The 55,541-nt window shown below is 66.1% G+C and carries 51 protein-coding genes and 1 pseudogene (2 of these 52 cut by a window edge); 28 read left to right on the top strand and 24 right to left on the bottom strand.

The genetic code is table 11. From position 1 onward, the window contains the following. The 6 genes from ACS5PJ_RS11345 to ACS5PJ_RS11320 form a co-directional block, all read left to right on the top strand. A protein-coding gene (locus tag ACS5PJ_RS11345) for an ABC transporter ATP-binding protein (protein ID WP_439434989.1) crosses the window boundary here: on the top strand, positions 1-1,405 show its 3' portion. The gene continues 329 nt to the left of window position 1, outside the view; the window shows 1,405 of its 1,734 coding nt (coding positions 330-1,734); its start codon lies beyond the left edge, outside the window; it ends in the stop codon at positions 1,403-1,405. 170 nt (positions 1,406-1,575) lie between these two features. Continuing rightward, entirely contained in the window at positions 1,576-3,507 is a 1,932-nt protein-coding gene (locus ACS5PJ_RS11340; RefSeq protein ID WP_439435122.1) for an ABC transporter ATP-binding protein, read from the top strand. Between the two features lie 155 nt (positions 3,508-3,662). After that, on the top strand, positions 3,663-4,079 hold the full coding sequence (locus ACS5PJ_RS11335) for an acyl-CoA thioesterase (RefSeq protein WP_439435121.1): 417 nt from the start codon (positions 3,663-3,665) through the stop codon (positions 4,077-4,079). Positions 4,080-4,282: 203 nt separating this feature from the next. Then, positions 4,283-4,549 carry a PLDc N-terminal domain-containing protein gene (locus ACS5PJ_RS11330; protein WP_439434988.1) on the top strand — a complete coding sequence of 89 codons (267 nt, stop codon included), beginning with the start codon at positions 4,283-4,285 and terminating at the stop codon, positions 4,547-4,549. Positions 4,550-4,622: 73 nt separating this feature from the next. Then, positions 4,623-6,854 (top strand): McrB family protein, encoded by a 2,232-nt coding sequence (locus tag ACS5PJ_RS11325; RefSeq protein WP_439434987.1) that lies wholly within the window; start codon positions 4,623-4,625, stop codon positions 6,852-6,854. A 196-nt stretch (positions 6,855-7,050) separates the two neighbouring features. Then, positions 7,051-8,247, top strand: a complete 1,197-nt coding sequence (locus ACS5PJ_RS11320) for an McrC family protein (RefSeq protein ID WP_439435120.1) — start codon at positions 7,051-7,053, stop codon at positions 8,245-8,247. Between the two features lie 11 nt (positions 8,248-8,258). Here ACS5PJ_RS11320 and ACS5PJ_RS11315 read toward each other — a convergent pair whose 3' ends face one another. After that, complete coding sequence (locus ACS5PJ_RS11315) at positions 8,259-9,917, bottom strand: sensor histidine kinase (RefSeq protein ID WP_439434986.1); 1,659 nt, start codon at positions 9,915-9,917, stop codon at positions 8,259-8,261. A 100-nt stretch (positions 9,918-10,017) separates the two neighbouring features. On the opposite strand from ACS5PJ_RS11315, the gene ACS5PJ_RS11310 reads away from it, so the two are divergent. Continuing rightward, the gene (locus ACS5PJ_RS11310) at positions 10,018-10,785 is read left to right on the top strand and encodes a response regulator transcription factor (RefSeq protein WP_439434985.1); all 768 of its coding nucleotides are present in this window, start codon (positions 10,018-10,020) and stop codon (positions 10,783-10,785) included. Here ACS5PJ_RS11310 and ACS5PJ_RS11305 read toward each other — a convergent pair. From ACS5PJ_RS11305 to ACS5PJ_RS11295, 3 genes are all read right to left on the bottom strand, one after another. After that, positions 10,758-11,168: an Hpt domain-containing protein gene (locus ACS5PJ_RS11305; protein WP_439434984.1), complete on the bottom strand. Its 411-nt coding sequence runs from the start codon at positions 11,166-11,168 to the stop codon at positions 10,758-10,760. The two genes, ACS5PJ_RS11310 and ACS5PJ_RS11305, sit on opposite strands and share 28 nt — an antisense overlap. A 210-nt stretch (positions 11,169-11,378) precedes the next feature. After that, positions 11,379-11,846: a very short patch repair endonuclease gene (locus ACS5PJ_RS11300; RefSeq protein WP_439434983.1), complete on the bottom strand. Its 468-nt coding sequence runs from the start codon at positions 11,844-11,846 to the stop codon at positions 11,379-11,381. Positions 11,847-11,881: 35 nt separating this feature from the next. Beyond that, positions 11,882-12,316 carry a pyridoxamine 5'-phosphate oxidase family protein gene (locus ACS5PJ_RS11295; protein WP_439434982.1) on the bottom strand — a complete coding sequence of 145 codons (435 nt, stop codon included), beginning with the start codon at positions 12,314-12,316 and terminating at the stop codon, positions 11,882-11,884. Between the two features lie 179 nt (positions 12,317-12,495). Here ACS5PJ_RS11295 and ACS5PJ_RS11290 point away from each other — a divergent pair, with 179 nt between their 5' ends. Then, entirely contained in the window at positions 12,496-13,566 is a 1,071-nt protein-coding gene (locus ACS5PJ_RS11290; RefSeq protein ID WP_439434981.1) for an alkene reductase, read from the top strand. A gap of 255 nt (positions 13,567-13,821) precedes the next feature. Here the strand turns inward: ACS5PJ_RS11290 and ACS5PJ_RS11285 are convergent, their stop codons facing one another. Next, entirely contained in the window at positions 13,822-14,118 is a 297-nt protein-coding gene (locus tag ACS5PJ_RS11285) for a hypothetical protein (protein ID WP_439434980.1), read from the bottom strand. Between the two features lie 219 nt (positions 14,119-14,337). Here ACS5PJ_RS11285 and ACS5PJ_RS11280 point away from each other — a divergent pair, with 219 nt between their 5' ends. After that, positions 14,338-16,839, top strand: a complete 2,502-nt coding sequence (locus ACS5PJ_RS11280) for a Tex family protein (protein WP_439434979.1) — start codon at positions 14,338-14,340, stop codon at positions 16,837-16,839. 45 nt (positions 16,840-16,884) lie between these two features. Here ACS5PJ_RS11280 and ACS5PJ_RS11275 read toward each other — a convergent pair whose 3' ends face one another. The 5 genes from ACS5PJ_RS11275 to ACS5PJ_RS11255 all read right to left on the bottom strand — a co-directional run bounded on the left by ACS5PJ_RS11275 (position 16,885) and on the right by ACS5PJ_RS11255 (position 21,810). Beyond that, complete coding sequence (locus tag ACS5PJ_RS11275; RefSeq protein WP_439434978.1) at positions 16,885-17,625, bottom strand: YqjF family protein; 741 nt, start codon at positions 17,623-17,625, stop codon at positions 16,885-16,887. Between the two features lie 290 nt (positions 17,626-17,915). Beyond that, a complete protein-coding gene (locus ACS5PJ_RS11270; RefSeq protein WP_439434977.1) occupies positions 17,916-19,508 on the bottom strand; it encodes an HNH endonuclease signature motif containing protein in 1,593 nt (530 codons plus the stop codon). 79 nt (positions 19,509-19,587) lie between these two features. Further along, entirely contained in the window at positions 19,588-19,986 is a 399-nt protein-coding gene (locus ACS5PJ_RS11265) for a DUF1622 domain-containing protein (RefSeq protein ID WP_439434976.1), read from the bottom strand. Positions 19,987-20,030: 44 nt separating this feature from the next. Beyond that, positions 20,031-20,891 carry an SDR family oxidoreductase gene (locus tag ACS5PJ_RS11260; RefSeq protein WP_439434975.1) on the bottom strand — a complete coding sequence of 287 codons (861 nt, stop codon included), beginning with the start codon at positions 20,889-20,891 and terminating at the stop codon, positions 20,031-20,033. A 4-nt stretch (positions 20,892-20,895) separates the two neighbouring features. Next, positions 20,896-21,810, bottom strand: a complete 915-nt coding sequence (locus tag ACS5PJ_RS11255) for an MSMEG_6728 family protein (protein WP_439434974.1) — start codon at positions 21,808-21,810, stop codon at positions 20,896-20,898. Positions 21,811-21,976: 166 nt separating this feature from the next. Between ACS5PJ_RS11255 and ACS5PJ_RS11250 the strand changes: the two genes are divergently transcribed. Continuing rightward, positions 21,977-22,567: a hypothetical protein gene (locus ACS5PJ_RS11250; RefSeq protein WP_439434973.1), complete on the top strand. Its 591-nt coding sequence runs from the start codon at positions 21,977-21,979 to the stop codon at positions 22,565-22,567. 138 nt (positions 22,568-22,705) lie between these two features. On the opposite strand, the gene ACS5PJ_RS11245 is transcribed toward ACS5PJ_RS11250, so the two are convergent. Together ACS5PJ_RS11245 and ACS5PJ_RS11240 are read right to left on the bottom strand one after the other, a co-directional pair. Continuing rightward, entirely contained in the window at positions 22,706-23,350 is a 645-nt protein-coding gene (locus ACS5PJ_RS11245) for a transglycosylase family protein (protein WP_439434972.1), read from the bottom strand. Between the two features lie 191 nt (positions 23,351-23,541). After that, positions 23,542-26,202, bottom strand: coding sequence for an excinuclease ABC subunit UvrA (locus tag ACS5PJ_RS11240; RefSeq protein WP_439434971.1), 2,661 nt, complete (start codon positions 26,200-26,202; stop codon positions 23,542-23,544). 48 nt (positions 26,203-26,250) lie between these two features. Here ACS5PJ_RS11240 and ACS5PJ_RS11235 point away from each other — a divergent pair, with 48 nt between their 5' ends. The 4 genes from ACS5PJ_RS11235 to ACS5PJ_RS11220 all read left to right on the top strand — a co-directional run bounded on the left by ACS5PJ_RS11235 (position 26,251) and on the right by ACS5PJ_RS11220 (position 29,586). Further along, positions 26,251-27,324: an adenosine deaminase gene (locus ACS5PJ_RS11235; RefSeq protein ID WP_439434970.1), complete on the top strand. Its 1,074-nt coding sequence runs from the start codon at positions 26,251-26,253 to the stop codon at positions 27,322-27,324. Positions 27,325-27,564: 240 nt separating this feature from the next. Continuing rightward, positions 27,565-28,596: a pullulanase X25 domain-containing protein gene (locus ACS5PJ_RS11230; RefSeq protein WP_439434969.1), complete on the top strand. Its 1,032-nt coding sequence runs from the start codon at positions 27,565-27,567 to the stop codon at positions 28,594-28,596. An 88-nt stretch (positions 28,597-28,684) separates the two neighbouring features. After that, entirely contained in the window at positions 28,685-29,230 is a 546-nt protein-coding gene (locus ACS5PJ_RS11225; RefSeq protein WP_439434968.1) for a YceI family protein, read from the top strand. 14 nt (positions 29,231-29,244) lie between these two features. Continuing rightward, complete coding sequence (locus ACS5PJ_RS11220; protein ID WP_439434967.1) at positions 29,245-29,586, top strand: acylphosphatase; 342 nt, start codon at positions 29,245-29,247, stop codon at positions 29,584-29,586. Here the strand turns inward: ACS5PJ_RS11220 and ACS5PJ_RS11215 are convergent. From ACS5PJ_RS11215 to ACS5PJ_RS11200, 4 genes are all read right to left on the bottom strand, one after another. After that, positions 29,573-33,217, bottom strand: a complete 3,645-nt coding sequence (locus ACS5PJ_RS11215; RefSeq protein WP_439435119.1) for a TM0106 family RecB-like putative nuclease — start codon at positions 33,215-33,217, stop codon at positions 29,573-29,575. The genes ACS5PJ_RS11220 and ACS5PJ_RS11215 overlap by 14 nt on opposite strands. Positions 33,218-33,514: 297 nt before the next feature. After that, positions 33,515-34,711: a TerC family protein gene (locus ACS5PJ_RS11210; RefSeq protein WP_439434966.1), complete on the bottom strand. Its 1,197-nt coding sequence runs from the start codon at positions 34,709-34,711 to the stop codon at positions 33,515-33,517. Positions 34,712-34,782: 71 nt separating this feature from the next. Then, positions 34,783-35,814, bottom strand: coding sequence for an NAD(P)H-dependent flavin oxidoreductase (locus ACS5PJ_RS11205; RefSeq protein ID WP_439434965.1), 1,032 nt, complete (start codon positions 35,812-35,814; stop codon positions 34,783-34,785). After that, positions 35,811-37,502: a RecQ family ATP-dependent DNA helicase gene (locus ACS5PJ_RS11200; RefSeq protein WP_439434964.1), complete on the bottom strand. Its 1,692-nt coding sequence runs from the start codon at positions 37,500-37,502 to the stop codon at positions 35,811-35,813. Before ACS5PJ_RS11200 ends, ACS5PJ_RS11205 begins: the two co-directional genes overlap by 4 nt. A gap of 229 nt (positions 37,503-37,731) precedes the next feature. On the opposite strand from ACS5PJ_RS11200, the gene ACS5PJ_RS11195 reads away from it, so the two are divergent. Both ACS5PJ_RS11195 and ACS5PJ_RS11190 read left to right on the top strand, forming a co-directional pair. Then, positions 37,732-40,032: an FdhF/YdeP family oxidoreductase gene (locus tag ACS5PJ_RS11195; protein ID WP_439434963.1), complete on the top strand. Its 2,301-nt coding sequence runs from the start codon at positions 37,732-37,734 to the stop codon at positions 40,030-40,032. A 73-nt stretch (positions 40,033-40,105) separates the two neighbouring features. Further along, positions 40,106-40,492 (top strand): hypothetical protein, encoded by a 387-nt coding sequence (locus ACS5PJ_RS11190; RefSeq protein ID WP_439434962.1) that lies wholly within the window; start codon positions 40,106-40,108, stop codon positions 40,490-40,492. 17 nt (positions 40,493-40,509) lie between these two features. On the opposite strand, the gene ACS5PJ_RS11185 is transcribed toward ACS5PJ_RS11190, so the two are convergent. Next, a complete protein-coding gene (locus ACS5PJ_RS11185) occupies positions 40,510-40,839 on the bottom strand; it encodes a DUF6457 domain-containing protein (RefSeq protein WP_439434961.1) in 330 nt (109 codons plus the stop codon). A gap of 219 nt (positions 40,840-41,058) precedes the next feature. On the opposite strand from ACS5PJ_RS11185, the gene ACS5PJ_RS11180 reads away from it, so the two are divergent. Both ACS5PJ_RS11180 and ACS5PJ_RS11175 read left to right on the top strand, forming a co-directional pair. Further along, complete coding sequence (locus tag ACS5PJ_RS11180) at positions 41,059-41,415, top strand: GNAT family N-acetyltransferase (protein ID WP_439434960.1); 357 nt, start codon at positions 41,059-41,061, stop codon at positions 41,413-41,415. A gap of 57 nt (positions 41,416-41,472) precedes the next feature. Beyond that, positions 41,473-42,834, top strand: coding sequence for an MFS transporter (locus ACS5PJ_RS11175; protein WP_439434959.1), 1,362 nt, complete (start codon positions 41,473-41,475; stop codon positions 42,832-42,834). Positions 42,835-42,873: 39 nt separating this feature from the next. Here ACS5PJ_RS11175 and ACS5PJ_RS11170 read toward each other — a convergent pair whose 3' ends face one another. Next, positions 42,874-44,058: a metallophosphoesterase family protein gene (locus ACS5PJ_RS11170; RefSeq protein WP_439434958.1), complete on the bottom strand. Its 1,185-nt coding sequence runs from the start codon at positions 44,056-44,058 to the stop codon at positions 42,874-42,876. A gap of 144 nt (positions 44,059-44,202) precedes the next feature. On the opposite strand from ACS5PJ_RS11170, the gene ACS5PJ_RS11165 reads away from it, so the two are divergent. Continuing rightward, positions 44,203-44,670, top strand: a complete 468-nt coding sequence (locus ACS5PJ_RS11165) for an SRPBCC family protein (RefSeq protein ID WP_439434957.1) — start codon at positions 44,203-44,205, stop codon at positions 44,668-44,670. A 52-nt stretch (positions 44,671-44,722) separates the two neighbouring features. On the opposite strand, the gene ACS5PJ_RS11160 is transcribed toward ACS5PJ_RS11165, so the two are convergent. Continuing rightward, the gene (locus ACS5PJ_RS11160) at positions 44,723-45,220 is read right to left on the bottom strand and encodes a DinB family protein (RefSeq protein ID WP_439434956.1); all 498 of its coding nucleotides are present in this window, start codon (positions 45,218-45,220) and stop codon (positions 44,723-44,725) included. 50 nt (positions 45,221-45,270) lie between these two features. On the opposite strand from ACS5PJ_RS11160, the gene ACS5PJ_RS11155 reads away from it, so the two are divergent. After that, positions 45,271-45,594 (top strand): hypothetical protein, encoded by a 324-nt coding sequence (locus ACS5PJ_RS11155; RefSeq protein WP_439434955.1) that lies wholly within the window; start codon positions 45,271-45,273, stop codon positions 45,592-45,594. 55 nt (positions 45,595-45,649) lie between these two features. Continuing rightward, the gene (locus tag ACS5PJ_RS11150; protein ID WP_439434954.1) at positions 45,650-46,273 is read left to right on the top strand and encodes a dihydrofolate reductase family protein; all 624 of its coding nucleotides are present in this window, start codon (positions 45,650-45,652) and stop codon (positions 46,271-46,273) included. A 40-nt stretch (positions 46,274-46,313) separates the two neighbouring features. On the opposite strand, the gene ACS5PJ_RS11145 is transcribed toward ACS5PJ_RS11150, so the two are convergent. After that, positions 46,314-46,637 (bottom strand): hypothetical protein, encoded by a 324-nt coding sequence (locus ACS5PJ_RS11145; protein ID WP_439434953.1) that lies wholly within the window; start codon positions 46,635-46,637, stop codon positions 46,314-46,316. Positions 46,638-46,752: 115 nt separating this feature from the next. Between ACS5PJ_RS11145 and ACS5PJ_RS11140 the strand changes: the two genes are divergently transcribed. After that, positions 46,753-47,187 carry an SRPBCC family protein gene (locus tag ACS5PJ_RS11140; RefSeq protein ID WP_439434952.1) on the top strand — a complete coding sequence of 145 codons (435 nt, stop codon included), beginning with the start codon at positions 46,753-46,755 and terminating at the stop codon, positions 47,185-47,187. Between the two features lie 67 nt (positions 47,188-47,254). Here the strand turns inward: ACS5PJ_RS11140 and ACS5PJ_RS11135 are convergent, their stop codons facing one another. Continuing rightward, complete coding sequence (locus ACS5PJ_RS11135) at positions 47,255-48,931, bottom strand: FAD-binding dehydrogenase (RefSeq protein ID WP_439434951.1); 1,677 nt, start codon at positions 48,929-48,931, stop codon at positions 47,255-47,257. 106 nt (positions 48,932-49,037) lie between these two features. Between ACS5PJ_RS11135 and ACS5PJ_RS11130 the strand changes: the two genes are divergently transcribed. The 4 genes from ACS5PJ_RS11130 to ACS5PJ_RS11115 all read left to right on the top strand — a co-directional run bounded on the left by ACS5PJ_RS11130 (position 49,038) and on the right by ACS5PJ_RS11115 (position 50,967). Then, complete coding sequence (locus ACS5PJ_RS11130) at positions 49,038-49,373, top strand: cupin domain-containing protein (protein ID WP_439434950.1); 336 nt, start codon at positions 49,038-49,040, stop codon at positions 49,371-49,373. A gap of 108 nt (positions 49,374-49,481) precedes the next feature. Further along, on the top strand, positions 49,482-49,826 hold the full coding sequence (locus ACS5PJ_RS11125; protein WP_439434949.1) for an iron chaperone: 345 nt from the start codon (positions 49,482-49,484) through the stop codon (positions 49,824-49,826). Between the two features lie 255 nt (positions 49,827-50,081). Then, positions 50,082-50,459 carry a VOC family protein gene (locus tag ACS5PJ_RS11120; protein WP_439434948.1) on the top strand — a complete coding sequence of 126 codons (378 nt, stop codon included), beginning with the start codon at positions 50,082-50,084 and terminating at the stop codon, positions 50,457-50,459. 64 nt (positions 50,460-50,523) lie between these two features. After that, positions 50,524-50,967, top strand: coding sequence for an SRPBCC family protein (locus tag ACS5PJ_RS11115; protein WP_439434947.1), 444 nt, complete (start codon positions 50,524-50,526; stop codon positions 50,965-50,967). Here ACS5PJ_RS11115 and ACS5PJ_RS11110 read toward each other — a convergent pair. After that, positions 50,964-52,001 (bottom strand): glycerophosphodiester phosphodiesterase family protein, encoded by a 1,038-nt coding sequence (locus ACS5PJ_RS11110; protein WP_439434946.1) that lies wholly within the window; start codon positions 51,999-52,001, stop codon positions 50,964-50,966. The two genes, ACS5PJ_RS11115 and ACS5PJ_RS11110, sit on opposite strands and share 4 nt — an antisense overlap. 202 nt (positions 52,002-52,203) lie before the next feature. Here ACS5PJ_RS11110 and ACS5PJ_RS11105 point away from each other — a divergent pair. Further along, a pseudogene (locus ACS5PJ_RS11105) lies at positions 52,204-52,698 on the top strand (mycothiol transferase); the annotation flags it as partial. A 918-nt stretch (positions 52,699-53,616) separates the two neighbouring features. Here the strand turns inward: ACS5PJ_RS11105 and ACS5PJ_RS11100 are convergent. Next, complete coding sequence (locus ACS5PJ_RS11100; RefSeq protein WP_439434945.1) at positions 53,617-54,447, bottom strand: hypothetical protein; 831 nt, start codon at positions 54,445-54,447, stop codon at positions 53,617-53,619. A gap of 44 nt (positions 54,448-54,491) precedes the next feature. Here ACS5PJ_RS11100 and ACS5PJ_RS11095 point away from each other — a divergent pair, with 44 nt between their 5' ends. Beyond that, complete coding sequence (locus ACS5PJ_RS11095) at positions 54,492-54,839, top strand: GntR family transcriptional regulator (RefSeq protein ID WP_439434944.1); 348 nt, start codon at positions 54,492-54,494, stop codon at positions 54,837-54,839. A 30-nt stretch (positions 54,840-54,869) separates the two neighbouring features. Here ACS5PJ_RS11095 and ACS5PJ_RS11090 read toward each other — a convergent pair whose 3' ends face one another. Beyond that, positions 54,870-55,541, bottom strand: the 3' portion of a protein-coding gene (locus ACS5PJ_RS11090; RefSeq protein WP_439434943.1) for a potassium channel family protein. The gene runs 216 nt beyond the window's last position; the window shows 672 of its 888 coding nt (coding positions 217-888); the start codon falls outside the window, past its right edge — the gene reads right to left on this strand; it ends in the stop codon at positions 54,870-54,872.

Raw genomic sequence — 55,541 nt, 5'->3', positions numbered from 1 at the left:
AGCGCCCACCCTGATCACCCGCGGGACCAACGACGTCCAGCAGGTCCAGATGCTGGTGCTGATGGGCCTCAACTTTATGGTGGCCACGCCCATCATGTGCATCGGCGGCATCATCATGGCGCTGCGCGAGGACATCAGTCTGTCCTGGCTGGTCTGGGTGTCGGTTCCGGTGCTGATTGTGGTGGTGGGGTACCTGGTGGTCCGGCTGATTCCGCTCTTCCGCACCATGCAGAAGAAGATCGACCGCATCAACGCCGTCCTGCGTGAGCAGATCATCGGCATCCGGGTGGTCCGCGCCTTTGTCCGCGAACCTTTTGAAACCGAGCGCTTCGGTGTGGCCAACAAGGAATTGACAGACGTATCGCTGAAGATCGGCGCCCTGTTCGTCCTGATGTTCCCCACCATCGGCATGATCCTGCATCTGTCCACGGCAGCAGTGCTGTGGTTCGGCGGCCAACGCGTCGATTCCGGTGACATGCAGGTGGGCGCCCTGACGGCATTCCTGCAGTACCTCCTCCAGATCCTCATCGCCGTCATGATGGGCACGTTCATGGCCATGATGATCCCGCGCGCCTCGGTGTGTGCGGACCGCATTGGTGAAGTGCTCGACGTCGAACCCTCCATCCATGACCCCGAACGTCCGGAAACGCCTGCTACCCTTGCCGGCGTTGTGGAATACCGGAATGTCACCTTCGCCTACCCCGGCGCAGAAGCGCCTGTGCTGAGCAACATCAGCTTCACCGCGAAGCCGGGGGAGACAGTGGCCATCATCGGTTCCACCGGTGCGGGCAAAACCTCCCTGTTGTCCCTGCTGCCGCGCCTCTACGACATCGCGGACGGCGAGGTACTCCTGGACGGAGTGTCCGTGGCCAACCTGGACCGGTCCGAGATCACCAGGCGCGTAGCACTGGTGCCGCAGCGGCCATACCTGTTCTCCGGCACCATCGAGCACAACCTGCGCTTCGGCAAGACCGACGCCACGGACCAGGAACTGTGGGACGCACTGCACGTGGCCCAGGGCGAGGACTTTGTCCGGGCCAAAAAGAACGGCCTGAACTCCCGGATCGCCCAGGGCGGCACCAACGTTTCCGGCGGACAGCGGCAACGGCTCTGCATTGCCCGGGCGCTGGTCACCAAGCCCAAGGTCTACCTCTTTGACGACTCGTTCTCGGCACTGGACGTTGCCACCGACGCCCGCCTCCGTGCGGCGCTGAAGAACACCACCGCCGAAGCCACCGTGATCATCGTGGCGCAGCGGATCTCCACCATCATCGAGGCGGACCAGATCCTGGTGCTGGACAACGGCCGGATCGTGGACCGCGGAACCCACGAGGAACTCCTGGAAACCTCACCCACCTACCAGGAAATTGTTGAATCCCAGCTGAGCGTGGAGGAAATGGCATGAGCGGCCCCAAGAAGGACGCAGCACCGGCCGGGGCCCAGGGCGCCGAAGCGGCAGCGGACACCGACGTGGCATTGGACGCCCGCGTGGCAGCGGATCCTGAGGCAACGCCGGACCTCCTTGACGACGACTTCGTCGAGGAGGAATTCAAGCCCTCCGAGGCCGACGGCGACATGTTCGGCGGAGTGCCCGCCAAAAAGGCTGAACACTTCTGGCCTTCGGCGAAGCGCCTGATGGGCCTGCTGAAACCGGAAGCAGCGGGCATTTTTGCCGTGGTTGCCCTGGTAATAGTGTCCGTGGTCCTGAACGTCATCGCGCCCAAGATCCTGGGCCAGGCAATGGACGTGATTTTTGGCGGCGTAGTGGGCAGGCAGCTTCCCGCGGGAGTCAGCAAGGATGACTTCGTGGCTGGCCTGCGCCAGCAAGGGCAGGACAACTTCGCTGACATGGTGTCCCGGATGGAGCTCATTCCGGGGACAGGGATTGACTTCCAGAAACTCTCGGTCCTGATCGCGATTGTCCTGCTCATGTACTTTGTGGCCAACATCTTCCTGTGGCTCCAGGGCTACGTGCTGAACCGGATCGTTATGAAGGTCATCCGCAAGCTCCGCGACGACACGGAAAAGAAGCTGAACCGGCTTCCGCTGAACTACTTCGACACGCGCCAGCGCGGCGACGTGCTCTCCCGGGTGACGAACGACGTCGACAACGTCCAGCAGGCGCTCCAGCAGGCCTTCGCCCAGCTGATCAGCTCGCTGCTGACCGTCATCGGCATCGTCATCATGATGTTCATCGTGTCCTGGGAGTTGGCCCTTATTGCCCTGATTGCGCTGCCCCTCGCGGGCGTGGCGGCGGGCATGATCGGCGCACGCAGCCAGAAGCTCTTTGCGGCGCAGTGGAAGAACACCGGTGCCCTGAACGGCCAGATCGAGGAATCCTTCTCCGGGCACGACCTCGTGCGGGTCTTCGGCCGTGATGCTGACATGCTGGCCCGCTTCGAAGAGCGCAACGAGGAACTGTACAAAGCGAGCTTCGGCGCACAGTTCGTCTCGGGCATCATCTTCCCGGTGATGCAGTTCGTCTCCTACCTCAGCTACGTGGGCATCGCCGTGGTGGGCGGCCTGCGCGTCGCCTCCGGCTCCATGTCCCTGGGCGACGCCACCGCCTTCATCCAGTACTCACGCGAGTTCACCCAGCCCCTGGGCCAGATGGCCGGCATGGCCAACATGCTGCAGTCCGGTGTGGCGTCCTCGGAGCGCGTTTTCGAGTTCCTCGACGCCGATGAGCAGGATTCGGAGACGGCCACCGAGCACCTGCCGGCAAAGACGGACGGGCACGTCGAATTCCAGGACGTCACGTTCAGCTACACGGAGGACAAGCCGTTGATCGAAAACCTGTCCTTCACGGCTGAGCCCGGCCACACGGTGGCCATCGTTGGGCCCACGGGCGCCGGTAAGACCACCCTGGTCAACCTGGTCATGCGGTTCTACGAGCTCAACTCCGGCTCCATCACCCTGGACGGCGTGGACGTGACGCATCTGAGCCGGGCCGAGCTCCGCTCGAAGGTGGGCATGGTGCTGCAGGATGCCTGGCTGTTCGGCGGGTCCATCTACGACAACATCCGGTACGGCAACCTGGATGCCAGCGAAGAACAGGTCATGGCGGCCGCCAAGGCCACGTTCGTGGACCGGTTCGTGCGTGCCCTGCCCGATGGCTACAACACGGTGATCGACGAAGAAGGCAACAACGTCAGCGCCGGCGAAAAGCAGCTGATCACCATCGCCCGCGCGTTTGTGGCCAACCCGTCGCTGCTGATCCTGGACGAGGCAACCAGCTCTGTGGACACCCGTACGGAACTGCTGGTCCAGAAGGCCATGGCGGCGCTGCGGACGGACCGGACCAGCTTTGTGATCGCGCACCGGCTCTCCACTATCCGGGACGCGGACACCATCCTGGTCATGGAGAACGGCAAGATCGTGGAGCAGGGCAACCACAAGAGGCTGCTCGCCGCCGAGGGTGCCTACTACCGCCTGTACATGTCCCAGTTCGCCGGTTCCAACGTGGAAGAAACCATGGTGGATGATTCGACGGCGGTGCACAGCTGAGCATGCACGCGGACCCGTCCGATCCCCAGCGCACTGGTCCCCGGCTCACCGATCCCGGCCTCACTGAACCTGGCCTCACCGAGCCCGGCCTCACTGAACCCCAGCGAAAGGATCCCCATCCCCCTGATCACCGGCGCATCGAGGTCCTGGTGCCGATGCGCTGGGGGGATATGGACGCCTACGGGCACATCAACAACGTCCAGATCGTCCGCATCCTAGAGGAAGCGCGGATCGCCGCTTTCGGCCCGCCGCGGGGGGCCGGCCTGCCCGGAATTGAGCCGGAGGTATCGCTCTTCAACGATGTCCCTGAGGGTGTTTTGGCTTTGGTGGTGGACCACCGGATCCGCTACGTGAAAACCCTGGAGTACCGGAACATCCCTGCGGTAGTGCAGGTGTGGATAGGCGCCGTGAAGGGTGCCAGCTTCGACATCCACTACGTGATCCAGGACCCCGTCACGCGGGAGGACTGCGTCCGGGCCAGCAGCCACCTCGCCTTTGTGGATGAAGGCACCGGCCGGGTCCTGCGCCTGACCCCGGAGCAAAAGGAGCGGATTGCGCCGTTCGTGCTCTGAATGATTCGTGCTCTGAAAGGTTCGTGCTCTGAATGATTCGTGCTCTGAAAGGTTCGTGCTCTGAATGAACGTCAGAGTGAACACTGCATGACCTTTCTGCGCAGAAAGTTTGCCTTTCAGATCCCGGCAGGTGGGCCTTTGGCCCGTTGCGGGGGCTTGGCGCACACTGGAAACTGAAAATATCTATCAAAGGAGCGTTGACCATGGCCAAGAACCGCCAGCAACACAAGGTCCCCAAGCAGCGCAAGAAAACCTGGAAAGAGATGTCCCCGGCTGCACGGGCCTCATTCGTGGCGATCGGGATTGTGCAGATGTCCTTGATGGTGGCCGCCCAGCGCGACATCTCACGCCGCCCGGCAGCGCAGATCAACGGTCCGAAGGCGGCGTGGCGGGCTGCGTCCCTGATCAATTTCATCGGACCCATAGGCTACTTCGTGCTGGGACGCAAGAGGCCCGGAGCAGCTACTTAGGCCTTCACGCCGAAGCCCACATGGCAGCAGGCTGTGGAGCAGGCACCCAGCTTGAGCCTGTAAATTTGAAGCCATGACTCCAAGCCCTAAACCCGTCATGCCCCGTGCCCCCGGCATCTCGCAGGAGATCGAGGATGCGGCCTGGTTTGTGCTCGGGCCGGGCCTGCAGGGCAAGCCGTCCGCCCTTGACGGAACCACCCCGACGTGGACGTCGGAGGCAGCCGCGGAGCTGCTGGAGCGGCTGGAGAAAGGCGGCACGGACGCCAAAGCGCCCATGATGACCAACCTCCGGCAGAACCTCGAGGGGGCCTCACGGGAAGCCAAGCAGCTGGCCGTCGAGCTGCTCTTCCTGCAGTCGCTGCCGCTCGCCCACGAGGTCAAATCACTCAAGGTCAAACGCGCCAGGGTCACTGAGGCCGCATCCTGGCTGGAGCCCCCGCTGGAGCTGCCCGAGGAACTCTACAAGGGCATGACGGACCACGGCGTGATCCGGGACCGTACGGCCGAGTTCAACTGGACCATCTGGGACCACCTCAAGTGGCTTTGCCGGTTCGTGCAGCACGTGGACCAGCAGGCTCCGCCATCGATCGCCAACGCACTGAAGGACCCGCAGAAATTCCACCAGCTTGCCGCAGGCACCCCGGGGGACCAGCCCGCCATCCGCCGCAGCATCGAGTACCTTGCCTGGCCCAGCTATTTTGAGCCGGTGGTGGCCGACGTCGAGCGCCAGGAGATCAGGGACGCCTTCGCCTCCCTGGTGGGCGGCGCCAAGGGTGACACCGACGAGGACATTACCGCGGACATCCACCGCATCCGCGTGCACCTGGACGAGCAGGCCGGCCAGCGGATCGACTGGTACGCCCGGCAGCTGGTCAGCCAGTGGCGCAAGGTGGGGGATCCGGGCCGCCGCGCGTGGCTGCTCCGTACCCACAGCGACAACACCGAGCTCCTCGCCGCTTGGCAGGGGGAGGAGAAGGTAACACTCGACGTCGAACATCTCCGCCTCCTGGACCCCGGCGTGACTGCCGGGCTGGTCCAGCACGCGGTGGACGAGGACTACAAGCACCTGGGCTACGTGGAGCGTGAAGACACCAAAACGGCCGTTTTCGCCTTCCTCACCGTCATGAAGCCCGGGGACCTGGTCCTGTGCCAGCACGCCGGTGCCGTCCGGCTGGGCGTGGTGCTGGGCGAACCGGAGCACAATGAGGACAACCGCCAAATGCGCCGCAAGGTCCGGTGGTTTGAGGACGCCCACACCACCGCGGACCTGCCGCGGCATGTCCAGCGGCAACTAGCCACACCGGGAATCATCGTTGACGTCACCAAAGTGGTGCAGGCACTCCAGTCCCTCGTGCCGGCCGAGGCGGAACCGGACGACGACGACCCCGCTACGGCCGCCGTCGAGGTCGTCCCCGTGCAGGAGGGCTTCCGCCCGCTGAGCCGCGACTTCGCGGATTCGCTGCACATGGACCTGGAACCGCTGCAGGAAATCGCAGAGCTGCTGGAGGAAAACCGCCAGCTGGTCCTGTACGGCCCGCCCGGAACAGGCAAAACGTATCTGGCCAAGCACCTCGCCGCGGAACTTGCTGATGACAGCACCGATGAGCGGGTGAAGCTGGTCCAGTTCCACCCGTCGTATGCCTACGAGGATTTCTTCGAGGGTTACCGGCCGGACAAAACGGACGAGGGCCAGGTGTCCTTCAAGCTCGTTGCGGGGCCGCTGCGCCGGCTGGCAGAGGAAGCTGCCAAGCCCGGGAACGAAAGCAAGCCCTACTTCCTGATCATCGACGAGATGAACCGCGCCAACCTGGCCAAGGTGTTTGGCGAACTGTACTTCCTGCTCGAATACCGTGATGACCGGATCTACCTGCAGTACAGCCCCAATGAGCCGTTCACGCTGCCGGACAACCTGTACATCATCGGGACCATGAACACCGCGGACCGCTCCATCGCCATGATGGACGCTGCCATCCGCCGGCGCTTCGCGTTCATCGAGCTGCATCCGCAGACCGAACCGGTGAAGGGTTCACTGCTGCGGTTCCTGCAGGCAAGGGAACTGGATACCACACCGGCGCTGTTGCTGGATGCCCTTAATGCGGCCATCGACGAGTGGGACCGGGACCTGATGATCGGGCCGTCCTACTTCATGAAGCCCGCCGCGCAGACACCGGCCGGCCTGCGCCGGATCTGGAAGTACGAGCTGATGCCGCTGCTGGAGGAGCATTACCATGGCCAGCTGAACCGGGCGCAGCTTGAGGAACGGTTCGGCCTGGACCAGTTGCTGGGACGCCTTGCTGACAGATAAGCCGCTCCAGGCCAAGCCGCTGACGGATAGGCCGCTGCCGGCCAAGCCGGCGGATAAGCCACTACCGCCCGAGCAGCTGCCGGCCAAGCCCGCCCATGATCCGGCGCATGGCGGGGCAGCGCTTGCAGTTGCAGCGCGGGCAGTGGCTGCGAGGGCGGCGGCGCGGGGTAAGGGCCAGGCTGCCCGGCACCTGGTGCTGGATGAGCTGTCCGGCGGCATCGTTGAGCGGCTGGATGCCGCCAGTGCCGCGTTCCTTAACGCCAGCGGACTGGCCAAGGCCTCGCCGATGGGGATGGGCCTGTACCGGATCGAGCCTGTGGGAAAAGTGGGTTCAATCCGCACCTCGACCGTGCAGCTGGAGGTGCGCCCCAAGGACCGGCTGGGCCTGAGCCGTTTGCTGTTCCTGCTCAGTTTCGCCGGCGAGCAAGGTTTCCGGCCCGATTCCGTGGCCGCGAGCGAGGACCGGGAGCTCTGGAGCGCGCTGGCCGAATCCCTGGCCCAGCTGGCGGAGCGTGCCTTGGGGCGCGGGGTGCTGCAGGGGTACCTCACCGTGGACGAGTCGCTGCGCACGGTGAAGGGCCGCATCCGGATTTCGGACCAGATTTCCCGACGTCCCGGCATGCTGGTTCCGCTGGAAGTCTCCTACGACGAATTCACCGAGGACATTGCCGAAAACCGGATCCTGCGCGCGGCGCTCGAGCGCATGGGCCAGGTCCCGCGGGTCAGGCCTGAGGTCTTGAGCCGCCTCCGGCAACTTAAGGGAAAGCTCGACGCCGTGACCCGTCTGCCGGCCGGAGCTCCGTTGCCGCCGTGGACCCCGGGCCGGATGAATGTCCGCTATCACGCAGTCCTGCGCCTGGCTGAACTGATCCTGCGCAACGCATCCGCCGAGGCCGGCGAAGGCAAACAGCAGACAGCGGCGTTTGTGGTGGACATGGAGCAGGTGTTCGAGGACTTTGTGGGGACCGCGCTCCGCGAAGCCATGGCCGCGTACCCGGGGGAGATGCGGCTCCAGTACAACGCGCTGCTGAGCGAGGCCGTCCGGGACTCTGACCGGCTCTCCGTGCGGCCGGATGCCGTACATATGCTGGGTGGCCGCCCGGTGGTGGTCTATGACGCCAGGTACAAAGCAGCTTCCGACCTGGGGGCGTCCCTGACAGCTGACCACTACCAGATGCTCGCGTATTGCACCGCGCTGAAGGTGCCCACGGCCTGGCTGGTTTACGCCGGTGCGGGCGAGGTTAAACTGCGGCGCATCCTGAACACGGACATCGACGTCGTCGAGTTTCCACTGGATCTGTCGCGTCCGCCGTCGGAAATTCTCGCGGCCATCGGCGAACTGGCGCGGCAGTCGTGGGGCGAAGTGGTCCGGACTGCACGCACCGGCGCATAGTCCCCGCTGATTTAGACCGGCACGCGGAACGTAAAGGTGGTGCCCTGGCCCAGCTTGCTTTCCACGTCGATGGTCCCGCCGTGGGCCTCAACGATGGCCTTGCTGATGGGCAGCCCCAGTCCCACACCGGGAATTGCCGTGCGGCGGACATTGGACGTCCGGAAGAACTTGGTGAAGACCTCGGCCTGGTCAGCAGGGGTCATTCCCATGCCGGTATCGCTGACCGTGCACTTGAGAAAACCGTCCTCCCGCGTCAGGGAAACCGCCACATTGCCGCCGTCGGGTGAGTATTTGATGGCGTTGGATACAAGATTGTCCAGCACCTGGGAGATGCGCGCCCCGTCAACGCGGCCTTCCAACCGCGCGGGGACGTCCGTTTCCAAAACCACTCCCGTCGCGTCAGCCCTGGGCTGGGCGGCTGAGATGCTGGCACGCACCAGGTCGGCTACATCAACGGCGTTCGGCTTCATGAGCAGCTGGCCGTTCCTGCTGGCGAGAAGGTCAGAAACCAAGGTGAGCAGCCGCTCGGAGTTCCGCTTGACGATCTCCAGGGGCTGCCGCTGTTCCTCGTCCGGCCCGTCGGAGAGCAGGAGTTCCACATAGCCAAGGATTGAGGTCAGCGGCGTCCTGAACTCGTGCGACACGCTGGAGACAAAGTCATCCTTGGCTGCCAGGGCATCCACCAGGTCTGTCACATCGCTGAAGACAATTACCGACCCGGCGAAGTTCCCGTCGGGGTCCTTCATGGCGCGGGCCGAGGTGCTGATGGCCCGCTGCGCCGTCCCGGCACCCAGGAAGACCAGATTGTCAGTGAAAGTCTGCCCGAGTACTGCCCGGCGCACAGGACGGTCGCCAACGGGGACCATCGTGGTGCGGTCCGCGGCGAAGACCAGCAGCTGCGACTCGTTCGGATCCTCGATGTCCGGAGGTGTGGCCAGCGTGTGGTTGGCCCGCTGTTTCCGGTTCATCAGGATGTCGTGGCCGTCGGCGTCTACGGCGAGGACACCTACGTGCACCGTCTCCAGGATGGTGTTGAGGAGGGCTTCTTGCCGCATGGATTTTTCAAGGCCGGCCTGAAGCTGAAGATCCTTCTCCTCCAGGGTCCGCTGCTGGCGCATCATGCTCTGTGTCAGGACACTGACGGAAATTCCAATCCCCAGCATCATCAGTGGAATGAGCATGGCCTTGGCAAGGCTCGGACCGGACACGTCCCCACGAATGAAGAGGGGAACCCAGATGATGGCGAGCGGCCCCACAAAGGACAGCCAGCGGGAGGTCTGCGGGTAGTAACCGGAGGCGCAGAGCCAGATCACCGGGAACGCGGCGAGCAGGCTGAGGCCGGTGAGGCTGTCCTGGCCACCCTCGCGCCCCAACCCGATCGACACGAAGTCCAGCAGCGGGATCAGCAGGAAGCTCGTATATGGCATCCGGTCCCAGGGAACCAGGAAACACAGCGACATAATGACGAGCTGGGAGACGAGGAAGGCCACGAACAGCGGGCTGTCGAAGACCTCCGGGAAAAAGGCCAAAACCAGGCACGCCGTAAAGAGGGTGGTGACTGACAGCGGTGCCTGGCTCATGACCACCCTGCCGGTCAGGGAGTTCTCGTGGAATGGCCGTCCGAAAAATCCCAGCCAGCCCAAGCCACGCGGGGCCGCGGAATCACGCATGGATTTGTATCTGAGATGGGACGATAGACAGACGCATACCAGCAGGATATCGGCAGCGGGCTATACTTCTGACGTTGTCAAGCTGGCTGAGGGGGCTGGGATGAGTGAAGCACGAGTGGGGCTGGTCATTGAGGATGACCAGGATATCCGCGAACTTGTACGCACGGTCCTGACCCAGGCGGGTTTCGAGGTGACGGTGGCCAGCAGCGGCCACGAAGGGGTCCTGGCTGCAAAGACCTTGAATCCTGACGTCATCACCCTTGACCTGGGGCTGCCGGATATCGACGGTTTTGAGGTTTCCCGCCAGATCCGCGAGTTCTCAGATGCCTACATCGTGATGCTCACGGCGCGTGCGGATGAACTGGACACGCTGATCGGGCTGGAGTCCGGGGCCGATGACTACCTCACCAAGCCGTTCAGGCCGCGGGAGCTGCGGGCGAGGATCGCTGCCATGATGCGCCGGCCCCGGTCGCTGCCGGATCCGGCCGAAAGTCCAGGCGGGGACCAGCCCGTTGACGCCGAGACCGGCCACAGTGACGGAACTTACAGCCACAACGGCCTGGACCTGAGCTACGCCTCACGGTCCGTCAGCGTGGATGGGGAGGAACTCAACCTGACGCGGACCGAATTCGAGCTCCTCTACGCGCTGCTCGAGGCGGGGCGGACGGTCCGGACCAAATCGGATCTGGTGCGTCGGCTCCGGGACGAGGATTACGACGTCGGCAGTTACATCAGCGAGGCAGACGAGCGTTCCGTCGAAGTCCACATGGGAAACCTGAGGAAGAAGCTCGGCGATTCGCCGCAGCGTCCACGCTGGCTGCAGACAGTGCGCGGCGTCGGCTACCGCCTGGCGCCAGTCGAACGTTGAGCCTGCAGCCGGTGGACCGTTTGGCGGCTGCAGTAGCCGATCGGCTTCAAGTATTCAGCGGCCAGCCGGGGCAGCACCACTGAGGGGTCCACGCCGCGGGACTCTTCGCGGATGCAACGTTCCAGGGTCATGGCCAAACCCGCCAGCCGTTCGGCGCCCACCATCTGGCTGGACGTTTTGAGGCTGAGGATCGCATCCACGGATCCGTCCAGATCGCCGGTCGTCAAAGCGAGCCGCAGCCTGTCGATCCTGACAGGCAGGTAACCGATGAAATTGCCCACAAAAACGGTGCTGTAGCCTTCATCCTCGTCCAGCTCAACCCGGAGCCGGTCCAGGACAGACTGGTCCACCAGCGGCCGCCCGGCGTCATCGGAGGGAACCATTGCTGTCCTTTCCGCAGGGGGTTGCCACCCGGGAAAGGGGGCGTCGCCGTCGGGCATTTCGTCCACTTTCAGACTAAGACTGTTCCGTAGCCCGGGTAGCGCCCCAGCCAATGTATGTGGCTTTTCTGAGGAGACTGCGGGTTTATCTTCAGGGGCTCAATCCTCCCCGCCGCCCATCAATACCCGAGGCAGCAAACGGTCAAGATTGTCTCAAGTTCCCTTTGCCGGCTGCGGCAGTTCCATGGCACCAACCGCGGGGGAACCGAGGAAGCGTACCAGCTGGGCTTCCAGGGACGAGCCGTCTTTCAACTCGCACTCCCACACGGTCAGCACTTCCCAGCCCGCGTCCTCCAGTTCGAGGCGCTGCCTGGCGTCGCGGAGCATCGTGCGCGTGCGCTTGGTCTCCCAAAAATCAGCGTTTGCTTTGGGGGCGTGCTGGCCCACCCGGCAGTCATGGAAATGCCAGAAGCAGCCATTGACGAAGATGACTTTACGCCGCCCCGCGAACACCAGGTCCGGACGGCCTGGCAGCCGCATCTGGCCGGACTTTCCGTGCAGGCGGTACCTGTAGCCCTTGGCGTGAAGGAGGCGGCGCACCAGTAACTCAGGCTTGGTGTTCTTGCCCCTGATCCGGGACATGTTCCAGCTGCGCTGCTCGGGAGTCAGCTTGTCCGCCATGACTCCAGTCTAGAAGCCGCCCTGTCCAGGAGCTCCTAGATCTCGCGTTCGGGCTGCTCGCCAAACTCAAAGTGGCGGCCGCTGACAGAGCGGGGCGCGATCTCCACGTAAAAGTCCTTCAGCGTGGGCACCCAGGTCTTGAGGCCAAGCCCCTCCACTTCGGCCAGTTCCGCTGAGTTGCTCAGGACGCGCGCCGTGCCCCGGACCACCACCGACCATGCCTCGTCCTCGAGGATGCCGTCAGCCTCCAAAAGCACAGTGGAATTGATGGTCAGCTGGGCGAGTTTGTTTCCCGGCGCCGTACGGAGGTAAAGCTTCCGGCCAGAGGCAAGGTAATTGACGGGAAAAATATCGGGTTCGCCGGCGACCGAAACTACCAGGCGACCGTGCTTGGTAGCTTCCAGGAGTTGCCAGGACTGCGCATCGTCGAGTTCGAGGACAGGGTTTCCATCTGCGTGGGAGAACATCATGGGGCCATTCTTCTACGATCGGTAGAAGATTACTAGTCCCCTAGGCGAAGTGGGATGTCCCCAACCGCCGGGGGAGGTTCCTTGATGGCGAAGCCATGATCCGCGTCTCACCCGGAATAGTTGCAGGCGCCGATTAGTTGGGCACAACAGTACTCAATCATTTTCGAAAGGAACCGCGCATGCTGTTTTCCCCGTTGACCCTTGGCGAACTTGAACTGCCCAATCGCCTCGTGATGGCCCCGCTGACCCGCATCCGTACCGGCGAAGAAGGTATTCCGGGCCCGCTGGTGGTGGAGCACTACCGTCAGCGTGCATCCCTGGGACTCATCGTCAGCGAGGGCATCTACCCCAGCCCCGCCGGACGTTCCTACCCAGGCCAGCCAGGACTGGTCAACGCCGAGCAGATCGCCGGTTGGAAGAAGGTCACCGACGCCGTCCACGCCGAGGGTGGCCGGATGTTCGCGCAGATCATGCACGGTGGCCGGGTGTCCCACCAGGACATCACGGGCGGCCGGACCATCGTGGGCCCGAGCGCCGTTGCCATCGACGGCGAAGTCCGGACGCCGTCGGGCAAGCAGCCGTACCCCGTGCCGCACGCACTGACCACCGACGAGCTGTCCGTAGTAATGCAGGAAATCGTTACCGGCTCGGTCAACGCAATTGAAGCCGGTTTCGATGGCGTGGAGCTCCACTCGGCCAACGGTTACCTCCTGCACGAGTTCGTGGCCCCGAACTCCAATGTCCGCTCCGACAGCTACGGCGGCTCGCCGGAGAACCGCGCACGCTTCGTGATCGAGACCGTCAATGCCGTGGTGGCCGCCCTCGGCTCAAACCGCGTCGGCATCCGCATCTCGCCTGAGCACAATGTCCAGGGCATCGCAGAAACGGACGCAGCCGATGTCCGTGCCACCTACGAAGTCCTGGTGGACAGCATCGCTTCCCTGAACCTGGCCTACCTCAGCATCCTGCACCACGAACCGGCCGGAGACCTGGTACAGGATCTCCGTGAGCGCTTCGACGGCCCTTTCCTGGTCAACACCGGCTTCGGCGTTGTCACCACCCGCGAGGAGGCGCTGGCCCTTGTTGCCGACGGCCATGCCGACGCCGTAGTGGTGGGGCGTCCCGCCCTTGCCAATCCGGATCTGGCGCGTCGCTGGAAGGAAAGCCTTCCGCTGAACGATTTCGACCCGGCCACGTTCTACACCGAGGGCGCCAAAGGCTACACCGACTACCCGTCGTACTCGGGCTGAGCCGGGCCCCGGGAAACACGTCCTGGCAGCAGTAACGACTGCTGGGCAACACTGGGGCTGAACTAACGGCGACGGCGGCACCCGGGCTTGGGTGCCGCCGTCGTCGGCTGCTCGGTGTGCTGTTCCGGCAGCGCGTGCCAATTAGCCATCCGACGGCTGTTTTGGCTGAGTTATAAGTTGGCCCGCCCAGGTCCGCATAAAACCGGGCGGTGATGACAGGATACTCCAGCGAATGGAGTATCGCTAGAGGCGATCTTAGAGGAACGCTTCCCGGCCGGTGCCTTCGCGCATCACCAGTTTGCCGTCCTGGATGGAGACCAGCAGGCTCTTGGGCTTTCCGCTGACTTTGAGGATGCCCTTGAGCCCACGGTTGGTGACTTCCACGCCCACCTGTGCACCCTTCGCGGGCAGTTCGACTGACGTTTCGAAGGCTTCGCCCAGGAGCGGATTGGTGGATACCCCGACGTCGCGGCGGACCTCCTTGCCGTTGACCAGTACGGTGATGTTGGCCTCGTCGAATCCTTCCTGAAAGACGATGAGCAGTTCCCGCATGGTGGCCTCTTCCTCGAAAATGATTACCGATGACGGCAACTCAACTACAGCACTTCAGAGCCCGTAGTGGAATACCCGCTTGCGCGGCGGGCGCCGGGCAACAGCCCTCGGACCCGCCAGGATGAGCGGTAACAGACCAGGCAGCAGCTCTGGCTGCACACAGGCCGCCGGCCCACTCCACTGGTGGAGACCGTCAGGGCAGTAGGGCAAAATGTTCTGGTGACTCAACTCCCGCAACGCCCTTCCGCCTCCTCTTCCGCCCGCGCCGGCGTCCAGTCCGGACCCCCGGCTGGCAACCCGGCCGGCAACCAGTCGCCGGATGACGCAATTCATGCCCAGATTGCCGCTGAGCTCGGCGTGAAGGCCTGGCAGGTGAAGGCTGCAGTGGAGCTGCTCGACGGCGGGTCCACAGTCCCCTTTATCGCCCGGTACCGCAAGGAAGCCACGGGGACGCTGGATGACACGCAGCTCCGTGAGCTCGACGAGCGCCTGCGGTACCTCCGCGAACTGGAGGACCGCCGTCGTACCGTCCTTGAGGCGATTGCCGCCCAGGGCCAGCTGACGACCGAACTGCAGAGGGCGGTCCTCGCCGCGGACACCAAGTCGCGGCTGGAAGACATCTATCTTCCGTTCAAGTCCAAGCGGCGCACCAAAGCCCAGACCGCCCGTGAGGCCGGGCTGGAGCCGCTTGCCGAGGCGCTGCTGAAGCGTCCGGACCTGGATCCGGAACGTGAGACGGCCAAGTTCCTGAACGCGGTGCATTCCATTGACGACGCCGCCGCGGCGCTCGCCGGCGCCCGCTCCATTCTTGTGGAACGTGTGGCGCAGGATCCGGATCTTGCCGCCACCCTGCGCGAGCGGCTCTGGACCCAGGGCCGGATGGCGTCGCGGGTGAAGAAGGGGAAGGAATCCGAGGGCCAGAAGTTCGCGGACTACTTCGACTTCGCCCAGGCGCCGTCGGGGATGCCCTCGCACCGTGTGCTTGCCCTGCTGCGCGGCGAGAAGGACGGCGTGCTGGAACTGGACCTCGCCGAGGCAGACCCGACTAACGACGACGCCCTCACCGCCGCGCGTGCCCGGTACGAGGCGGCGGTGGCCAAGTGCCTCGGGGTCGCCGACCGTGGCCGTCCAGCTGACGCGTGGCTGCTGCAGACGGCGCAGGTCGCCTGGCGCTCGCGGGTCCTGGCGCGGCTGACCGCGGACCTTCGCGGCCGGATGTTTGCCGCCGCCGAAGACGAGGCCGTGAGGGTATTCGCGGCGAACCTGCGCGACGTCCTCCTTGCAGCGCCCGCCGGCAACCGGGCCACCCTGGGGCTGGATCCGGGATTGCGGACCGGTGTGAAGGTCGCCGTGGTGGACGGAACCGGCAAGGTGGTGGCCACCGACACCGTCTACCCGCACGCGCCCGCCCGGAAGTGGGATGAAGCGCTGGCCGCGTTGGTCCGGCTGGCCCAGAAGCACCACGTTGAACTTGTGGCGATCGGGAACGGCACGGCGTCCCGCGAGACGGACAAGCTCGCCGCGGAGCTCATCAAGATGCTGCCCGCCGCAGAGCAAAAGCCACAGAAGCTGGTGGTCTCCGAGGCCGGGGCGTCCGTGTATTCGGCGTCAGCCCTGGCCGCCGCCGAACTGCCCGGCATGGACGTGTCCCTGCGCGGTGCTGTCTCCATTGCCCGGCGGCTGCAGGATCCGCTGGCTGAACTGGTGAAGATCGATCCAAAGTCCATCGGAGTGGGGCAGTATCAGCACGATGTCACGGCGGCCAAGCTGGACCGCAGCCTGGACGCGGTGGTGGAGGACTGCGTTAACGCGGTGGGCGTGGACGTGAACACGGCATCACCCGCGCTGTTGAGCCGGGTGGCCGGCGTCGGGCCGCTGCTGAGCGAAAACATCGTGGCGTACCGGAACGAACATGGTCCGTTTGCCAAACGCAGCGAACTCAAGAAAGTGCCGCGGCTCGGAGCCAAGGCCTTCGAACAGTGCGCGGGATTCCTGCGGATCGCCGGGGGAGCGGAGCCGCTGGACGCGTCGAGTGTCCACCCGGAGGCCTACTCCGTGGCACGCAAAATCCTGGTGGCAGCGGGGTCAGCGCCGGCGTCGTCCCTGGATCCGCGGACCTTCGTGGATGGGACCTTCGGCTTGCCCACGATCCAGGACATCCTGGCCGAGCTGGATAAGCCCGGCCGGGATCCGCGCCCCGCCTTCGCCGCGGCGACGTTCGCCGACGGGATTGAGAAGATCTCCGACCTCAGGCCCGGCATGGTGTTGGAGGGGACCGTGACTAACGTGGCTGCCTTCGGCGCTTTTGTTGACGTGGGTGTTCACCAGGACGGGCTGGTCCACGTTTCGGCGCTGGCCAACCGCTTTGTCTCGGACCCGCGCGAAGTGGTGAAGTCCGGGCAGGTGGTCCGCGTGAAGGTGCTCGAAGCCGATCCGGAACGGAAACGGATCTCGCTGACTTTGAGGCTCGACGACGAGCCGTCGCCTTCCGGGGCCCCGCGAACCCCGGGCGGCACCCGAACCCCGGGCGGCACGCGGGATTCCGGCGGGCGTGGTGGCAGAGGTACAGTCCGTGACAGCCAAGGCGGACGCGGCCAGGGCGTGGAACCAAGCAAGGGCTCGGCGGGCAAGACTTCCGCCGGCCGGCCTCCCGTCCCGAAGCCTGTACCGGTCAATACGGCCATGGCGGAGGCGCTTCGCAAGGCTGGCCTCGGCAAGTAGCTCCTGGCTGCAGCCAGTTGGCCGGCGCGGATGAGCGGGGAACGACTAGGTATCCAGAACCCTCGGCCGGCCGAACTGGGTCCGAACTCCTGGGGAGAAAAGGACCGAGTCCGGGGGCCCTGCCACTTTGATTCCGGCCGCGTGGACGAGTCCGTCGTCGAGCGTGGTCAGCTCTGCCTGGTGAAGGGGCCAGGCCGCATGCGTGTTGGGCACGTACAGCGTGCGGCCGCGGAATCTGGTGTGGAGGCCGAACCTGGCGGTGAGGTGAACGGACAGCGGATCGGCGGCGACGCTTCCCAACTCAGGGACAGCGGCGAACTCGCTACGAGCTCCACCCCGGAACCGGCGGACGGAGTAGCCCGTTGACTTGTCCACCTGCGGGCGGTGGAAGCCAGTTCTGGACCATACGTAAGGTATACCCGCTGCTCTGGCTGCCAGGACTACCGCCAGCCGGTTAGCGTCGAGGCTCAGGAACACCACGCCGCGTGTGCCGTCTGGTTCCCGGGAGTAAAGGCGGACGTTGACCTCGTTGAAATCCCCGAAGAACGGCACCGCTGGTCCACCGCCGAGCCCGGCCTGACGCATCCGAAAACCTATCAGGCCCACCCAGGACGAACCGTCGAAAACGTCAGGCACCACCCCGGCCGGCATGAAGGCGGCCGCCGTCGCCTCGGGCAGGCGCCAGTGCAGGAACAGGGCATCTGTCCAACGCTGGTCCATGATGACTGGACCCGCCAGCGCTGGCGCCTCCGGCCAGGGGTCGGGGCTACTGGATTGGGTCTTCATGGTTTGCCTCTGTCAGAAGTTGCGGATTCAGAAGTTGCGGATTCGGGAGGTGCGGTGGGCGGGGCCGGGGTTTGTTATGACAGCTCTCGGAGGCCTTTGACCCGAACAGCAATCTTCGGGGCCTTGGCACTCCTGTTTTTAGTCGTGGGTTGCAAGCCTAACGGCATGCTCAAGGACCTCACGGTGCTACCAATCCGGATCAGTTTGGGGTGGACGTGGCAGATCAGGATCCGCGCAGGCGTCGAAAGTCAGGTCAGGGTCGAGGTCTCTGGCCTGACCAACGTCGAAAGTCACGTCAGGGTCAAGGGCTCTACGGGGCCAACGTTCCGGTCCCCGTCGGCTTTCCTCCAGCCGTGATCCCCTTGGCTTGCCTCCCTTCCGTCTGGTTTCGTTCGGACTGGTTTCTTTCGAACCAGCTGTGATTGCCGGGGTTCCCCGGGCCCTCGATCTTGCCGATATTGGGGCAGCAGGGGTGGTTCCCAGTCGGGGTATTCGCTGGCGTAGCGTCGGCCGGTGGGTGAGGTCCAGCCCGGCGGATGGTCTTTGGTGGCCGGGCCGGGTTCCCAGCCGCCGGTGTGCCGCAGCTTGTGGTGTTTCGGGCAGGGCTGGGCCAGATTGCTGATCCCGGTGCTGCCGCCCTTTGTCCAGGCGAGGAGGTGGTCCGCTTCGTTGTCCAGGGACTGGTTGTGGCAGCCGGGGAACGGGCACTTCCCGTCCCGCAGCCGCAGCCATTGGCGTTGGGCTTTGGTGACCGGGTAGCTGGTCCGGCCGATCTCCAGCGGTGCACCGTCCCGGGGGTCGATCAGGACGCGGTGGAAGGACGTGGCGCCGTCGGCGATGAGCCTTCGTGCCATGGTGACCGGGATCGGACCGTACCCGTCCAGCATCGCCGGCTCATCGGTGGCGCCGAGCAGGGACATGATGGGCGCGGTGAGCAGGACCTGCGCACGGGGAACGGGGACACGGCCGCCCAGGGCGCCATGCATGTCCGCCGTGAGGCCCGCGCCGGCGTCAGCGGGAACCACGGTGCCGCTGGCTTCCGTGTTGGGCGTGATGCCGCCGAGGAGCAGGTTGGCGGCGATGTCGGCCCGCCTCTGGGTCATGGTGCGGTCCTCGTCCGGGCCCTGCAAGGCCCGGGCGGCGGCGGTGGTGCGGTTCCAGATCCCGGCGGCCTGGTCCGCGGGCAGGTACGCCGAAAGCCAGGCCATCCCGTCCCGGTCCGGCGTGTATTCCAGCCGCCGGTCCGCCACGGACCGGGCGTGGCGTTTCTCGATGCTGACCGGGTGGTGGCGTTCCCGCCAGATCCGGGCTTTGTGCCGGAACCGGGAGGGAACAAGTTCACCGGCCGGGCAGCCCCGGTTGGGGTTCTCCACCCCGGGGTCCAGGAAGTGCGCCTCCAACGCAGCAGCGGCGCCGGGTTCCAGGCTGGTGGTCTCATCCACCATGACCCGGGCATGCTGCCACGACAACGACCCGGCCGTCAGCGCGGACAGGGTCAACGGCAGGCCGGTGGTCAGGGCGTGGGATTCGGCCAGCAGGGCTGAGGCGGTCCGTTCGCCGACCGTGAGGACGCACGCGACTTCGGCCACGACCGCCATCTCCTGGGCGCGATCAGACATGTCAGGGGATGCCAGTGCCTGGGCCGTATCTGCGTAACCTGCCGCGGCGTGGACTGTCACGGCGGCGACCTGCGCATTGATCCTGGTAGTCAGGGCCAGCGTGTCCAACCAGCCATCAGCTTCCTGGCGCAACGGATCATCATCAGCACACCCGGCAGAATCCGCGGTCCCGCTCGAATCAGTCCCGCGCTGAGCCGCCGCGAGCAGCAAGGCCGCGGAAGCACAAACAGCCTCCGCCGCCTCAACCGCCGCCCTGTTTCCCATACCCACATCATCCCGCCGGTCACCGACAAAAACCGCGAAGCTAAATGCCTATGTGGATAACTCCAGGCGAAGTGAAATCCTAGGCACGCGCCCCCGCCGGGTCGGCAGTTTCGCCTGAGTGGGGCTCCTTCTGCCACGGCCAGCGACCGGTGATTTCCAGCTCGAGCGAGAAGCTCAGGAAGGTCCGGATCAGCACGATAATGGCCAGCACACCCACACTCTCGAACGTGGGTGTCACCGCTACCGTGCGGATGATGTCGGCCGCCACCAGGAGCTCTAGGCCCAACAGGATGGACCTCCCCAGCAGCTGCCGGTATGCACGGTAAACCGAAAGCTTCTCAGACCCGGCGGGAAGCTTTCTTGGCTGGTAGCCGCGTAAGGCCATGGGAATCGACACAAGGGCGCCGATGACCATCACTGCCACCCCGGCGAAGTCCATGTATTTGCCCACGGCCTCAATGATGTGCTGGAAATCCACCGTGCTCCTCGTCTGCAGGGGTCAGTCGTTTGTCTGGCCCAAGCCTACGGGTGGCGGACTCCCGTGCCGGCCAGGACTTCCCGGTAGCCTTCACGGAACGAGGGGTAGGCGAACTCGAAGCCGGTCCCTCGGAGCAGCGCATTGCTCACCCTTTTGTTTCCGCCACGGGCCTCGCCGGCCGGACCAACCGGAGGTTCCGGATAACCCATCTCGGCTGCCAGGAAACGCAGAACTTCGCCCAGTTCGGCGGGATCGTTATCCACTCCGACATAAACCGGTGAGGGGACGGAGTCCATGGTCGCCAGGTGAACAATGGCAGCCGCGGCGTCGTCCCGGTGGATCCGGTTCGAATAACGCGGCTCGTCGGGAATCACGGCGGTCCCGGTGCGGACCTGGTCGATAAGCCTGGTCCGCCCGGGGCCGTAGATTCCACCAAGCCGCAGCACAACCGGCGCCGATCCTGTGCCGCGCAACCGCGACAGCAAAAGGTCCTCCGCCGCTCGGATGACGCGCCCGGAGAAACTGCCAGGTTCCGGCGTCGTACGTTCATCAACCCAGCCGCCGCCGGCATCTCCATAGACCGCGGTGGAGGACACAAACAGCACGCGGCGTGGCGTCACGCCGTCGCGCTCCAGAGCGTCCATGACGTGCGCAAGCCCGTCCACATAGGCGGCCCGGTAGGCCGCTTCGGTGGGTGAATCTGCCGCCACGGCGACGACGACGGCGGTAGTGTCCGCCGGGATGGCCGGAAGGCCGGCGGAACTCAGGTCAGCCGCCACGCCTTCGATGGCCGCCGGCAGCTTTTCGGGCGAGCGGCGCCAACCGACGACGCGATGGCCAAGGGCGGCAAAGCGCAGGCCCGCTTCGGTGCCTAAATCGCCGCAGCCGGCCAGAAGTACCGTCACGCGATCAGGGTGCCTGGACCGGGAAGAACACGCGGGGATCCTGCAGGAGTGCGGGGTAGTCGAACGCGGACCGGTCGATCACCTCGGTGACCGTGAAGTGGCGGCCGAAGCGGCCGTCGTCGAGCGTGATGGGCCTGCCCAGAACCTGACCGACAGCGAACCTGGCGCCATCCTCCAGCATGACCGCCACCGCGGTCTTGCCCGGCAGGGTGGCGAAGGCGCTCTCCTGCGCCTGGCGCTTCCGCGTTGGCTTTTTCACCAACTGTTTCGGAGGAAGCTTGCGGGGCTGCTTTGAAGGCCGGCGCGAACCGTCGTCGACGTAGACGGGGGAGTATCCGTCCGGATCGGCCGCGGCGGGCGCTGCAGCATGGCCGCGGACCGGCGGCAGGGCCACCGTGTCCAGCGTCTGGGGATCGATCTCGGCGTGGGGGTCGCGGAGGATCCAGAGGATATCGCCCTCGGGTTCCGCGGGATAGAACTCGTGCTTGGGCTCGGGCCAGAGGTAATCGAGGTCCACGTCAGCGTCCGGAAAGACTTCCTTGTAGAACTTCGGTTCCTTGTGGACCAGCTTGGCCCGGTGGCTCAGGTGGAAGTCCGGATTCCCGAGCCATTCCGGCATGGGGATCTTGGCGGCGTAGTCCGGGTGGGCTGCCTGGGGCGCGAACTCGGTGATGTTGGCGCGCGTGTTGTCGGCGTGGCCGCGGGCGGCCCATTCGTCCACCATCGCCAGGCCGTACATGGTCAGGGCCGGCACGTGGCCCATCCACATGCGGACCGCGGGGTGGGTCTGCCAGCCGTACTCGGGGATCACCAGCGCACGGAGTGTCTGCAGCGCTTCGACACGCTGTTTGCCAAGCCTGGCGGTGTCCAGTGCTGCGGCGCTCTGCCGGAAATCGGGGTACGGGAGGAAAGTTTGCATTCTTTCAGTCTGACGGCACCGGGCGGATGTGCCAATTGCAGTGCCCGCCGCCACACGCGAGCAGGCCGCCCATTCAGCAAATGTTCACATGCTGGACCGATGCATACAGCGGATACCGTTATCCACTAAGATCACCAAAACGTCCCACCGTCCCGGAAGCCCCCTCATGACAATTTCAGCTGATTTGACCCCCGGAAACACGAGTTCTTTTGTGCCCCGCTTCGGGCAGATGCTCAGCCCGGAGGCCAAGGGCATCCTGGTCCTTGATGAATTTACCCTCGATCCGGCGGCCGCGCGCAAGGAGCAGCACGGCTTCCGGGCGGCCCTGGCCTCAGTGGCTTTGACCCTCCGCCGGATTGTGGCCCTGCGGGTGGTGATTGCCCTGGTGGCGATCGGGAACCTGCCGCTGTTCCTGCTCTCCAGCGGCTGGTGGATCTATGCCGTCTCCCTGACTCTGGTGGTGGGTGTCCACCTGGCCGTCTCCTGGCTGAACCGGCACGAGCCCAAGATCCGCCAGCGCCAGATGCTCGAACTGCACCTGCACCGCGAGCGCAGCGCCAACTACCGCAAAGTCCGCGACGCCGTGAAGTACATGATCGACACGCCCAGCCGCATGAACGAGCACCTCTACCTCGAACTGCTGGCAGCCAAGCGCGTGGCCCTGAACCTCGCCCACGGGACCGTTGCCCTCCTGGACACCAGCGACGACGCCGCCTGGAAGGTGCGCATCATCCGCGAAATCAAGGTCGCCGTCTAGCGCTGAGCACCAACCAAACACAACAAACGTACGACGCCGGAGCTCCCCTTGTGAGGGGAGCGCCGGCGTCGTCGTTTGGGGGCGTCGTCTGAAAGGACGTCCGTTCCCGGCTGTTAGAACCGGGCAGAGCGTTAACCCTTAGGCAGGAAGCTGGATGACCTGTCCCGCGAATACGAGATTGGGGTTGGAGATCGTGTCCAGGTTGGCGTCAGCCAGGTGCTGCCAGCCGCCTGCGATGCCAAGTTTCCCGGCCACGGTGCTCAGGGTGTCGCCGGCTTCCAGCGTGTAGGTTTCGCCGCTGAGTGCCACCGGTGCTGCGTGCTGCGGCACCGTCACAGGGGCGGCCGCCGGGGCTGCCGGCACCTGGGCGACCGGCACGTTCTGTACCGGGGCAGTCTGGACCGGAACGCTTTGCGGTGCTGCCGCCGTGGCGCCTCCTCCGCCGCTCAACCCGAGCTGCGCGGCGCAGGACGGCCACGCTCCCCAGCCCTGCGCGGCCTGGACCTGTTCTGCCACGGCGATCTGCTGCTCGCGGCTGGCGTCAGCGGCGGAACCGGTGCCGCCGTACGCTGCCCAGGTGGTGCTGCTGAACTGCAGCCCGCCGGTGTAGCCGTTTCCGGTGTTGGTTGCCCAGTTGCCGCCGCTTTCACACTGAGCCAGGGCGTCCCACGTTGAGGTGCTGGCCGCATTGGCTCCGGTGGCGGAAAGTGCGACGCCTGCCATGGAAATGGCGGCAACAGTTGCTCCGCGACGCGCGGCAGTACGGATGGTGGTGTTGTTCATGGTGTTGATGCTCCTGAAGGCCACCTGCGCTCGGTCCGTCCCCGGAGGTTATCGCGCCACTGCCCGCCCCTGACGAATAGAGGTCATTTTCGGTGTCTGCCGGCCGGGCAGTTCTGGTGGAGGCAGCACCGGGCATTCATTGGCCCGCTTGGCGGGCCTGTATTTCACGCTAGGACATCACGGCGGCGATATCAAACCGGGGTGGTGGCCGGAGTCTTGGCTGGTGGCAGGCTTGCGGCGGGCCGGGGAAGGGCCGCCGCCAGGTAGGGCGCGGTGCGGCTGTGCGGGGAGCGGGCGACGTCGGCCGCGGTTCCGGCGGCGACGATCCTGCCCCCGGCGTCCCCGCCCGACGGCCCCAGGTCAATGACCCAGTCCGCGGCGGCAACCACCGCCATCTCGTGTTCGACCACCACCACGGTGTTGCCGCTGTCCACCAGGCCGTGGAGCTGGGCCATCAGCAGTTCGACGTCGGCAGGGTGGAGTCCGGTGGTGGGTTCGTCCAGGAGGTAGAGGGTATGGCCGCGCTGGGCGCGCTGCAGTTCGGTGGCGAGTTTGATGCGCTGGGCCTCGCCGCCGGACAGCTCAGTGGCGGGCTGGCCCAACCGGAGATAGCCCAGGCCAACGTCCCGGAGGCTCTTCAGGCTGCGGGCGGCGGCAGGAATGCCGGCCAGGAACCCGGCTGCGTCATCCACGGTCAGCCGCAGCACCTCGGCGACGTTCTTGCCCCGGTAGGTCACCTCCAGGGTTTCCGGGTTGTACCGGGAACCATCACACTCCGGGCAGGGACCGTAGCTGCCCGGGAGGAACAGCAGCTCCACGGCCACAAAGCCTTCGCCCAGGCAGGTCTCGCACCGGCCGCCGGCCACATTGAAGGAGAAGCGCCCGGCGCCGAACCGCTTTGCACGCGCCTGCTCCGTGGCGGCGAATTCCTTGCGCACCGCGTCGAACAGGCCGGTGTACGTGGCCAGGTTGGAGCGCGGGGTGCGCCCGATGGGCTTCTGGTCCACGGTCACCAGCCTGTCGATCCGATCCGCACCGCTGACCGGCCCTACCGACAAGGGCGTCGCCGGGCCCGGCTCTTCAGGATCTGCCGGCTGTGCGGCTTTGGCCGGCCGTGTGGCCTGTGCCGAGGGTTCAGGCTGGTGGTCCTTCAGGCCGGACCCCACCACTTCCCCGAGGACATGGCTGACCAGCGTGGACTTGCCTGAGCCGGACACTCCCGTGACTGCCGTCAAGACGCCCAGCGGGAACCGCGCATCAACGTCCTTGAGGTTGTGGCGGCTGATGCCTGCCAGCTCCAGCCAGCCGTCGGGCTCCCTGGGGCTTATCCCGAGAGGCGCGCTGCCTCCACGTGGTTCGCCGCCGCCGTCGGACGCGCCGCTCTCGTGGGAGGCGCCGCCGCCGAACAGGAACGGGCGCGTGACCGATGCCTCAATCGCCGCCAGCCCGGCAACCGGGCCGCTGTAGAGCACCTCGCCGCCGCCTTCCCCCGCCCGCGGGCCCACATCCACCAGCCAGTCGGCGCGGCGGACCACGTCCATGTTGTGTTCCACCACGAAGACGGAGTTGCCGGAGGCTTTCAGCTGGTCAAGGACCGCCAGGAGCGGCTCGGCGTCGGCAGGATGGAGGCCGGCGGAGGGCTCGTCCAGCACGTAGATCACGCCGAACAGCCCGGAGCGGAGCTGCGTGGCGATCCTCAGCCGCTGCATCTCGCCGGGGGAGAGGGTGGGGGTGGCGCGGCCCAGGGCCAGGTATCCCAGGCCAAGGTCCAGGAGCACCGTGACGCGGTTCAGGAGGTCCGCGGTGATGGCCACTGCCACCTCGTTCCCCTCCCCGGAGGTCTGCCTGCGGGACGCGGTTCCTGCTTCCTTCAGCCCGGCGGTGGGGCGGATGATCTCGGCCAGTTCCACCATCGGTGTTGCATTCAGCTCGGCGATAGTGAGCCCGGCGAAGGTGACGGCGAGGGCTTCTGCCCTGAGCCCGGTGCCGCCGCAGAGGGGGCAGGGTCCGGACTCCATGAATGTCAGGACGCGCTCGCGCATGGAGGCGCTCTGGGAGTCGGCAAGGGTGTGCAGCACGTAGCTTTTGGCGCTCCAGAAGCGGCCCTTGTACGGCTTGGCCACACGGTCGCGCTCCGGGGTGACTTCCACCACGGGCTGTTCCTCGGTGAACAGGATCCAGTCGCGCTGCTTCTTCGGCAGTTTCCGCCAGGGCACGTCGACGTCGTAGCCCAGGTGGCTGAGGATGTCGCGGAGGTTCTTGCCCTGCCAGGCGCCCGGCCACGCGGCGATGGCACCGTCGCGGATGGTCAGTGCCGGGTCCGGAACCAGGGATTCCTCGCTGACCGTGTGCGCGACGCCCAGCCCGTGGCATTCCCGGCACGCGCCCGCGGCGGTGTTCGGCGAAAAAGCGTCGGAATCCAGCTGCCCGGCGCCTGCAGGGTACGTTCCGGCCCGTGAAAACAGCATCCGGAGCGAGTTGGAGAGGGTGGTCACCGTGCCCACGGTGGAGCGGCTGCTGGGTGCGCCGCGGCGCTGTTGAAGCGCGACGGCGGGAGGCAGCCCGGAGATCATTTCCACCTTGGGATTGTGGCCCTGCTGGATGAGGCGGCGTGCGTAGGGGGCCACGGATTCGAAGTAGCGCCGCTGGGCTTCGGCGTAAATGGTGCCGAACGCCAGCGATGACTTCCCCGAGCCGGAGACGCCGGTGAACGCCACGATGGAGTCCCGCGGCACATCCACGTCGACGTTCCGCAGGTTGTTCTCCCGCGCGCCCCGGACACGGACAAAGCCGTCCGAAAGATGGTCAGGAGTGGGAAGGGAAATATCGTCAGCCTGCTGAGGGTTCCGCATTGATCCGACTCTAGCTGCGAACCGGCCGGCGGGCGATATCCTGACCCGATGGACAATTACAGGGACACAGCCACCGAACCGCTGCCAGGGACGGATCAGCTTCCAGAGGCGGAGTTGACCAGCGAACAGGCCGCCGAGGTGTTGCGGCCCCTGACCGTAGCCGAGCTGCACCTGCACATCGAGGGCACCCTGGAGCCGGAGCTGATCTTCGCGCTCGCGGAACGCAACGGCATCACCCTGCCCTACGCGGATCTGGACGAACTCCGCGGACGGTACGAGTTCACCGACCTGCAGTCCTTCCTTGACCTGTACTACGCCAACATGGCGGTGCTGCAGACCGAACAGGATTTCGCCGACATGACCCGCGCGTACCTGTCCCGGGCCGCCGCCGCCGGGGTCCGGCACGCCGAGATCATGATGGATCCGCAGGCACACCTGTCCCGCGGCATCGCGCTGGAGACCTGTGTCAACGGCGTGGCTTCGGCGCTGGCGACGTCGGTGGAGGACTTCGGCATTTCCACCCTGCTGATTGCCGCTTTCCTGCGCGACCTGTCCGAGGACTCCGCGCTGGAGGTTTTGGATGCCCTGCTGGCCATGAACGCGCCGATTGCAGCGATCGGCCTTGACTCGGCGGAGGTGGGCAACCCGCCGTCGAAGTTTGAACGGCTGTTCGCCAAAGCCCGGGAAGCGGGGCTGCGGCTGACCGCGCACGCGGGCGAGGAGGCGCCGCCGTCGTACATCATCGAAGCGCTGGACATCCTGGGCGTGGAGCGGATCGACCACGGCATCCGGTGCATGGACGATCCGGATCTGGTGGAACGGCTGGTTGAGGCCCGGATTCCGCTGACCGTATGCCCGCTCTCCAACGTCCGGCTGCGCGCCGTGGACACGCTGGCGGACCATCCCTTGCCGGCCATGCTCGCCGCAGGGCTCAACGTCTCGGTGAACTCCGACGATCCGGCCTACTTCGGCGGGTACGTGGACGACAACTTCGCCCAGCTCAGGGCCGTGTTCGAACTGTCCGAGTTCGACGTGGTGCGGCTCGCGGCGAATTCAATCCACTCGTCGTTCGCTTCCCAGGAGCGCCAGGCCGAGCTCCTGAACGAGCTGAACGGCATGTAGCTCCTGGCCGCCTGCTCGCTTACACTGGTGCGCAGGCGTGTCCGGGAAGAGTCCGGCGGTACCTGGTTACCAGCGCGCAGGGTTGAGCAAACAGCCCCTTTTACCGAGACTCCTGCCTCAGTTCCGGTGTAATTCTCGTCATAGACGGTCACGACACGCAGAATTAACCATTTCAAGTCGCGCGATTAACAGGCTGTTGGCAGGATGCCTAGTGACCGATCGCATTACTCAAGGGGAATCATGGCCAAGTCCACCGCAGATAACACCAACCTCCGACTCAAGACCGTACTGAACGTCCTGACCGAAGGCGTGTGGTCCGGCGACACGTTGAACGCCGGGGAAGTCCTGGCGGAAGCCACCGCCCGTGTGCCGTTCAGCGACCACGAGGCGGCGTTGCTTACCGGCGGCATCCCCCGTGGCCACAAAGCGCTCACGTCCGCCACGGCCAAGCTGGTCAAGGCCGGCTGGCTGGTCAAGGGCCGTTCCGGCTGGACCATCACCGAAGACGGCATGCGCGCCACCGTTGCGTTCCCCGACGCGGCGTCGTTTGCCGCAGCGCTCGACGCCGGCACTCCCGTTCCGGCCGACGTCGCCGTCCCGCCGGCACCGGCCGTCAAGCCGGCCCGTGCAGGGGCGGCGAAATCCGGTACGGCGAAGGCAGGCACGGCGCGGACCGCCGCGGCGCGCACAGCAGGCAAGCCGGCCGTTCAGGAAACCGCAGCAGCCACCGCAGCAGCCCAGGAGGACACTGTGACGAAGACTCCAGCGAAGAAAGCACCGGCGAAGCGGACACCTGCCAAGAAGGCAGCGGACGCGGTGGGCAAGGCGGCAAAGATCATCGAGGACGCAGTGGAGCCCGTGGTCAAGGCCGTGCGCTCACGCAAGGCAGCACCGAAGGAAGAGGCCGCAGCTGGCGCGGCGTCGGCCAACGGAGCCTCGCCCCACACGGTGGCCAACACCGCCGAGACCTTCCCCCAGCCTGAGGCCGTTGCTGTTGCCGGCGACTTCAACACCATCCTGGGCGCGCCGGAAAACTGGGCTCCGCAGTACGACGAGGCCCAGCTGACGCTGGATGCCCTGGACCAGCTGTGGAAGATCCGCGCCGCACTGCCCGCCGGCTACTACACCTTCAAGATCGCACTGAACCGCTCGTGGGAAGAGAACTACGGTGCGTTCGGCACGTTCGATGGCCCCAACCACGAACTGCACCACGACGGCGGCACGGTCACCATCAGCTACGACCACCGCACCCGGGACATCACCATCGACTGACATCGGTCTCTGGACAAAAACTCCGTGGTGAAGCAGTGTGGAAACCGGTCGTCCTGACCGGTTTCCATACGTTTAAGGAGATGCTGAAATGACCCTTCCTTCTGGCCTTACCCCGGGCATTTGGACGTTGGATATGTCGCACAGTGAGATCGGCTTCACGGTCCGGCATGCCGGCATCAGCAAGGTCCGCGGCCGCTTCACCGACGCCACTGCCGAGGCCCGCGTGGGCGATTCCCTGGCCGACGCCTCGCTGCACGCCACAGTGAAGACGGCCAGCTTTGAATCCGGTGACGCCAACCGGGACGGACACGTTAAGGGGCCGGACTTCTTCGACGTGGAAGCGTTCCCTGAGATGACGTTCCGAGCCACGTCCATAGAGGGCGACGGCGAGGACTACACACTGACCGGCGATCTCACCATCCGTGGGATCACCAAGCCGGTGGATCTGGAAGTCGAATTCACCGGGGTGGCGGTGGACCCGTTCGGTGCCACCCGCGCCGGTTTCTCGGCAGAAACCGACATCAGCCGCAAGGAATTTGGCCTGACCTGGAACGCCGCCCTGGCGGCCGGTGGCCTGCTGGTCAGCGACAAAGTGAAGATCAACGTCGACGCTGCGCTGGTCAAACAGGGCTGATCCGGCATCCTGCCATGACCTCCGACAGCCCGCAATCCGGAAATTCCTGGCCGGGAGATTCCCGGTCCGGAGATCCCCAAGCGGACAATGTCCGGCTCTCTGCCCGCGTCTTTGGCGTGGTGCAGGGCGTCGGATTCCGCTTCTGGACTATGGGCAAGGCTGACGAGTTGGCGCTTAAGGGCGTGGTGAAAAATCTCGACGACGGCTCAGTTTCCATCGTTGCCGAAGGACCCCGGCAACAGGTCCAAGAGCTCCTGGACTGGCTGAGGTCAGGGAATGCTCCGGGCCGGGTGGAGCGTGTGGAGGAGTCCCTCTCCGCCGCTGAGAACTCGTTCCGGGATTTCAGGGCCCGCTGAGGTCGCCGGCCCGGTCGCCGGGGCTAAGCCCGATGAACGCTCCGAGCTCTTCAAGGACCGCCGGTTTCGTGGGCATGTAGTTGGTCAGTTCGGGCGAGCGGACCACCACGGCACGCCACTGGCCCCGGGACACGGCCACGTTGATCCTGTTCCGGTTCAGCAGGAATTCCGCGCCGCGCGGGGCCTCGGCAACGGCGGAGCAGGCCATGGAAACCAGCACCACCGGTGCCTCCTGGCCCTGGAACTTGTCCACCGTGCCCACCCTGACCCCCGCAAGCCCGGCCTGCTGCATGGCCAGCCGGATCAGCTGGACCTGGGCGTTGTAGGGCGCCACCACCAGGATGTCCTCAGCGGTGAGGGTCCTGGCTGGTTTGTCACCGCCCGGCAGCCATTTCAGCCCGATGTGACGTTGCGCCTGCCGGACCACTTCCTCCGCCTCTTCGGGGGATGCGGTGGTGTTCCCGCTGTGGTGGACGAAGACGGTTTCCACGCCTGCGGGCAGCTCGGCGAGGCTGCGGAGGGAGGCTGCCGGAGCCGACTCCAGCTTGCCTTCGTAGCTCAGGAGGGAGACGGCCCGGCATAGGTCCGGATGCATCCGCCAGCTGTCTGCCAGGAAGTAGCCCAGGCTTTCGGGCAGCGTGGCGTGGCCGGCGGCGAGCCAGCCCAGGGCCGATTCGTCCACAGGTTCCGGGTGCGAGCCCTGGGTGACCTGAGGAAGCTGCTGCGGGTCACCCAGGAGCAGGAGCCGCCTCGCGGACCGGGCCACGGCCAGGGTGTTAGCGAGCGAGAACTGGCCTGCCTCATCAATGACAAGCAGGTCCAGGGACCCGGCAGGGACGGACTTTCCGGTCATGGTCCAGGCTGTGCCGCCCACCAGGCAGCCGCCGGGGGAGGCCAGCAGTGTGGCGACGTCCGTGTCCTTCACGCGGGTCCAGGGGACGTCGTGGTCAGTGATGAGCTTCTTGGCCACCCGCGCCGCGTCCACACCCGCGGTGTTGATCGCAGTGCACAGCATGTTCTCCACCACGGCATGGGACTGGCCCACCACACCGATCTTCCAGCCGGCCGCGACCAACCTGGCGATGACGTGGGAGCCGACGTGGGTCTTGCCTGTCCCGGGGGGTCCCTGCACGGCCAGGTAGGAACGGTCCAGGTCCAGCAGGGAGGTGGTGATCGCCGTGGCGTAGTCCGGCGCTCCGGAACTGTCGGAACCGACGGCGGCGGGCCCGGGCAGGGACCGGAACCGTGGCGGCACCTTGCGGAGGATGTCGATGCCCGGGTGTGCCGGCAGGTGCGGCACGGCGGCGCCGACTGCCTGGGCAAGCTCGGCGAGGGCTGCTTCGATGCTGGCGGTACCCACCGGCTGGTCTTCGGTGAGGGCCACGGGAAGGTGGGGGTAGGCCGGGACCTTGCCCGTTTCCCGTTCCTCGATGGTGATGATGGTCCGGCCGGGGATCCCTGGGTGGTCCTCCACGGCGGTAACCAGGGTTCCGAAGGTGAAGCCGCGGCCCCTGGTGCCTCCGTTGGGATTTTCCAGTCCGTCGGGGACCGGTGCGTCGTAGAGCCGGCACCAGGTGCTTCCGGGTTTGAAGTCCGAGCCCTCGCTCATGGTGCCGGCGAGCCTGAGTGTGCGCGTCCGCATCCGCTCCCGGGGTTTGGCAAGGACCCAGTCCGTGAGGATCTCAGCGGTGTCCACCACAAACACGTTGCGGTGCTCGGACCAGGTGTCGAGCTCGGCTTCGGTCCGGTCGAAGTGTTCCCACCAGAACTGCTTCCGTTCGCGCCGGTGGTACCCGACTGCCGCAGCCACCATCGCGATGGCGCGTTCATCGTCCGTCCACGGCCGCGTGTCCGGCAGCGCTGCCAGGTATTCCTGCAGGCGCCGTTCCTCCGGCGAGGGCTCGGGTTCGGGGACCGCGGCCACCACGTCCGGCACCGCAGCCTGCCGCAGCAGCTGCCCGCCGTCGTCGGACGTTCCAGTTGGCCCCGTGCTGGCGGCGGTGCAGGCGGCGCCCGTACCGCGCAGGGCAAGCAGCCAGTCGCGGAGGCGGAGCGTGGAGAGGCAGTCGTACTCGTTGTAGTCGGAGATCGAAGCGAGAATTGCCGCGGCCAGCCCTGCGTCGCCGCCGTCACGGGCAGCGCAGTACGCGGCATACGCCACGACGGAGGCGCCGGCGTCCTTGACGTCGCCTGAGCGGAGGTTGTTTCCCATGTAGAGCGGCTCGAGCATTTTGATCGAGTAGGACGGCTCGGAGATCCGGAGGGAATGCCGGGCGGTGGCATAAAGGTCCACCAGGACGCCGTGGCGCAGCCAGTTGTCCACGATGTCCTCGCCGGCCAGGTGCGTCACGGACAGGTTCCGGAGCGCCGATTTCTCGTAGGCGGCGTAGTGGTAGACGTGCATGTCCGGGTACCTGGCGCGGCGCTCCTCGACGTAAGCGAGGAAATCCAGGAAGGCCTGCCGCTCCTCATGGCGGGAATGCGCCCAGAAGGGCCGGAACACGGGCTTCTCAGTGGTGCGGGCGTCAGCTGCCGGCGCGACCAGGGGCGCCTCGATGACGCCGAAAAGGTACTCCAGGCCCCACTTGCCGGTGGCGGGATCCTGCCACAGGGGATCGCCCTCGAAGTCGAAGAAGATGTCGCCGGGGCTGGGTGCCGGAATGGTGGCCAAGGCGTTCTCCGGCAGCACTTTGTACGTGACGGTGTGGTCTTCACCGTCCTTGGTGAAGGTGCGGGAGCCGTCCGGCGTGTCCCGGCCCAGCTGCATCCGGGCCTGGTCGCGGAGGCGCACCAGCGAACCGGTGGCGTGGCCGGCAGGAAGGTCTGCGAGTGCATCAATGGTGCTGATGCCCGCCGCGAGGAGCTTTTTCCGCCGCACCGATGTCATGCCGCCCACCATCAGGAGGTCGCGGTGGGACTGCACCTGCTCGGCGCAGTAGTTGCACCGGCCGCAGTACATCACCCCGGGCTGCTGCCACTGCACCGGCGACCGACGCTCCCGGTGCCCTGCAGTCAGGGCGCGGAAACGGTCCCGGCGATCACGGAAGACGGGCAGCAGGTCGGTGAGGGAGTGGACGCTGCGGAGGTACTCGCCGTCCACCATGGCGCCGAGCACCAGGGTGAGCTTCGGCGATGGCTCCAGGCCCATCCGGATGAGCTGGTCGCCGTAGGCGGCAAGCTGCAGGAGGGCTCCCACCTTGGCGTGCCTGGCCAGCTTGGTGTCCCAGACCTCGTACCGGCCGGGGACCCCCGTCCCGGCGGCCTCGTTGACGATGAAGTCGGCGTAGCCCAGGAACTCGCCGTCAAAGAATGTTGCCTGGAAGACGACGTCGGCCCCGGCCCTGAGCGCGAGGTCTGTTTCGGCCTGCTTTGCGAGCAGGGCACCGCGGGAGTTCTCTCCCCGCTCCACTGAGTACACCCCGGCGCCGCGGCCGGCGTCCCATTCGCCGTACTGCGCAACAAGGCCGGCCAGGACCTTGGCCTCGTGCCTGTCACCGAGCGCCCCGGCACGGCGCTGCATCTCGTCGTCGGGAAATTCCGCCTTGGGGGAGCGGCCCAGTTTCTCGTCCAGGATCCGGAGCGTGCGGTACTCGCATTCGCTGGCCGCCACGAGGTCGCTCGCGGAAAACACCAGGTCCTGCTGCGCGCCGAGACCTGCCGCGCCGAGACCTGCCTTGCCGAGACTTGCCTGGCCAACACCTGCCTGGCCAACACCGACCGGATCAAGCAGAAACACGGGGCCTCCCCATTAAGAGCCTGGCCGGGAACAGTTTCCGGGGCCATGGTTCGAATCTACCAACAGCCACTGACAACGCGGGGTCACTAGATGCGCTTCCGGGGGCTCCGGAAGGGCATCTAGTGACCCCGCGTTGCTTTGGTTTGGTTTTGGTTTGGTTTGGGTTTGGGGTTGCTTTGGCTGCGCGTCGCCCTAGTCCTGGGCTGCCCGCACCTGGGCTTTGTCGTGCTCGATGTGTGCGCTTCGGATGAGGTCCATGAACTCGGTCTCGTTGCGGATGAGCCGCTTGTACTTCTCCGGCAGTTTGCGGATCTGGTCTTCCTCGCGGACCATGTTGGCAAAGATCTTGTCCCGCTCGTTCATGTCCGTTTCGTAGTTGAGGTCAAGGTATTCGGTGGCGTGCCGCTTTGCCCCGGACACTGCATTCTTGGCCTTGCCCTTGGGGCTGAAGATCGAGGCCAGGACGGTGACCGCCAGGACGCCGAGGATCACGCTCAGGGAGACTTCCGTGCTGACCTCCACCACGTTGACTTTCTTGCCGTCGTTGATGAACGCCAGGGTGTTCTCGTGGAGTGCGTGCAGGATGAGTTTGACGCCGATGAAGCCCAGGATGGCCGCCAGCCCGTACGCGAGGAAGATCAGCCGGTCCAGCAGCCCGTCGATGAGGAAGAACAGCTGGCGCAGGCCCATCAGGGAGAATGCCGTGGCGGTGAAGACGATGAAGACGTTCTGCGTCAGCCCGAAGATCGCGGGAATGGAATCAAGGGCGAAGAGGATGTCGGTGCCGCCGATGGCCACCATGACCAGGAGCATCGGCGTGAGCACGCGTTTGCCGTCCTCCATGGTGAAGAGTTTGTCGCCGTCGTAGTGCTGCGACGCCGGGAGGTACTTCTTGGCGAGCCGCACCACCAGGCCTTCGGAGTCGTCGTCGTGGTTGTCCGGCTTGAGCAGGTTGCCGGCGGTGATCAGGAGGATCAGCCCGAAGATGTAGAAGATCCACGCGAAGCTGTTAATCAGCGCGGCGCCCAGGAAAATGAAGGCGGTGCGGGCAATCAGGGAGAAGATGATGCCGAACAGAAGCACTTTCTGCTGGTCGGCACGGGGAACCTTGAAGCTGGCCATGATGATCAGGAAGACGAAGAGGTTGTCTACTGACAGGGCCTTCTCCGTGACGTAACCCGCGAAGTATTCGGTGCCCATGGTGGGGCCGCCGAACCACAGCACGCCGAGGCCGAAGAGCAGGGCGATGCTCACGTAGATCGCTGACCACGTCGCGGATTCCTTCAGCGAAGGCGTGTGGGCCTTGCGCACATGGAAGAAGAAATCGAAAGCCAAGAGGCCCACGATTCCCACAAGGGTCAGGGTCCAGACATAAGCAGGTACTTGCACGCGGCAGGCCTTTCCTCGGAGTCTCCGTCCAGCCTACGGGGTGCCGCAGTCATGCCGCAGTCAATCCGCAGTCAATCCAATCCGGCCAGCCGTCGCAGAATGTCCGCGGCCGGTTCTTCGGTTGCGTCCCGGAAGCCGGTGCCGGCCCACAGATTGATGGATTCCGAATCGCCTGCTGCTGCAGCGGCCCTGCGGAGCGGACTGGTCAGATGATGGATCGCCGGATACCCGCTGGGCGCCAACGCATCGAACCTGTCCACGAACCGGTTGCGCAGGGCACGGGCAGGACGGCCGGAGAAGGCGGTGGTCACCACCGTCCCGTCCCGGGCGGGGGCGGCCAGACCGGCCTTGTAGGCTGCGGACGCTCCGCTCTCAGGACTGCGCAGGAGGACGGTGCCCACCACCACGGCCTCGGCGCCGTGTTCCAGGGCATCCCTGACTCCGGCCGGTGTAGAGATGCCGCCCGCTGCCCACACAGGCAACTGGACTGTTGACCGGACGCGGTCCAGCAGGGCCGCCAGCGGTATGTCCTGGACCGGGACAGCCGGGGTGAGGGTTCCGGAGTGGCCGCCGGCTTTGTACGACTGGACAACCAGCCCGTCGACGCCGAGCGAGGCGGCCTGTTCGGCCTCGCCGGGACTGGTCACTGTCTGGAACACCAGGGACCCGGACCTTTGCAGGCGGTGGACAAGGTCCGCGGGGGGAAGCCCGAACGTGAAGCTCACCACCGGGACGGGGTCGCTGAGCAGGAGGTCTGCCTTGGCCTCCCAGCCGTCGTCGTCCTCGAGGGCAGCCACCCCGTCCAGCGGGATGTTGTAGTCCGCCGCCAGTTCCCGGAGGGCGTCGGCATAGCGGGCAAAGGCGCCGGGATCCACCGGTACCGGGTTCGGCGCGAAGAGATTGACGCCAAAACGGGAGGCTCCGCCGCGCACTTCGGCAATCTGGGCGGCGAGCTGGTCCGGCGTTTTGTAGCCACCGGCGAGGAACCCCAGGCCCCCGGCGTCGGCGGCCGCCAGCACCAGCGCCGGCGTGCTGGGACCCCCTGCCATGGGCGCCGCGACCAACGGTATGGCAGCACCCAGGCCGGCCAGGAGCCCGTTCATGCGCCGGCGGTCAGCAGACCGCTTTCCACCACCGCGGCGCGGGAGAGAGTCTTGTAGCCCTCCTGCTCAAAGAGGACCGTGATCACATCGTCCTCGTAGCGCATCACCAGCCCTGGCCCCCACGCCTTATGGGTCACGGTCGACTGAAGCGGGAACGGCAGGTCGCCGTCGTCCGGCTGGAGGGCCGCGCCGCCGCCGTCGTTCTTCCGGGACTCCTGCGCCGCATCCTGCCGGGCGGCAGCCTCGGCGCACACATCGCAGTTGCCGCACGGCTTCGGCAGGTCCTCCCCGAAGTAGCCCAGCAGGAACTGCCGCCGGCAGCCGTCCGTCTCGGCGTAGCCGCGCATCATATTCAGCCGGGACTGGTCCACCCGCTGCCTCTCCTGTGAACGTTCGACGGCGAGCTGTACCAGAGCGGGCAGCTTGGCCTTGGAGGCGAGCCGGATGCCGCGCTTGCCGGTGCTCACGGCGCCCACCTCCTCAAGCTGGTTCACCAGCGCGGTCACCCGGCGGGCCGGAAATCCCGTGAGCTCGGCCAAAGCCGTTTTGGGAGCGGGCGCACCGGCAGCCCGGAGGACCTTCAGCACGGCCAGGAGCGAATCCGGGTCAGCCGGGTGCGTGCCGAAGAACTTCCGCAGGCCAAGGTCCTCGGAGCGGTAGTGGAGCACGGCCGAGGCAGGCTTTCCGTTCCGCCCGGAGCGGCCGATCTCCTGGTAGTACGCGTCCAGGGACTCCGGGATGTCCGCGTGGACCACGAAGCGGACGTTGGGCTTGTCAATCCCCATGCCGAAGGCTGTTGTGGCAACCACCACGTCCAGCTGGTCGTCCAGGAATTGCTCGTGGATGCGCTCGCGGTCCGCCCCCGGCCGGCCGGCGTGATAGGCCTCCGCGCGGAGCCCGCCCTGCGCCAGCTTCGCTGCGTACTTCTCCGTTTCCTTGCGTGTGGCGGCGTACAGCAGCCCCGGCCCTTCCGCGGCCAGTGCGGCGACCTGCGCGAGCACGGCCTTGGACTTGCCCTCTTCCTCGTGATGGCGGACCACGTCCAGGCTGATGTTGGGCCGGTCGAAACCGCGGACCAGCACCAGCGGGTCCGTCATTCCCAGCCGTACCGCGATTTCCTCGCGCACCGGCGGAGAGGCGGTGGCCGTCAGCGCAGCCACCGGAGGGTTGCCCAGCCGCCCGCGGACGGAGCCCAGGGTCAGGTAGTCCGGCCGGAAGTCGTGTCCCCAGGAAGAGACGCAGTGTGCTTCGTCCACCACCAGCAGGGGAACCCCCAGGGCGGCGATCCGCTCCACCGTCTCCTGTTTTGCCAGCTGTTCCGGCGCGAGGAAAAGGAACACGGCGCGGCCCTCCTCGACTTCCCGCCAGGCCTCCGCCACCTCGGCGTCGCTGCGCGAGGAATTGATGGCGACGGCGGTGTCCGGTCCCAGCCGTTCATTCAGTCCGTCCTGCTGGTCCTCCTGCAGGGCGATAAGGGGTGAAACCACGACGGCGGGGCGTCCGGTCTGTCGGTGCAGGTGCAGTGCCGCCACCTGGTAGATCGCGGACTTGCCGTAACCGGTGGGCATCACAGCCAGGACATCACGGCCGGCGACCAGGGCGGCCATGCCGGCGAGCTGTCCGTCGCGCAGTTGCGGGAAGGAAAAAGTGGAGGAGGCAAGCGCGCTTAACGCAGGAGTCTCGGACATATAACGGCTCCGGGGAGTGGTTGCTGCGGCCGCTTGCTTGAGCCGTCCGGAACAGCCTATCGCGTGGCGAGCCGCCGACGTCGCACGTTGTCAGGGTCCCACGGCCTCACCTTCGGCTTGGGCGGCGTTGTCCTTGACTTACGCCGCCCCCTGAACAACTGTGGAAGTGACCGTTCCGCCGGTGATGCCGGTGCGCCTGCGGTGTAGGCAAAACCAAGGAGATTTCAGAGTGACGCGCAAAAACCCGCAGGTGGAAGAGGTCAACGAGGCTGACATCGAGGTCAGCGGCGAGCCGAAGTCCTGGGCCGCCGGCGTCCCGGGCGTCTACCATTCCCTGGAGCCTGCCATCAAGCACATGGGCCCGGGCCGGGCCTCGAAGACGCTCCTGGCGCTGAACCAGAAGGACGGCTTTGACTGCATGAGCTGCGCCTGGCCGGACCCCGGGCACAGGAAGACCTTCGAGTTCTGCGAGAACGGGGCCAAAGCGGTCACCTGGGAAGCCACGCCCGTGGTGGTCGGCTCTGAATTCTGGGCTGAGAACCCGGTCAGCGCGCTGCGTGGGCGGTCCGAGTACTGGCTGGGGATGCAGGGGCGCCTGACCGAACCCGTCTACAAGCCCGCGGGGGAGGACCACTACCGGCCCGTCAGCTGGGAACAGGCGTTCACCATCATCGCGGACAAGCTGAAGGCGTTGCCCAGCCCGGACCAGGCCACGTTCTACACCAGCGGCCGGACCTCCAACGAAGCCGCGTTCCTGTACCAGCTGTTCGTGCGTGCCTACGGAACCAATAACCTGCCGGACTGTTCCAACATGTGCCATGAATCCTCCGGCTGGGCAATGGGTCAGACCATCGGAATCGGCAAAGCCACCATCTCCTACGATGACTTCGCCAAGGCGGACCTGATCATCGTCATGGGCCAGAACCCGGGCACCAACCACCCCCGGATGCTCACGGCACTGGAGGAAGCCAAGGAAGCCGGGGGCAGCATCGTGGCCATCAACCCGCTGCCCGAAGCCGGGTTGAGGCGCTACAAGAATCCGCAGAAGGTCAAGGGGATCGTCGGCCACGGCACGCAGATTGCCGACCAGTTCCTGCAGATTCGGCTCGGCGGCGACATGGCGCTGCTGCAGGCAATCTCCAAGCGGGTCCTGGACGCCGAGGCCGCGAACCCCGGATCCGTGCTGGACCATGCATTCCTGGCTGAACACTGCCAGGGGCTTGAGGAACTGCGCGCACACCTTGCCCATTTGGACGAGGCGGCCGTGCTGGAAGCCACCGGCCTGAGGGTCGAGGAGATCGACGAACTGGCGCACCGCTACCTTAAGGCGGACAAGGTGATCATCACCTGGGCCATGGGCATCACGCAGCACAAGAAGGGCGTGGCCACCATCAAGGAGATCATCAACCTGCTGCTGCTCCGGGGGAACATCGGCAAGCCCGGCGCCGGCGCGTCCCCCATCCGCGGCCACAGCAACGTCCAGGGCGACAGGACCATGGGCATCTGGGAACAGATGCCGCCGGCATTCCTGGACGCCCTGGGCAAGGAGTTCAACTTCGAACCGCCCCGCGAACACGGCGTGGATGCCGTCGAAACCATCCGGCAAATGCGCGACGGCGGGATCAAGGTCTTCCTCGGCATGGGCGGAAACTTCGTGGGAGCCATGTCGGACACCGACGCCGGCATCGCGGCCATGGAGAACACGGAAATGTCGGTCCAGATTTCCACAAAGCTGAACCGCTCGCACACCGTCACAGGCGCCGAGGCCCTGATCCTGCCCACCATGGGCCGCACCGAAATCGACATGCAGGAATCCGGTCCGCAGTTCGTCTCGGTGGAGGACACGGTCTGCGCCGTCCACGCCTCGCACGGCACCGTCAAGGCGGTGGCTCCCGGGCTGCTGTCAGAGGTGGCGATTGTCAGCAGGCTCGCCCACAAGGTGCTGGGAGATTCCGTCCAGGCCGACTGGGCCGGGTTCGAGAAGAACTACGACCATGTCCGGGACCACATCTCCCGCGTGGTGAACGGCTGCGAGGACTACAACCGCAAGATCCGCCAGGACGGCGGCTTTGTGCTGCCCAACGGGCCACGGGACTCCCGCACCTTCCACACGCCCACAGGCAAGGCCATGCTCACGGTCAACGAACTGGAGCACGTGGAGCGGCCGGCAGGAACGCTGATCCTGCAGAGCATGCGCTCCCATGACCAGTTCAACACCACCATCTACGGAAACAACGACCGCTACCGGGGCATCAAAAAGGGCCGCGAAGTGGTGTTCGTCAGCCCCGAAGACCTTGTGGAACTGGGCCTGAGCGACGGGCAGCACGTGGACATCCACGGCGTGTACAAGGACAACGTGGAGCGCGTCCTGCGGAACTTCCGGGTGGTCTCGTACCCCACGGCGACCGGGTGCGCGGCCGCCTACTACCCTGAGGCCAACGTGCTGGTCCCGCTGGAAAGTGTGGCCGAGGGAAGCCAGACACCCGTGTCCAAAGCCGTGATTGTGCGCCTGGAGCCGCGACTGGTGTGATCAGCGGCCTCGACAAGGCCATGGTGCCGGCGAAGAATTAAGGCAGGACGCGTGACTGCCGTCGGAGGGCACCATGAGCGAAGTCGTTGTCTATCTTGATACGTCCGATGTCCGGCCCGGGAAGCTGGCCGAACTGAAGACGGCCATGGCGGAACTCGCCCGCTTTGTGGACGCCAACGAGCCCCGGATCATCTCCTACAACGTCTACTTTTCGGGCGACGGCACGCGTATGAGCGTCCTCAACATCCACCCGGACGTGGCATCGCTGGAGTTCCACCTGAAGGTCGCGGGCCCACGGTTCCCTCCGATTGCTCCCCTGGTTGCGCTTCGGACCATCGAAATTTTCGGACCCGTCACGGAGGGGCTGACCAGACAGCTCGAGGGGAAGACCCAACTGCTGGGCGGCAGCGTGATCGTCCACGATCGCCATGCCGGGTTCGCCAGGGTTCCCGCGGCCTGAGGAGGAGCGCTGCGGGATTACTGGGCTGTGTCCGCCCAGCCCTTGGCGGCAGGCCCGCCCTCGTGACCGTCGCCGCACAGCTGGAACGCGACGTCGGCCGCTTTGGCAACTGATGCCGTCGACGCCATCTTGGAGCCGGCGCTCCCGGTCCCGGCTTCGAGTCCGGCGGCGTACCCCACCAGGAACGTGGTGACCGGGGCGGCCGCGTGGATCACGGACTCGGAAGACTTCCGGGCCAGGTCGAGCAGCATTTCCTGGTCCACCTGAAGGTCCAGGATCTGCAGCGCCTGGGCCAGCCGGTGGGTCCACTGGTCCAGGACCTGCGCTTCGTCGTCGCTGACAGCCATGTTCTCTCCTAAGTTCTGGTGCGTTGGGCTAGCGGAATCGGTGCTTGCCCGGTGCCCTCGACACTACAAGGCCCGGCACGCTAAGTCACCGCCGCTGACCCTGGCCGGCAGCACGTCGCTGCTCCATCGCGGACACTCGGCGCTCCGCCTGGTGTGTTAACCAGCGCGGATATCCGTGGCGCTAGGCTGGAGGCAGAGCAGCTACCCAGGAGATACCCGATGACTGAAATCACCATCCGCCACAATCCTGCGCGCGAGCGCTTCGAGGTGCTCGTGGCGGGAAACCCGATTGGCAAGGCGGCCTACAAAACGTACGACGGCGGCGGCTCACCCCAGCGGATTTTCTACCACACGGTGATCAACGAGGAATACGGCGGCCAGGGCCTTGCCGGGAAGCTCGCCGCGGTGGCCCTGGATGACACGGTCGAAGCCGGCCTGGGGATCGTGCCCGTATGCCCGTACATCAAGAAGTTCCTGGTCAAGCACCTGGAGTACGCTGGCAGCACGGTGGCCGTTACTCCGGCGCACCTGCAGTTCCTGGAGGACGCGTTGGCTGCCCGGGCAGCCAGGGCCTAAGGGCCTCGGGCGTTCACGAAGTCGCAGTCCGGCAGCCAGGTGCACCAGACTGTTTCCGTGAGCAACAATCCCCGGACCGGCCTCGCAGTGGCCGGCCTCAGCCTGGGCACGGCACTGAACCCGCTGAACTCGTCCATGATCGCCGTGGCGCTGGTGGTGCTGCGCGCCGATTTCGGGCTCGACGTCGCCACGGTCACCTGGGTGGTCACGTCCTTCTATCTGAGCTCCGCCGCAGGCCAGCCGCTGATGGGCCGGCTCGCTGACCGGTTCGGGCCGCGGCGGATGTTCATGCTCGGGATGGCGCTGGTGGCCGTGACCTGTGCGCTGGCCCCGTTTTCGCCGAACTTCGCTTTGCTGTGCGTGGCCCGTGCCGTGATGGCGCTGGGCACTGCCACGGCCTACCCCAGCGCGGTGGTGATGGTGGGCGCCATGGCGCACCGCTCCAGGCTGGAGTCCGCCCGCCCGCTGGGCCGGATCCAGATGGCCAACACCTCGGCGGCAGCGGTGGGTCCGGTGCTCGGCGGCCTGCTGGTGGGTTTCGTGGGCTGGGAGGCGCTGTTCCTGGTCAACGTCCCGCTGGCGCTGGCGGCGCTGCTGATCGTCAGGCAGACGGCGCCCGCGGATGAGGCAAGGGAACGCGGACGCCTCAGCGAACTGCTGCGTGACTCGGACATCCCCGGCATCCTGGCATTCGTCAGTTCCCTGCTCCTGGTGATGATGGCCCTGCTGGACGTCGCTCCGGGCTACCGCTGGTACCTGCTGGGCGCCGGAACGGTGGTGGCCGCGCTGTTCGCCTGGCGGGAGTTCCGCTTCAGCCCGCCGTTCCTGGACCTGCGCCTGCTGGGCCGCAACCGGCCGCTCATGCTGGTGTACGTGGGATTCGCGGTGTTCAACGGCGTCTATTACTTTGTGTTCTTCGGCCTGCCGCAGCTGCTGCAGGAAGCCGGCGGCTATGATCCCGGCCTGGTGGGCCTGCTGATGCTGCCCATGGCAACCCTGTCCGTTCTGGCGACGCCGTGGGCTGTCCGGGCCATGACCCGGTTCGGCGTGCGGCGGGTGATGATTGCCGGCGTCGTACTTCTCACGGGGGCCGCCGCCCTCACGTGGCTCCTCACCGCCTCACTGGCCATCCCGCTGGTCCTGGCTCTCACGGCGCTGATCGGCATTCCGTACGGGGTGGTGAGCATCGCCTCGAACCAGGGCATGTTCGTGTCCACGCTGCCGCAGGAACGGGGCGTGGCCGCCGGCATCTTCCAGACCTGCCGCTACCTGGGTGCGATCACCGCCACCGTGCTGATCGGCGTGTTCGCCGGCAGCGGCGTGGACCAGGAGAGCTGGGGGCTGATGGTGCTGGCCATGCTGGTGCTCAGCGCGGTGGTGTTCGGCGTGACGCTGCTGTGGCGGGAGCGGACGGACTAGGGTTCCTCCGCCGCCCCCGCCTCCTGCACGTGCCGGAATCTACAGCTGCGCGGGGTTCAGCGGCGGGGGAACGATCGGCTGGTCGTTTGCCGTGAGGTCGATGCCCAGGTCCTTGGCGAAGACGAGCCGGGTGTCCTTGTAGATATCGGGGTGGTTCTCATCCAGCTCAAAGACACGCGCGCCGCGGAGGCGGTTCCGCTCGGGACCGGACAGCCCGTAGGCGCCGAATCCGGTGCCGGGTGCGTAGCCGAGCTGTACGCCGTAGTAGTTGCCCACATAGGTGTTCACGTGGTCGTGGCCCACGAAGTAGCCGCGGACGTCACCCCGCTCGAGGAAGGCGCTGAACAGGCCCGAGTTGATGGGGCCGGGGCACTCGTCCTCGTTCCGCTCGCCCACGATGCTGTGCTTTGTCAGCGCACGGGCGTGATCGGCATCCGTCCGCGAGTCGAGGCTGGCGAACCACATGTTGCGGTGCTCGTGGAGGGCGATGTGGCCCCACATGAGGGACGGGATCTTCTTGCCGTACTTCTGCTCTGTAGCGATGGACGTGTTGCGGTACCAGGTGACCTGGTCCATGCGTACCCAGTCCCAGTCGGGGTAGCCCTGGAAGTCCTGCCCGTCGATGGTGTCCGGGGCGTAGCGGCCGGTGTCGATGAGCCACAGGCCGAAGGCGGGTGCCTTGGTTTTGGCGGACTGCACCAGCACCAGCGAGTTGGAGGTGCCGGTGAGGCCCTCGGTGGAGTCGCCGTTCATGTTGAACCCGTAGGTCTGCAGGAACTGCAGCATCCGGGCCTCGGTCATGCCGGTGCGGGCCACCGAATCCTCGTCGTGGTTGCCGAACGTGACCGCCCAGGGGATCTTCCTGCTTTCCATCGGCTGGACGACGTTGTTCAGCGCCTGCTTGACCTCCAGCTCTGAGTCGCAGCCGCCGTTGATCACGTCACCGTTGATCACCACGAAGTCGGGCTTTTCGGCGTCCAGGGTCTTGTCCATGAGTTCGATGGTGCGGCGATCGGTCTGCTCGTCGTCCTGGGTGTCGTTGAACTGGACCACCTTGAATCCGCCGTCCGGGCGGAAGGCGAGGGCGGGCTTGGGCGCCTTTGTTCCCGGTGCCGCATTGCCCGCCACGCCGGAGGCGACTGTGAGCCCGAGAGCTCCAAGGGTTCCGGCGGCGGCGAGGGCCGCCCGCCTGCTCAGTTTGGCCTGGTGGATTCCGGTAGTCATTATTGCCTTTCGTCGCTGTGGGGGCCGTGGTTCAGGCCGCCGCTCCCGTGAGCGTAGGAGAGCGAAGCGTCACTCCTTGAAACACCCGGTGAACGCCGGATGCGGGACATGTCCTTTGACTGCGGGCGAGCCTATGATGGCCGCATGTCACCTTACGAAGTAACGCGCAGCGCCCTCATTCCCGCCCCTGCGGAGGCAGTCTTTCCGCTGGTCAACAGCTTTCACGAGTGGACCAGGTGGTCCCCGTGGGAGGCCGTCGATCCCACCATGGACCGCTCCTATTCCGGCAACGACGCCGGCGTCGGGGCACGGTACGCCTGGAGCGGCAACCGCAAGGCAGGCAGCGGAAACATGGAGATTGTCGAGTCTGATTTCCCGCGCAGCATCAGCGTGCGGCTCGAATTCACCAAGCCCTTCAAAGCCGTCAATCCCACCACGTTCACGTTTACACCGTCCGACGGCGGCACGCAGGTGACGTGGCGGATGACCGGCGAGAACAAGGGACTCGCGAAGGTCTTCGCCCTGTTCATGAACATGGACAAAATGGTCGGCTCCGACTTCGAGCGCGGGCTGGCCTCCCTGTCATCCGCTGCGAAGGCCAACAAAGCCTGACCCCTCCGGGCTGGTGGGCGCTTCGCACCATCCCGGCGGAACTACGCAGACCTCAGCCGGCGAGGATCTGCTCGCGCAGGATGTCCGCGTGCCCGCAGTGCTGGGCCAGCTCGCGCAGCATGTGCAGGTACACCCAGCGCAGGGGGAGCGGGCCGCGGCGGTTGCCCGGGAGTTCGTCGTCGAGGTTCAGCAGCGATGTGGCCCGGCGGGACGCTTCGCAGGCCTGCCGGTGAGCCGCCTGGACGGTGGCGATGGTGTCCTCGTCCGTGAGGATGAACGACTCGTCGGGCGTGGCGGGGATGCCGATCTCGGCGCGGGATCGGCAGGTGATGGCTTCGTCGAACCAGACTTTCTCCACGAAGACCGCGTGTTTGACCAGGCCCAGCAGCGTGGTCCGCGACGGCACCAGCCGCCGCCGCGCCTGCTCCTCGTTCAGGCCGTCCAGGCAGGCATTGAGCAGGTTCCTGTGGTCATCGAGGAAGGCCTCGAACTGGGCGCGGGCAGGTTCATGGATGACGGTCTCGGCCAGCGGGGCGGGATGGGCAGGCATGGACGAAGTATTCCATGGCCATCGCCGCGCCCCGAGCCTATGGTGGATCCATGGCTGATACTTTTTCGTTCCTGGTGGAGGCAATGAAGAACGTCGGCGTGTCCAAGGCTTACGGGCAGCCCCGTCAGGTGGGTGGGGAGGAAGTCATCCCCGTGGCAATCGTTTCCTTCGGGTTTGGTGGCGGCAACGATGCCGAGGGTGGTTCATCCGGCGGAGGGGGAGGCGGCATGGTGCTGCCGCTGGGCGTCTACCGGAACGTCGGCGGGCACGCGGTCTTCCGGCCCAACACCATCGTCACGCTGGTGTGCCTGGTGCCGGTCATCTCAGTCATCGGATCAGCGGTGCGCCGGTCCATCCGGGCCGCCCGGTCCTAGGCAGGTGATCCCGTCGCCAGAGCCGACGACGGGCGTTCAGAGGAAGGAATACGGCATGGGATTGATCCACATTGACCTGTTCAGCACGCTCGACGGCGTCGCGCAGGCGCCCGGCGGACCTGAGGAGGACGCTGAAGGCGGGTTCGCGTTTGGCGGCTGGCAGGCGCCCCTCATCGACGAGGTGGTGGGCGGGCAGGTTGACGCCGGGATGGCGGGGATGGACGCGCTGCTGCTGGGCCGCCGGACCTACGACATCTTTGCCGGGTACTGGCCGCATGCCCGCGGGGATATCGCAGAGTTGTTCAACCGGCTCCCGAAATACGTTGCCTCGCGCCGGACGCCCACCCTCGAGTGGGCCGGCTCCACGCTGCTCGGGCCTGATGTGGCCGCTGCTCTTCGCGAATTGCGCGACCGGCACGAGAATATCCACGTCATCGGCAGCCTCGACTTCGTACAGACCCTGTTCGCGGAGCGGCTGTTCGATCGGCTCACCCTCTGGGTGTATCCGATTCTCCTCGGCAGCGGAAAGAAGGTGTTCGCCGGAGGGGTGGTTCCGACCAACCTGAGGCTCATCGAGCCGGTCATCGCCTCGCCGAAGGGCGCAGTGCTGCAGCGCTATGCGCTCGCCGAGGGCACGCCCGGCGTCGGCGACATGTCAGCCGTGGACCAGCAGGGTTAGGGCCTGCCGTATTTCTCCACACCCGTTGCTCGAAAGGGCGCTAGCTTGAGGGGCGGCGCGTGCGGGCCTGCCGTACCAGCCGGATGAACGCAAAGATGAAGATGGCCTCGATCGCGGCCATGAGGGCGAGCAGGAGCCACTCGCCCTGGGCGATGAAGACCACGGCGCCGGTGATGACAAGCGTTGTTCCCAGAACCAGTGCGTAGACGGCGAACCCGATGGCAACTTTGGCGCTGCGCACGCCGGTCCGGAAGCCAAAGCCCACTGGCTCGCCGCCGGGGTAGCCCTCAACACGGTCCGGGGCGGCGGGCTTGAGCCGGTCAAACTCCTCCCAGGGGTCCCGGTCCTGATCCTGATAGGTCATGGTTCCATTATCCCGCCCCGCGGCCGCCGGACTGATGCTTCGGGCGCATAGAGTGTGGAAAGCATTACCCGTCACGAAGAATCGATCGGGACACCGGACCTGCTAAGGGGCAGCCATGGCTCACGCCGAAAATGAAACCACCATCAACCGCACGTCGGAGGACGTTTACGCCTTCCTCGCGGACGGTTTGAACAACCCGGCCTGGCGGTCAGGAGTGCAGGCCATCTCCCTGAAAAGCGGTTCGGCCGGGGCCCTGGGCTCCGTGTACAGCCAGACTTTGTCCGGTCCGGGCGGCCGGCCCCTCGCGGGCGACTACGAGATCACCGCCGCAGAGCCTGGCAGGCGTCTCGCCTTCCAGGTGGTGGCCGGCCCGGCCCGCCCCGCGGGGGAGTACGTCCTCAGCCCGGTGGACGGCGGGACGAGGGTCCGCTTCAGCCTGGACCTGCAGCCCAAGGGCCTGATGAAAATCGTGGGTCCCCTCATCTCCCGCACCATGGAGACCGAAGTGGCGCAGCTGGCGAAGCTCAAGGCCGTCCTCGAAGCCGCGTAAGGCCGCCGAAGGTGCCTAAGGCAGGAGCAGCCCGCGGCCGCCGAGGCGGTGCCGCCGCGGCCGGAGGCTAGAGCAGGCGTGCGAGGGACCGCCCGGCAGTCCGGCCGGTGAAAATGCACCCGCCCAGGAAGGTGCCTTCGAGGGCGTTATAGCCGTGGGCCCCGCCGCCACCAAAACCTGCGGCCTCCCCGGCAGCGTAGAGCCCGGGGATCCGGGAGCCGTCCTTGGCGAAGGCCTGCCCCGTGAGGTCGGTCTGGATGCCGCCGAGGCTTTTGCGGGTGACGATGTGCAGCTTCACGGCGATCAGCGGTCCGGCCGCGGGGTCCAGGATCCGGTGCGGCTTCACGGTCCGGAAGAGCCTGTCCCCGAGGAAACGGCGGCTGTTGCGGATGCCCATGACCTGCACGTCCTTGGTATACGGGTTCAGGATTTCCGCGTCGCGTTCGGTGACCTGCCGGTGGATCTCCGTGACGTCGAGCAGCTGTTCCCTGGTGAGGCCGTTCATACCTCGGACCAGATCCGTCAGGTTGTCTGCCACAACGAAGTCGGCGCCGTGTTCCTTGAAAGCCTCGATGGGAGCCGCGGCACCGCGGCCCAGCCGGGTCCGGAGCAGCAGTCTGATGTCCCTGTTGGTGATGTCGGGGTTCTGCTCGGAGCCCGACAACGCGAACTCCTTCTCGATGATCCTCTGGTTGAGAATGAACCAGGAGTAGTCATGGCGCTGGAGGCCAGGGGTGGTCCGCAGCAGCCTGAGGGTGCCCAGGGTGTCGTAACCGGGCAGGGCAGGGGTGGGCAGCCGGCGGCCCAGGGCGTCGAACCACATGGACGATGGCCCGGGCAGGATCCGGATGGCGTGATCCGGCCAGACGGGGTTCCAGTTCCTGATGCCCTCGGTGTAGTGCCACATGCGGTCGCGGTTCACCAGCCGGACGCCGGCTCCGTCAGCGATGTCCAGCATTCGGCCGTCGACGTGCCGGGGGACCCCGGTGATCATGGTGTCCGGCGCTGTGCCAAGGCGCTGGGGCCACCACCTGCGCACCAGTTCGTGGTTGCCGCCGATCCCGCCGCTGGCGATAACCACGGCCTGTGCGTGCAGCTCAAACTCCCCAACAGCATCCCGGTTCGAAGACACTCCGCGCGGCGACGAATCCGGTGCAAGGACCGTGCCGTGCACGCCGGTGACGGTGCCGCCGTCGAACGTTAACCCGTCCACCTGGTGGCGGAAGAAGAACCGGACGTGGCCGGTCTCCGCCGCCGCAAGGGCCAGGCCGGCGAACGGTTCGGAGATCCCGGTGCCGGTGCCCCACGGGACGTGGAACCGTGGCACGGAATTGCCGTGACCGCCTGCCCTGCCGTCGCCGCGTTCCGCCCAGCCCACCAGCGGGGTGAACCTGATGCCCTGCGCGCGCAACCAGGAGAGTTTCTCGCCCGCCGCGAACTCGACATAGGCCCGGCCCCACTGCCGTGCCCACCCGTCCTCCGGATGCTCACCGGACAGCCGGTCCCATTGCGCTGAGCCCTGCCAGTCCTGCCAGGCAAGGTCAAACGAATCACGGACCCCGAGCCTCCGCTGCATGGGGCTGTTGACCAGGAACATGCCGCCGAGCGACCAGAACGCCTGGCCGCCCAGGTTGGCCGGGTTCTCCTGGTCAAGGATGGCCACCCGCTTTCCGGCCCGGACCAGCTCGTTGCATGCAACCAGCCCGGCCAGTCCGCCGCCGATGATGATGACGTCCGCGTCCATCCAGTACCTGCCCGGTTAGTTGGTGGCTGACAAGAGATCCCAGCATAAACACACCTCGGGACGATTGACCCTCGGCAACGGCGGCAATCGTGGGTACGGTGACCACATGCAGAAAATATCGATCGAAGCCCTCGCCCGCCAGCAGATCGCGGCCGCTGTGGTGGCCCCCAGCGGACGCGCTGCAGACACAGCGTTCGGCGGGCACGAAAAGAGGCTCCGCCAGACCGTGATGGCCTTCCGGGCAGGCACGCAGCTGAGCGAACACCAGAACCCCGGCGAAGCCACGGTCCTGGTACTGAAGGGCACCGTCTGGCTGAAGGCCGGCAGCGAAGCCTGGCAGGGTAAGGCGGGGGACCTGCTGATCGTGCCGAACGGGCTGCACAGCCTCACAGCCGATGAGGATTCTGCCGTCCTTTTCACGGTGGTCAAGACGGACCGGTAGGTGACGCGCCGGGTCGGGCCGCCGTCGGGAATTACGACGGCGGCACCCGGCTTGGGAGCCCTATTATGCGCCTACCCCGCCGGACCTCGCAGGAATACAATCGGCTGCATGGGCACCGTCGATGATTCCTTGGCCGAACTGCCTGAACCGAACCGCGGCTGCCTGCAACGGGTGATCGAGATCGCCCGGACCGTGGTGCCCGAAGCTGAGGAGGGGATGAGCTACGGGATGCCTGCCCTGAGGTTTGAGGGGAAGCCGCTCCTCGGCGTCACGGCGGCAGCGAAGCACCTCTCGGTCTTTCCCTTTTCACCCGCGGTGATCGACGCCGTCGCGGACCGGCTGGTAGGGTATTCGCTGTCCAAGGGGACCATCCGCTTCACCCCGGAACATCCCCTCCCGGAGGACGTGGTGACGGAGATCGTCAGGCTTCGCCGGGCCGAAATCCTCAGGTAGGCCGCCCGGGAATTTCACCAGGGAGGCGCAAGCAATCCCCTATTTCGGTCTGCCCCGGATCGTTCCATAATGGCCACATAAGCTTCGGGGACCCTCGCGCCGATGATGGCTGGCGGGGCGTTGCAGAGTCCCAGGTAGCCGCCCCGGCACTTGGCGCATGGGACGGCCACGCGGACCGGGTCAAGGAAGTTCCCGGACCGCACCAGGGGGAGAGCATCGCCATCAATGCGAAAGCAATGTACAGAAGGAATCAACATGCTCAAGGATTCAGCGCTTATGGCTGTCCTTCCCGCGAAGGACATCAACCGGGCAAAGGATTTCTACCGGGACAAGCTGGGACTGGAACCCTCCGACACCATGGAGGACGGCCTCCTCTACCGGGGCAGCGACGGAACGGGCTTCCTTATTTACGAGACAGAGAATGCAGGGACCGCCAAGAACACCCAGATGGGCTGGGTCACCGACAATCTCGAACGCGAGATGGAGGAACTGAGGGCAAAGGGAGTCACCTTTGAAGAGTACGACCTGCCCGGCCTGAAGACGGAGAACGGTGTCGTCGACAACACCTGGGGCAAGGGAGCCTGGTTCCTGGACAGCGAGGGGAACATCCTCAGCCTTTCGCAGCGGACCTAGCTTCCGGCCGATACGTCCGCGCGGGCAAGGTGACCCGCGCGGGCTTAACCGGAACGGGGAACGCATGGGCGCCCTTGAATACTCAGAGTGGATCAAGGCCCCGCCGCAGGATGTCTGGCGGGCCTACGTCGACCCGTCCCGCCTCCCCGAATGGCAGACCGGTGGGCCCGTCATCGCCGACATCCAGGGCTCCGGAGGCCAGCCGGGATCCAGCTACACCTCGACCCGGGGACCGGGAACCGCCCGCACCACGGTGCTTTCGGCGGACCCTCCGCACCGGATTGTCACCAGCACCGTGGCCTACTTCGGGCTGAAGTTCGACGTCGACAGCCGGCTTCAGCCCGAAGGGAACGGCACTGTGCTGCGCCTTCGGGCCGAGACGCACTGGCCCCGCGGGCTCGGCCTGGTGGGGAAGCTGGTGGAGCGGGCCATCCTCAGCGGAGCAGAGGCCCGCAAGGAACTCGCCAACCTCAAAGCCCTCGTTGAGCGTGAGGGAGAAGGGGCTTAGCCCTTCAGCTCATACGCTTTGGGCAGCTTCAGCCCGCGTTCCTCCATCAGGGTGCGCAGGCGGGTGGGGTAGTCGGTGATGATGCCGTCCACGCCCAGGTCCATCAGCCGCGCCATGTCGGCGGTGGTGTTCACGGTCCAGGGGATGACAGGCAGGCCGAGCTTGTGTGCTTCGGTGATCATTCCGGGGGTGACGGACCGGAAGGCGGGGGAGATGACGTCGTAGCCCTGCGCGGCCGCAGCCTTGGCGAGGGACCCATCGTAGGTGTCGATGTCGATGCCGCCGAGGTTGGGGCTGGCGCCGGGCTGGCCGACCTCGAGCCAGGCGTCGCCGCTGGAGAGGGCGACTAGCGGGAGCTCCGGAGCGATCTGTTTGGTCAGGTTCAGCGATGACCAGTCGAACGACTGCACCGTGGAGCGGTCCGCCATGCCGGACGACTGGATCTGGGCGACCACGGCCTTGGTCAGGGCGACCATGCCCTCGCCGCCGGATTTGCCGTCCTCCACCTTGGTCTCGATATTGAAGCGGACCTTGTCGGCGCCGGCATCGCGGACCAGCTGGTAGACGTCCTTGAGTTCGGCGATCCGGTTGCCTTCGATGACGTCCTGCTCGGGGTAACCGGGCAGCTGCATGAAGCCGCAGTTAAGCGTTTTGATCTGCGCAAGGGACAGCTCGGCCACACGGTCGCCGACGTACGGGAAAGCAGTGTCCCCTGCGGTGGCGGGTGCGGTGTCGATGCACTTGTTTGCCTGGATGGTGTCGTCGTGCCAGACGATCACCTTGCCGTCGCTGGTCAGATGGGTGTCCAGTTCGAGGGTGGTCACGCCCAGCTTCAGGGAGTTGGTGAATGCGGCGAGGGACTCCTCGGTCCATTCCCCGCGGCCGCCACGGTGCGACTGAAGGTCGAAGGACCCGTTGCGCTCGTTGACCTTGATCTCTGATGTGGCGGCACCGGGGGCGGGGGCAGCCACGGCGGGGCCCGCGACGGCGGCGATGAGGGCGGCGGCTGCCGCTGCGGTCAGGACTGTGCGCATGGTGGTGGTTCCTCCTGGGTGGGCCTTCCGGCTGTTCGCCGATGACCCGTCCACGCTAGGGAACGCACATGGCCCAGGCGGTGCCGGGAGTTGGAGGGGAGGTTAACGGAAGGTTGAAGCGCAGGAGGCGCAATAGGCGCGGGCCGGGGCTAGCATGGGGCTCACCGACAATGCGCGTAGCAGCGCACAGTGAGGGGACCCGATGAAATCCAACGAACTGCTGCTGGACGCCTTCGGCCGGATCCGCGAGACCGTGGAAGCCGCGCTGGAAGGGGTCGACGACGACGCGCTGGTCCGCCGGCCGGGCGGCACCGGTAATTCGATCGTGTGGCTGGTCTGGCATCTCAGCCGGGTGGAAGATGCGCAGGTTGCCTCCGCCGCCGGCCTGGAACAGGTGTGGACCGCCCAGGACTTTGTGGGCCGGTTTGGGCTGCCGCTGTCCAGGCGTGACACCGGCTACGGCCATACAACCGACCAGGTGGACTCGGTCCGGGCCCGTCCGGAGCTGCTGCTGGAATACTACGATTCCGTCCACCGGCAGACGGTTGGGTTCCTGGAGACGCTTGACGACGCGGATCTGGACCGCGTCGTTGACCAAAGCTGGGACCCGCCCGTGACCCTCGGCGTGCGCCTGGTCAGCACTGTTGCTGACTGCCTCCAGCACGTGGGGCAGGCCGCGTATGCCAAAGGCCTGAAGCCGGAACGAAACGGCAAACCGATCACCGGCAAGACCGAGGCGGTCCTGCACGACGGCACCACCATTCCGCTGACCGTCCGCGGAGGCGGCCCCGCCATCCTTCTGCCGGTCAGCCTTGCCCCTCACACCGCGGCGGAGGCGGAGACGCTGCGGCAGTGGGGCGGGGACCCGGACCTGGGGCCGAACCTCGTCGAGGGATTGGCCGGGACGAATTTGGTGATCGCGGCCGACTATGAAGCCCACCGGATGGCGCACCCGGCGCCGCTTACGCTCACCCCGGAAAACATCGCAGCTGACCTGCTGGCCATTGCCGACGCCGCCGGCGCCGAAACCTTCGCCTATTACGGCTACTCCTGGCTGGCACTGAGCGGGCTGCAGCTTGCACTCCGCACAGACCGTCTGCGGGCGCTCGCCATGGGAGGCTTCCCGCCGCTTGACGGCCCGTACCAGACCATGCTGACGGTCACCCGGGCAGCGCATGTGATGTCGGTCCAGGCCGCCGGCGAACCGGCGGCATCGGTCCCTGTACCCGAACCGGGGGACTGGGACTCCTCGTCTGTTCAGACCACCAAGGAACAGACGCAACAGTTCGTCACCCTGTACGAGGTGCTGCAGGACTTTGACGACATTGCCGCCGTGCTTCCCGCCGACCTGCCGAGGCTGGCGTTCGCCGGCGCCGAGGACAGCATCGACTACAAACCCGTCTGGGGAGGAGTCCGGGTGAAAATCGGAGAGCCGCTGGCACGGCACCAGGGCACGCTGACCAAGGCAGGGTGGGACGTGCGCGTCCTGCCGGGACTGGACCACATGGGCGCGATGCACAGCGCCGTGGTCCTGCCCATCCTCAAGGATTGGCTGCAGAAGGCGGGCTGGGTGAAGTAGTGGGACTCGTCCGGGACGGCTCACTGCGCCCGCGGATCAGCCGCCCCACAGCACCCACGAGCCGTGCGGGAGGACTGGCCGCAAGCACAGCATGGCAGCATCCAGTGGCGGACCCACTGTGGCGCACCATTCACCACTGGGGGTGAGGCCTTTGAAAGCGGGGACTGTGTCGCCCACAACGGCGGAGGCGACGTAGCTGGCCTCGGCGGGGCTCACGTCCGCACATTCTTCGTCAGGCCGCAGGTCGCCGAAGGCCCGGGTGAAAATGTCGACGTCCTTGTAGGTTCGCTCCCTGCCGCGCAGCAGAGACTGTACCCCGGCCGGAAGATATCCCATCCGGGCTTCCATGTTTGCCGACGGCTCGTAGCAAGCCGCAAAGGTGGCCGCAATGTAAGGCTGCGCTTGAGGATCCGCCCATAGCCCAGCCGGCAGTAAGGAGTCGGGTTGCACTATCAGGGCGCCCGGGTGAACGTCTCCTGAACGAACCAGTTCGGTGCCCCTGGCTGTCAGCCTTCGTTCCGTGAGCCCGCTGTCCAGGTCCAGCCGATGGATGACCCTGCCGTCGTCGTACACGATCACCCAGCCAAAATGGTAGATCCCGTGCACAGCCACAATGGCCGCCGGATTCTGGGCGACGGGTAGTGGCATCGCCGGCGGCTCATTGAGTGAGCGCCGCTGTTGCGGGCCGAGTGGCGGCACCAGGAACGCAGCAAAAAGAGCCCCGAGAAGGGTAAGCAGAGCCGATATCAGGTAGACACCCCGTCTGTGCCGTGCGTGCTGCCTGGCCTCAGGGATCAGCGCTTCAGGGGTTTCTGCCCGCTCGAACGGCTCCGCAGTCCGGTTCCGGGAGCCTCCGGTGACAGTCATGGCTGCCTCCTCAATCCCAATATGATGCTAATATTACTAGCACCATGCTGACAGTCAAGGTGCGCAAGGAAGACCCCACGGACCTCTTTGAACAGGTCGCCGCGGAGCTCCGCCGTGCCATTGCTGAGGGTGAAGCGGCGCCCGGCGAACGGCTTCCGCCGGCGAAGGATCTTGCCGCCGTCCTGGGCGTAAATACCAACACTGTGTTCCGCGCCCTCCGGCTCCTGCGTGACGAAGGGCTCCTCGAGTTCCGGCGGGGCCGCGGCGTATCCGTCGTCGGCCTTCCCGAACGGAGCCAGGTCATCAAGCAGGCCCGCGATCTGGTCCACTACGCACGCCGGCACGGCTTCCGGACTGACGAGCTGGTTGAGATCATCCGGAACGTCGACTGAGCAAACGGGGAGGAGTGGCCGGAGCCCTGGCTATTCCGTGGGCCCGGACTTGCGGTGCCGGTGGTGGAGTTCGTAGCTGTCGAACACGTCGGCGGATGTTGTTCCGGAATGGCCGAACCTACCGCGCAGGACGTCCGCGAGCCCTTCCAGCGCTGCGTGCAGCATCCGCCCGGCGAACTGGAGTTCGGGGTTTTCGCTCAGCTGGGCATGCGACGCCAGTTGCTGGGCGTAGGCAATGGTTGCCGGCAGGGAACCCCGCTGCTCCACTTCGCGGAAGTAATAGCTTTCATGGAACGCCAGCAGGTCGATGCTCACCGCCGCCACGCTTCCGGCCATTGACTCCAGCAGCCCGGCAGCATGCCGGGGTTCCAGCGAAGCCAGGCCGTCGGGCCCGGCCGCCTCCCTGAACAGATTCAGCTGATGGGCCAGGGCGCGGCGGCGGTTCAGGGCCGGGTATGTCTGCAGGATCCATGTGACCGTCGCGGTCAAGAGCCCGAATCCGGTCACCGCCTGCAGGGCGGCAACCAGCCTGAGCAGCGGATGCGCCGGGACGATCTCCCCGAAGCCCACCGTGGAAAGGGTCACCAGGGAAATGTAGAGGGCTTCGGCAAAGTCGCCCCGTTGCGGAACCCCGGCCCCGAAAACAAAACCGTCCGGCAGGTGGGGCAGGTACAGCAGGGCCCAACCGATGGCTGCCAGGGC

Origin of the sequence: Pseudarthrobacter cremeus (assembly GCF_051857465.1) — a bacterium.
GTDB lineage: Bacteria > Actinomycetota > Actinomycetes > Actinomycetales > Micrococcaceae > Arthrobacter.
The sequence above is the reverse complement of the archived record's forward strand: the minus strand, read 5'-3'. Positions and strand labels throughout refer to the sequence as shown.

What these genes read in the sequence shown, in the direction of transcription:
- ACS5PJ_RS11340 (WP_439435122.1), top strand. Translation starts at nt 1,576, where the DNA reads ATGTTCGGCGGAGTGCCCGCCAAAAAGGCTGAACACTTCTGGCCTTCG.
- ACS5PJ_RS11335 (WP_439435121.1), top strand. Translation starts at nt 3,663, where the DNA reads ATGCGCTGGGGGGATATGGACGCCTACGGGCACATCAACAACGTCCAG.
- ACS5PJ_RS11330 (WP_439434988.1), top strand. Translation starts at nt 4,283, where the DNA reads ATGGCCAAGAACCGCCAGCAACACAAGGTCCCCAAGCAGCGCAAGAAA.
- ACS5PJ_RS11325 (WP_439434987.1), top strand. Translation starts at nt 4,623, where the DNA reads ATGACTCCAAGCCCTAAACCCGTCATGCCCCGTGCCCCCGGCATCTCG.
- ACS5PJ_RS11315 (WP_439434986.1), bottom strand. Translation starts at nt 9,917, where the DNA reads ATGCGTGATTCCGCGGCCCCGCGTGGCTTGGGCTGGCTGGGATTTTTC.
- ACS5PJ_RS11310 (WP_439434985.1), top strand. Translation starts at nt 10,018, where the DNA reads ATGAGTGAAGCACGAGTGGGGCTGGTCATTGAGGATGACCAGGATATC.
- ACS5PJ_RS11305 (WP_439434984.1), bottom strand. Translation starts at nt 11,168, where the DNA reads ATGGTTCCCTCCGATGACGCCGGGCGGCCGCTGGTGGACCAGTCTGTC.
- ACS5PJ_RS11300 (WP_439434983.1), bottom strand. Translation starts at nt 11,846, where the DNA reads ATGGCGGACAAGCTGACTCCCGAGCAGCGCAGCTGGAACATGTCCCGG.
- ACS5PJ_RS11295 (WP_439434982.1), bottom strand. Translation starts at nt 12,316, where the DNA reads ATGATGTTCTCCCACGCAGATGGAAACCCTGTCCTCGAACTCGACGAT.
- ACS5PJ_RS11290 (WP_439434981.1), top strand. Translation starts at nt 12,496, where the DNA reads ATGCTGTTTTCCCCGTTGACCCTTGGCGAACTTGAACTGCCCAATCGC.
- ACS5PJ_RS11285 (WP_439434980.1), bottom strand. Translation starts at nt 14,118, where the DNA reads ATGCGGGAACTGCTCATCGTCTTTCAGGAAGGATTCGACGAGGCCAAC.
- ACS5PJ_RS11275 (WP_439434978.1), bottom strand. Translation starts at nt 17,625, where the DNA reads ATGAAGACCCAATCCAGTAGCCCCGACCCCTGGCCGGAGGCGCCAGCG.
- ACS5PJ_RS11270 (WP_439434977.1), bottom strand. Translation starts at nt 19,508, where the DNA reads ATGGGAAACAGGGCGGCGGTTGAGGCGGCGGAGGCTGTTTGTGCTTCC.
- ACS5PJ_RS11255 (WP_439434974.1), bottom strand. Translation starts at nt 21,810, where the DNA reads ATGCAAACTTTCCTCCCGTACCCCGATTTCCGGCAGAGCGCCGCAGCA.
- ACS5PJ_RS11250 (WP_439434973.1), top strand. Translation starts at nt 21,977, where the DNA reads ATGACAATTTCAGCTGATTTGACCCCCGGAAACACGAGTTCTTTTGTG.
- ACS5PJ_RS11245 (WP_439434972.1), bottom strand. Translation starts at nt 23,350, where the DNA reads ATGAACAACACCACCATCCGTACTGCCGCGCGTCGCGGAGCAACTGTT.
- ACS5PJ_RS11240 (WP_439434971.1), bottom strand. Translation starts at nt 26,202, where the DNA reads ATGCGGAACCCTCAGCAGGCTGACGATATTTCCCTTCCCACTCCTGAC.
- ACS5PJ_RS11235 (WP_439434970.1), top strand. Translation starts at nt 26,251, where the DNA reads ATGGACAATTACAGGGACACAGCCACCGAACCGCTGCCAGGGACGGAT.
- ACS5PJ_RS11230 (WP_439434969.1), top strand. Translation starts at nt 27,565, where the DNA reads ATGGCCAAGTCCACCGCAGATAACACCAACCTCCGACTCAAGACCGTA.
- ACS5PJ_RS11225 (WP_439434968.1), top strand. Translation starts at nt 28,685, where the DNA reads ATGACCCTTCCTTCTGGCCTTACCCCGGGCATTTGGACGTTGGATATG.
- ACS5PJ_RS11220 (WP_439434967.1), top strand. Translation starts at nt 29,245, where the DNA reads ATGACCTCCGACAGCCCGCAATCCGGAAATTCCTGGCCGGGAGATTCC.
- ACS5PJ_RS11205 (WP_439434965.1), bottom strand. Translation starts at nt 35,814, where the DNA reads ATGAACGGGCTCCTGGCCGGCCTGGGTGCTGCCATACCGTTGGTCGCG.
- ACS5PJ_RS11200 (WP_439434964.1), bottom strand. Translation starts at nt 37,502, where the DNA reads ATGTCCGAGACTCCTGCGTTAAGCGCGCTTGCCTCCTCCACTTTTTCC.
- ACS5PJ_RS11190 (WP_439434962.1), top strand. Translation starts at nt 40,106, where the DNA reads ATGAGCGAAGTCGTTGTCTATCTTGATACGTCCGATGTCCGGCCCGGG.
- ACS5PJ_RS11185 (WP_439434961.1), bottom strand. Translation starts at nt 40,839, where the DNA reads ATGGCTGTCAGCGACGACGAAGCGCAGGTCCTGGACCAGTGGACCCAC.
- ACS5PJ_RS11180 (WP_439434960.1), top strand. Translation starts at nt 41,059, where the DNA reads ATGACTGAAATCACCATCCGCCACAATCCTGCGCGCGAGCGCTTCGAG.
- ACS5PJ_RS11170 (WP_439434958.1), bottom strand. Translation starts at nt 44,058, where the DNA reads ATGACTACCGGAATCCACCAGGCCAAACTGAGCAGGCGGGCGGCCCTC.
- ACS5PJ_RS11165 (WP_439434957.1), top strand. Translation starts at nt 44,203, where the DNA reads ATGTCACCTTACGAAGTAACGCGCAGCGCCCTCATTCCCGCCCCTGCG.
- ACS5PJ_RS11160 (WP_439434956.1), bottom strand. Translation starts at nt 45,220, where the DNA reads ATGCCTGCCCATCCCGCCCCGCTGGCCGAGACCGTCATCCATGAACCT.
- ACS5PJ_RS11155 (WP_439434955.1), top strand. Translation starts at nt 45,271, where the DNA reads ATGGCTGATACTTTTTCGTTCCTGGTGGAGGCAATGAAGAACGTCGGC.
- ACS5PJ_RS11150 (WP_439434954.1), top strand. Translation starts at nt 45,650, where the DNA reads ATGGGATTGATCCACATTGACCTGTTCAGCACGCTCGACGGCGTCGCG.
- ACS5PJ_RS11145 (WP_439434953.1), bottom strand. Translation starts at nt 46,637, where the DNA reads ATGACCTATCAGGATCAGGACCGGGACCCCTGGGAGGAGTTTGACCGG.
- ACS5PJ_RS11140 (WP_439434952.1), top strand. Translation starts at nt 46,753, where the DNA reads ATGGCTCACGCCGAAAATGAAACCACCATCAACCGCACGTCGGAGGAC.
- ACS5PJ_RS11135 (WP_439434951.1), bottom strand. Translation starts at nt 48,931, where the DNA reads ATGGACGCGGACGTCATCATCATCGGCGGCGGACTGGCCGGGCTGGTT.
- ACS5PJ_RS11130 (WP_439434950.1), top strand. Translation starts at nt 49,038, where the DNA reads ATGCAGAAAATATCGATCGAAGCCCTCGCCCGCCAGCAGATCGCGGCC.
- ACS5PJ_RS11125 (WP_439434949.1), top strand. Translation starts at nt 49,482, where the DNA reads ATGGGCACCGTCGATGATTCCTTGGCCGAACTGCCTGAACCGAACCGC.
- ACS5PJ_RS11120 (WP_439434948.1), top strand. Translation starts at nt 50,082, where the DNA reads ATGCTCAAGGATTCAGCGCTTATGGCTGTCCTTCCCGCGAAGGACATC.
- ACS5PJ_RS11115 (WP_439434947.1), top strand. Translation starts at nt 50,524, where the DNA reads ATGGGCGCCCTTGAATACTCAGAGTGGATCAAGGCCCCGCCGCAGGAT.
- ACS5PJ_RS11110 (WP_439434946.1), bottom strand. Translation starts at nt 52,001, where the DNA reads ATGCGCACAGTCCTGACCGCAGCGGCAGCCGCCGCCCTCATCGCCGCC.
- ACS5PJ_RS11100 (WP_439434945.1), bottom strand. Translation starts at nt 54,447, where the DNA reads ATGACTGTCACCGGAGGCTCCCGGAACCGGACTGCGGAGCCGTTCGAG.
- ACS5PJ_RS11095 (WP_439434944.1), top strand. Translation starts at nt 54,492, where the DNA reads ATGCTGACAGTCAAGGTGCGCAAGGAAGACCCCACGGACCTCTTTGAA.